This is a genomic window from Anditalea andensis, assembly GCF_000714815.1.
Taxonomy (GTDB): Bacteria; Bacteroidota; Bacteroidia; order Cytophagales; family Cyclobacteriaceae; genus Anditalea; species Anditalea andensis.
Genome location: NZ_JMIH01000016.1, coordinates 346,030 through 403,700, shown reverse-complemented (window position 1 = coordinate 403,700; position 57,671 = coordinate 346,030). Strand labels below are relative to the sequence as shown.

The window sequence follows — 57,671 nt, the reverse complement described above, 5'->3', positions numbered from 1 at the left end:
AGGGCGCTGTTGAGAGCAGATCCGGATGTCGCATTTATAGGCACTTCAGGATTCATACTTGAAAATATGACTATCAATAATTTCTGTAACGGAGGTAGGTTTGTAGATGTGAGGGCAAATGGCAAAACTGTGGTTAGGAATTCAATCATCACCAATAAACCCTCCAACCAGGCGAACAGAATGCAGAATGGAGCAACCTTAGAAATAATAAACAGCAATCTGTTTGGAACAAATATTAATAATGTCACTGCCGGAGCGACAGTGACAGAAAGATTAAACGTAGATCCCCAATATCAGAATGCCTCGGCAGGTAATTTTAAAGTGAATAACCATGAAATTATGAAAGCGCGTCTGGGGGATACCCGGTGGTTGGATTAGATTTATATATATAAATGAAATTTATAATATGATCATATGATTTGAATAGTACCTAAATGCTCGCTATCAGGATAGCTCAGGGAAGTTAATTAATGTTTAGTGCTTAATTTACATATGAAAGTAAAGTACTTCCTTGATTTGATCAAAAGGATTAAGCTCTAAACAATTAGCAAACTAATTACAACCCATAAAGTATCCTGTTATGATAAGAAAGTTACAGCGAGGGCCACTGGCCTTATTAAGTACATTGATGTGGGTGTTGCTGTTGCAATTTTGCCTTGTTGATTCGGCAAATGCATTTCAGCAGCCCAGCATGAGAACCGTTTCCGGTACAATTATATCTGCAGCGGATGGAGAACCACTACCTGGCGTAAATCTGCGCGTTAGAGGTACTTATACCGGCGTAGTGACCGATATGGATGGAAACTATACAATTGAGGTACCGCCAAATGCTGTTTTAATATATTCCTTTATTGGATTTGAAACTCGAGAAATTAGCGTTGGTAATCAATCCGTGATCAATGTAACTTTAGAAGAAGATCTGGGAGCATTGGATGAGGTAGTGGTCATCGGTTATGGTGAAACTAAAAGAAGGGATCTGATCGGAGCGGTTTCCACGGTCCGGTCTGAAGACCTGATCCGGGTGCCTACCCATAATGCCCTGGAAGGTATGCAGGGTAGGGCAGCCGGATTAGATATTACTAGATCATCAGGTCAAGCGGGTGCGGGTGTAAATATAGTATTAAGAGGAAACAGGTCTATAGGGGCCAGCAATAATCCCTTATATATTATAGATGGGTTTCAGGGTGGAAATGTTGAGAGCCTAAATCCTAATGATATAGAATCTATTGAAGTTTTAAAGGATGCATCAGCTACTGCGATTTATGGAGCACAGGGTGCCAACGGCGTAATTATAGTTACTACTAAAAGAGGTACTGAAGGAAAAACAAAAATAAGTTACGATTCTTTTTATGGTGTAAACGGTTTAACACCCTTTCCAAATTCCAGAACAGGGGATAGTTATATTCAATTACGAAGAGAAGCTTTTAGGACTACAGGTGACTGGAACAGTCCTGCAGACGATCCAAATATTTTTCAAGGTGCTGGTGAATGGGAAGCAGTACAAAACGGCCAATGGATAAACTGGATAGATGAAGTACTTCAGGATGGTTCCCAACAAAGCCATAATATATCTGTAAGCGGTGGGTCCAACCGTACCAAAGCATTTGTTTCGGCAGGCTATTTTAACGAAAAAGGCCTCTTAAGAAATGATGATTTTACCAGGTTTACGGCTCGATGGAATGTAGAACACGAAATAAACAATAGACTAAGGGTAGGGACGTTGGGTCAAATGGCTTATTTTAATATCAATAGAAGACAGGATGTACTTTCCAATGCAATGACCACCAGTCCTTTGGGAGAGGTGTATAATGAATTGGGTGAAATTAACAGGTTTCCCATCTTTGCTGATCAAAGTATTGTCAGTCCCTTAACCGATGAGCGGGGCCCAAATATTCAGAGAAACAATACCATTCGCACCAATATTATGCTGAATGCATTTTTGGAATATAAGCCAATTGAGGGTCTGACATTCCGTTCCAACTTTGGTACAAATCTTACCAATGCCCGTCAGGGCAGATTTGATGATGCTACTTCTTTTAGGCAGCGAACTGCACTGAGGTCAGTAGCTTCTAGTGAAATGAGTTACAACAGATTCTTTAACTGGGATAATATCTTAACCTATACCAGGGAAATGAATGATCACTCCATTTCCGTTACGGGAGTTACAAATTACATTCAACGTGACATTGATGAGTTATCTGCCTCCGGTATAGATCAGATTTTATCCTCCCAATTATTTTATAATTTGGGCGCTACAGCACCTGAAAGCAGAAATATAAGTTCTGGATATACAGGTCATAATATGATGTCCTATGCTGCCAGAGTTAATTATACTTACAGAGATAAATATATGCTTACAGTTACCAATCGCTATGATGGCGCTTCCAGACTGGCGCCCGGTAATAAGTGGGCGATGTTCCCGTCCGTAGGGCTTGGTTGGGTGATTAGCGATGAAGCATTTATGGATGGTCTTCAGGGAGTCAGCTTTATGAAATTGAGGGCCACACATGGACTTACCGGAAATTCTGCTATTCCTCCATACGGTACTCAAAGTTTATTGATAATCAATAATCAAATATCCTTTGGTGAGGTAGTGGCGCCAGGCTTAATGTTCGGTAATATGATCGGAAATGCGAATGTAGGTTGGGAAAAATCTGAAACCACTAACCTCGGCTTAGATTTAGGTCTATGGGACAACCGGTTAAATGCTAATATAGAAGTATACAATACCAATACGACTGATTTGTTATTACCTAGGGTTTTACCTTTTTCTACTGGAGTCAGGGAAGTATTTCAAAATATAGGTGCTACCAGAAATAGAGGCGTAGAGGTTACAATCAATTCTGAGAATATCCGAAGAAGAAATTTTACCTGGAGTTCGATATTTACCTTTACACATAACAAAGAAGAAATTACTCAGTTGGTTAATAATCAAGACATTATTACTGATGAAAGGCGAAATTTAATCATAGGTAGTCCTATTGAATCCTTCTATACATGGAATAAATTGGGTATATGGCAAATTAATGAAGCTGATGAGGCTGCGCAATTGACCTTTGGAGGAAGACCTTTCCAGCCAGGCGATATTAAATTAGAAGATTTAAATGGGGATGGGGTAATTGATGCGGATGACAGAATGGTTATAGGTTCTACTGTCCCAGAATTTTTTGCAGGATTTCAGAATACCTTCAGGTATAAATCATTTGATCTTGGTTTGTTTTTCTTCGCCAGGGTGGGTCAAACAATTCATGCTGAAGTATTAGGAAGGTTTAATCCAGGGGGAGAAGGAAACGGCCCTGAGTTTATGGATTATTGGACGCCTGAAAACCCTACCAATGACTATCCCCGTCCTAGAAGGGGTGCGAACATGTCTGCCTATGAAGGACATCAAACGCTGACCTTTGTAGACGGTTCTTTTATCAAATTACGAAACGTAAATTTAGGGTATACATTGCCACCTGTAGTAGCGGAAAGATTACGATTGACCAATCTTCGGATTTATGCTACAGCCAATAACATGTGGACCCGTTCCAGAAGTCACTTATTAAGACAATATGATCCTGAAAGAGGTGGGGAGGAAGGATTTCCGCTCAACAGGCAAATCATATTAGGTGTGAATATAGGTTTTTAAGTAAGCGGATTTTAAAAAATGTTACCCAAAATAAATTGAACTATGAAATTCAAAAATATTTTATATAAAGGATTTATCGCCTCACTGCTATTGGGGACAGTAGCATGTGATTTGGATGAATACAATCCATCAGGGACCACCTCTGACGCAGCATGGAACACACCGGAAGGTTTTGTGACCGCTGTAAATGCTGCCTATCAGTATAGGCCCATGTTTTATGGAAGTGAAAACGGAATTTTTTTAGGTGAAGCCGGTACAGACCTATGGTTTAATAGGGAAAGGGCGAATTATGCAAATCAATTGACTCGGTATGCAGGACTAGCGCCTACTCAGGGAAATCCAAACATAGCTGAATGGCCGAGACTCTGGGTTGGTATCAATCAGGCAAATGCGGGAATCAATAGGATAGATGATGCCGGTTTTACGAATCCGGTTGAAAGAAATCAAAGATTAGGTGAATTAAGGTTTTTGAGGGCATTCTATTATTATCATATTGTAGAAACTTGGGGTGGAGTAATGTTAAGGACTACAGAAACCCAGGAACCATTATTAACTGCTGAGCGTAGTCCTGTAGAGGCTTTTTATGATTTGATGATAGAGGATCTCCTTTATGCCAGTGAGCATCTTCCGGTAAGCTATGGAGCAGAATATAGCCGTGCAACTAAAAAAAGTGCAATGGGATTATTGGCAAAAGTATATCTTACCCGAGGATATTATGGCGAAGGACAGACTTATTTTTCACTGGCCCGGGACGTAGCCAATGAGATTATCAGCAGAAAAGGAGAGTTGGGCATAGACCTTTACGATGATGTAGCCGATCTTTGGGATCCTGCTAACAATAAGCAGAATATGGAAGCGATGCATACAGTAAGCTATTCCTTGAATCCTGCTTTTAATGCTGGAGGGGCTAACAGGCTTCACCAATTCTATATGACTAACTATACCCGTTTCAATGGTCTGGTAAGATCTATAGAGTATGGTAATGAAGATACCAGAAGATTAATGCCTACTCTGGCTCTTTTAGATTTCTATAATGAAGAAATAGATGCCAGGTATGATGCCTCATTTAAAGAAGTGTGGATTGCTAATCAGGATTATACATGGACCCAGGCTATGGCCACTACCCATGGAAAAGATGCCAGCATAGTAGGTACACAAGTCAGGGCAGGTATCGATACTGCTTTGGTAATAACTAAAAAAGCTATAGCTGATCAGGCCTTAAAACCATACATTATCTATGATAGGAACCGTACATATAATCAAGCCAACGGCTCCTTGAATCAACCTGATAATTTTGTCCAGCTAGATAAATTTAGAGATCCGATTACCAGAGAAAATGAAAGCATGAGAGTGGGTTTCTTGGATGTATTCGTAATGAGATTTGCGGAAGTATATCTTCTAGCAGCAGAAGCAGAAGTTCAATTAGGCAATCCCGGAGCGGCTGCTCAGCATTTAAATGTACTCAGGACCAGGGCAGCCAAGAAAACTCCGATAGATTATACTCTTCAGATGCAGATAACAGCGGCAGATGTAAATCTAGATTTTGTACTGGATGAGAGAGCAAGAGAACTGTGCGGAGAAATGACCAGATGGTATGATCTGAAAAGAACAGGTACTTTGGGGGATAGAATAGCCCGTTACAATCCTGACATTACCGAGTTTAGAGAACACCATTATTTGAGGCCAATACCCCAGACAGAAATGGATGCTCTGCTTAATGCCTCAGAATTTGGACAGAATCCAGGATATTAATTATAAAGAATATTTTAATGAGGTATATTTTGATGCTCACATCAAAGTATACCTCATTTTTTTATCTAATAAAAAAAATATCATTTAGTATTCAAATCAGGGGAATTCTTTAAGATTATAGAAGAAAGAATTTAGGGTAAGATCCCGTTGACCTTATGGTATCATTTCATATATATATACTAATTTTCCCTGCTTTTTAAAATACTCTATATCATTTCATCACAGGATGCGTCAGGATGGTTAATTATTTTACTTCTGTAAATTTACGTTATACTATTGCCAATTAAATAATCACCCAAATGAAAGTTTATTATAGTAAAGTATTTACAATAATTACATTTTTATCCTTAAGCTGGTACAGCGCTCATGCTCAGTACCCAACTATACCCGATGATCTCCAGGCAGCCACCGATGCCAGAATGGAAGAAGAGGAAGAAAGATTAAATAAACTTTGGGAAGAAGAAATTTATCCAATTGTAGTTAAAGAAAGGGCTGAAGGACGTCCTTATTTGCCATGGGGGTCTCAGCCGGGGGATTTTATAAAGGCTGATATTCCGGCTTTTCCGGGAGCTGAAGGGGGTGGAGCATATACTCCCGGAGGTAGAGGGGGAAAAATTTACGTGGTGACAAGCTTGGAAGATAGCGGCCCAGGGACCCTGAGAGAGGCATGTGAATCCGGAGGCGCCCGTACGATCGTTTTTAAGGTAGCTGGTATTATTAGATTAAATACTCCGATCAGCATTAGAGCTCCTTATGTAACTATTGCCGGGCAAACTGCTCCAGGTGACGGGGTGGTGATAGCTGGAGAAACTTTTGCAGTGGATACCCATGATGTCATTATCAGGCATATGCGTTTTAGACGAGGTGAAACAGACGTCACCCGTAGGGACGATGCACTTGGAGGAGATCCAATGGGGAATGTTATTATAGATCATTGTTCAGTCAGTTGGGGTCTGGATGAAAATCTCTCCATGTACAGAAACATGTTTCAGGCTAATGAAAGATCAGAAAGACAAAAACTTCCCACTGCTAATATAACCATCCAAAATACTATATCTTCAGAAGGGTTGGATACTTATAACCATGCCTTTGGAAGTACTGTAGGAGGGCTGAACAGCACTTTATTAAGAAACCTTTGGGCTAACAATGTCGGACGGAATCCATCCATCGGGATGTATGGGGATTTTACATTTGTAAATAATGTGCTTTTTAACTGGTGGAACAGAACAGTAGATGGTGGAGATTTTAGATCTATGTTTAATGTCATAAATAATTATTACAAGCCGGGGCCTATTACCCCTGATGGTTCTGTAAGGCATCGAATCATAAAGCCGGAGTCTGGATACATGGAACCAAAAACATTCGGTAGAGCATATGTATCCGGGAATCTAGTAGAAGGTAATCCGGAAGTTTCCCAAAATAACTGGAAAGGTGGAGTACAGATAGCCGGCGTATCAGATGACGAAGAAAAGGAGCATTTTTCATATATGAAAAGAGATGAACCCTTTAGGGTAGCTAATTATAATGTGATGCCTGCCGAAGAAGCATATGAATATGTTTTGGAGAATGTAGGAGCTGTATTACCTAAAAGGGATCCGATAGATGAAAGAATAATAAATCAGGTAAGGACTGGAGAAATTAATTATCCTGACGGACTTGAAACAGATACAGGAAGTGAATTTATTAAGCGGAGATTAGAAAAGGATTCATATAAAAAAGGAATAATTACGGACATCAGTCAGGTAGGTGGATATCCTGAATACACGGGGAATGCATATAAAGATTCTGACGGGGATGGAATTCCTGATGCATGGGAAACCAAATATGGCTTAGATCCAAACGATCCATCGGATGCCTTGAAGGATTTGAATAATGATGGTTATACCAATATAGAAAAATACATTAATGGGATAGATCCTAAGAAGAAAGTAGATTGGACCGATTGGGCTAATAATAAAGACACCCTTCTGGAAACTGCCAAAAAACAAGGAGGATTACTTCCGACTAAGTAAATTATCTAGTCATGAAAAAAACACAAGTTTGCTATTTAGCCTCGCTTTTCCTTTTATTGTCTTTTGGAGTAACTGTTGCTCAGGATTTTGATCCAGAGTATATCAAAGTCACCAATGACCGGGCTAGAAAAATAGTTGAGAATATAAATATTGGAGACCAAGAGAAGGAAGAAAAAGTAAAAGGATATGTGGCGGCTCAATATAGAAATCTCAGTCTGATTCATGATGAAAGAGACCAACGAATAAAGGATGCAAAAGAAAAGTATTCAGGAGATAAGAGAGAAAAGCATATTAGCAGGATTGAAAAAGAGGCAGATAAAAAGCTTAAAAAATTGCACAAACAATATTTAGCTCAACTATCCAGTGAATTGAGTGATCACCAGGTCGATCAGGTGAAAGATGGAATGACCTATGGTGTTGCTCCAAATACCTTCAAAGTTTATCAGGAGATGGTACCTACTCTCACCGAAGAGCAAAAGGAAAAAATCTGGATGTGGCTGGTAGAAGCGAGAGAAAATGCAATGGATGCCGGCACTTCCAAAGATAAGCATGCCTGGTTTGGGAAATATAAAGGAAGAATCAATAATTATCTATCTTCTTTAGGGATTGATATGAAGGAAGCGGAGAAAGAAATGTATTCCAGACAAGCACGGCAATAACCTTCGTTGCTAAAAAATTCTTACATCTTAATCTATGTCTAAAAGAAATAGTTTAAATTTTATTGTTTATTGGAAGGAAGTACTCCTTCCAATTTTTCTTTTGATATTTTTCTTATTTTTTTCCTTCAATTTATCTGGCAGACAATCTCCCTTGAGCTATAAGGGGGGCAATTTGACATATGAGGCAGATGAGAAAGGAGACCGTATACCCGATTTTTCTTATTGTGGGTATGCAGGCAGTGAAAAAGCTATTCCTAATGTACCGGCAAGGTTTGTTATTGGCCCTCAAAATTCAGATGCCACAGCCCTTATTCAAGCTGCTATAGATGAAGTAGGAACACTTCCTGTCGGAAAAAATGGGTTTCGCGGTGCAGTTTTGCTGGAAAAAGGAACCTACGAAATAGCTGGACAATTGGTGTTTAATAAGTCCGGGGTAGTTCTTCGAGGAAGCGGTGCTGGTCAGGGTGGCACCATATTATTGGGAAGTGGGCAAGACCGAAAAACGCTGATCAGAGTTTTGGGTCATGATGATAGAGTTTTTGGAGACACGATTAAAATAACGGATGATTATATACCGGTCAATGGTAAAAGGATTCATATTACCAAACCCCAATCTCTGCAAAAACATGCCTCGGTCTATGTAATAAGACCATCTACAGAAGAGTGGATTGATGAATTGGGCATGAAAGATTTTGGTGGCGAGACAGGATGGCTCGGCTGGAAACCTGGTGACCATGATCTCAAATGGGACAGGACTATAGTATCTAAGATCGGCAGTATGGTAGAATTGGACGTCCCTATCACCACGGCTATAGATATAAACTTTGGAGGCGGATATATCATTCCTTACCAGTGGAATGGAAGAATAGAAAATATAGGTATAGAAAACCTCTCTTTAAGTTCTACTTATGATACTTCGAATCCCAAAGATGAGGCACATCGCTGGATGGGTATTACGATGGAGAATGTTCAGGACAGTTGGGTGAGGCAGGTAAATTTTGAGAATTTTGCGGGCTCAGCTGTAGCCATTTATTCTTCAGGTAGGCGGATCACTGTAGAAGACTGTAAATCTTTAAACCCTGTTTCAGAGATAGGTGGGGGCAGGAGAAATACATTTTTTACCGAGGGGCAGCAAACTCTTTTCCAGAGGTGCTATTCCGAATATGGCTACCATGATTTTACCACAGGCCTCGCAGTACCGGGACCAAATGCATTTGTACAGTGTGAAGCATATTTGCCCTTTAATTTTAGCGGCGGGCAGCAGGGATGGTCTTCAGGGGTTTTATTTGATATGGTAAAAATTGATGGAAATGCCCTTGTCTTTAATAATTTGCACCAATCAAAAAGAGGGGCAGGATGGACCATTGCCAATTCAGTCATCTGGCAATCTGACGCATCCAAGATTGAAAACTTTAATCCGCCCACTGCACAAAACTGGGCTTTTGGGGTATGGGCACAATCCTACGGAGATGGCTATTGGGAGAATGTCAATAGTCACGTAAATCCACAAAGTCTTTATTATGCACAGCTGGAAGAGAGGATGGAAGTGGTACTAGTTAATCCACAGTTAATGCCAATGGCAGGAGAAGCATCTACCAGTCCCACAAAGGAGCAGGCAAGAGAATTGACAATTCTGGCAAGGGAAAAGATAATGACGCTTTCTGACTGGATAGATCAGGCTGGCAATAGAAATCCTATTGATTTGAGTTTAGGGAAAGCTAAAAGTTATGAAAAGTTGGTTGTTAAAACATCTAGTCCTACTAATGAAGTAGAACGTAATAACATTAAAACTATCAATGGTATAGTGCTGGCAGGAGATCGGATGTTGACAGGTGATAGACATCAGGTTTCTTGGTGGAGAGGCAGTCTCCGGCCGATAGACGTCAGTACCGCCTCTGTTCATGTAACACGCTTCGTCCCCGGTAGATATGGGAAGGGGCTAACAGATGAGCTGGATGAAGTAATAGAGCATTTAAAATCCCAGCAGGTAGTTGCATTGGAACACAATTACGGATTGTGGTATGACAGAAGGAGGGATGATCATCAGCGGGTGCGGAGAATGGACGGAGACGTTTGGCCTCCGTTCTATGAACAGCCATTTGCCAGAAGTGGAGAAGGAACTGCTTGGGATGGCCTCAGTAAATATGATCTGACAAAATTCAATCCCTGGTATTGGAATAGGTTGAAGGAGTTTGCCGATAAAGCAGAAAGTGAAGGTATTATCCTGATTCATCAGCAGTATTTTCAGCACAACATATTGGAAGCCGGTGCACATTATGCAGATTTTCCATGGCGTACTGCCAATAATATTAATAATACTGGATTTTCGGAGCCAGTTCCATATGCGGGAGACAAAAGGATTTTTCTGGATGAGCAGTTTTATGACATCACTCATCCTGTAAGAAGAGAATTACACCGTAGCTATATCAAAAAATGTCTGGATAACTTTGCTGACAACACCAATGTCCTACAGCTGGTCAGTGCAGAATATACAGGGCCCTTACATTTTGTAGAGTTTTGGCTTGATGTAATCCGTGAGTGGGAATCAGAAACAGGTAAGAAAGCCTGGATAGGATTAAGTACCACTAAAGATGTTCAGGATGCGATCCTGGCGGACAAGGAAAGAGCAGGATTGATTAATCTGATAGATATCCGATATTGGTATCCAACCGAGGAAGGAGTATATGCACCTGAAGGCGGTGTACATTTGGCCCCCAGGCAACATGCCCGGAAAATGAGCTCAGGTAAATTAACTTCGGAGGCAGTTTATGCCACTATTAAAGATTATAAATCTCGATTTCCTGATAAATCAGTAATCTTTTCCCATAATAATTCTAATAGAATGGGATGGCCTGTTTTGTTTGGAGGAGGGTCACTTCCGGCATTACCACAGGTAAATGAACCTGGATTTTACAGGAGCCTTGCTACCATGAAACCAACCGAAACCCAGAATGCTGATGTATGGAGGATGCAAAACGAGGAAGGGGAAAGTATAATATATAGTCATAAAAAACAGACTATTGGTGAGGAATGGCGGGGTGCCAGGTCTGGGTTTGAGGTTTTGATGATCCACCCGTCGTCTGGAAAAACAGTGAATAAATCAACTAACAAAAGAACAAGATCAATAAAGGTAGAAGCTGAAGCTGACCAGCTGATATGGATCAGGAAAATCAAATAATATAACCAAATAGCTAAGATCTAAAGTAAGAGTAAAATGGGAAATAAGACAAGATTCAATAACACCATTTATATGATGGGAGCATTTATAATGCTCTTTCTCATTTCATGTGAACCGGCTTCACAAGAGCAGACTGAAACTGATCAGAGGCATGGATTGCCAAAGTTAAAGATCAGCGATAATCAAAGGTTTTTTGCTACTGAATCTGGGGAACCTTTCTTTTGGTTGGGGGATACCGCTTGGTTACTTTTTGGAAAACTGGATAGGGAAGAAACAGAAAAATATCTGGATGACAGGAAAGAAAAAGGTTTTAATATCATTCAGATAATGACCTTACATACAGTAGGAGCTGTTAATGCTTATGGGGACAGCGCTCTGGTAAATCAGGATGTGGCTAGACCATTGACTACTGAGGGTACAGATTATGGTGACGGAGATGCCTATGATTTTTGGGATCATGTAGATTTTGTTATTGATAAAGCTGAAGAAAGAGGCATCTATGTAGCCATGGTGCCTATCTGGGGATCTAATGTACGTGCCGGTCATGTGGATAGGGATCAGGTAGAAATTTATGGTAAATTCCTTTCAGATCGATATGGTAATAGAAACCATATCGTCTGGCTAAATGGTGGAGATGTGCCGGGAAGTGATTCCACGGAAGTATGGAACAGGTTAGGTGAAACATTACGCGCCAATAATCCTGATCAATTGATCACTTTCCATCCTAGAGGCAGAACACAATCTTCAGATTGGTTTGCGGATGAAGATTGGATGGATTTTCATATGTTCCAGTCAGGACATAGAAGGTATGATCAGGATGACACTGAAAAAGCCTATGGCGAAGATAATTGGAGATATGTAAAAGCTGATTATGATCTGGATCGAAGGATGCCAACTTTGGACGGGGAACCATCTTATGAAGGTATTCCTATTGGGCTTCATGATCCTAAAGAAGGATTCTGGGATGATAATGCAGTAAGAAGATATGGATATTGGTCTGTATTCGCAGGAGCTGCCGGCTACACATATGGTCATAGTGCTATTATGCAAATGCATAGGCCTATCGATGAGACTGGGGCATATGGGAATGAAATGTATTGGACTGAGGCATTGGATGCACCTGGTGCTTCCCAGATGATCCATCTTAAAAATCTGATGCTGGATTTCGATTATTTTGATAGGGAACCTGCTCAAGAATTAGTGGCCAATCAGGGAGAGCGATATGACTACTTGGTAGCCACCAAGGGCAAAGGATATGCTTTGATATATACTTATACCGGTCGAGATATAGCTATCAATATGGATGAATTAGGAAGGAATGAAGTAGAAGCAAAATGGTTTAATCCCAGAACCGGAGAGTATTCCAACATTGGAAGAATGTCTGGTGACAGGGTTCAGGAGTTCAAGCCAGACGGGGAAGAACAGGATGGAAATGATTGGGTACTTGTGCTAACTTACGAATAAGGAAAGGCTTAAAGCTATTGTATTCAAATTAAAAAATCCCCCATAGATAATGCTTAGACCCAAATTGATGTATAAAATATTATTTATCATTGGTTTATCTGTTTTAATAACTGTCTCACCTGCATATAGCAATGATAAAGATGGCTGGTATAATATACTTAAAGAAGGTGGAAATAATGTTGGAGAATTAACAACAGAGGCAATAAAAAATGCCATTAACAAAGCTTCTGAAGCGGGTGGTGGGACTATATATTTTCCAGCAGGAGAATATCTAACAGGTGCAATTGAATTAAAAAGCAATATCACTTTGCATTTGGATGCCGGAGCAGTTTTAAAATTTTCTACTGACTTTGACCACTATTTACCTTTTGTAAAATTGAGATGGGAAGGAACTGTAATGAACAGTTTCTCACCATTGATCTATGGCTATGAAGCGGAAAACATTGCTATAGTAGGTAGGGGGAAAATCGATGGACAAGGGGAGGCTTGGTGGAAAGAAATGTACAGGGTGAAATATCCAAAGGAAGAACTGCCCCTCAATAGGTATCAGAAAATGTGGGACGAGCAGAATCCGGATTTAGAAACTGCAGACTATTATCAGGGAACAATGAAGATCAAGTTTTTCAGGCCACCATTGATTCAGCCTTTTAAATGCAAGAACATACGGATAGAGGGCATTACCATTGTCAATTCTCCTTTCTGGACAATCAATCCGGCTTTTAGTGAGAACATAACCATAACGGGAGTGACGATCCTTAACCCGCCATCACCAAATACCGATGGGATTAACCCTACTTCCTGCAAAAATGTACGTATTTCGGATTGCCACATCAGTGTCGGAGATGATTGCATTACCATTAAATCAGGTCGGGACATGGATGGAAGAAAATATGCGACCCCTACCGAAAATGTAACCATTACCAACTGTACCATGCTTAGCGGTCACGGGGGAGTAGTAATAGGAAGTGAGGTCTCAGGAGATATAAAAAAGGTGACGATTACAAACTGTGTTTTTGATGGAACAAAGAGGGGGATAAGGTTAAAATCTGCTCGGGGAAGAGGAGGTACTGTAGAAGAAATCAGGGTAAGCAATGTGGTGATGAAAAACATCGGAGACCAGGCCATTGTATTGGATCTTTTTTATGATCCAAACACCGAAGAAGAACCGGTAACCGAGCGGACGCCAACTTTCAGAAACATCCATATTTCCAATGTAACAGGATCAAATGTAAATGTGGCCGGGCATGTCAAAGGAATCACTGAAATGCCAATTGATAACCTGACCTTCACTAATATCAATATGGAAGCTAAAAAAGGTTTTTCTGTACATACGGCTACCAATGTTGAATTTCACAATGTGGAAATATCTACAGAAGAAGGTCCTTCTTTCAAAATTGAAGAATCTGAAAACATCATACTCAATAATGTAAAATCGAGAAAACCATTGGAAAATAGTCCTGTGGTAGAACTCGTGAATGTTTCCAATATTCTTATCCATAATAATTTTCCCATGGTGGAAACCCCCAACTTCCTGAAGGTAGGAGGGGCAAATTCTTCAAAGATTATCATTAAAAATAATTATTTCCAAAACTCAAAAAATCCGATTATTAAAGGAAATGATTTGCGAAAAGATGCAATACAGAAATAACAAACATAGACATACAATGAAGGTGAGATGGATAAATTTAGCCATAATTTTTTCGTTTTTTCTTTGTTCATGCGATACCGGCGAACAGGCAGATCATGTAAGTGAGGCCCCAGTCGAGGATAACGATGAGGTCTATATATTTACTTCCTTCAGGGAACCGGCTACTGAAGGTTTATATTTAGCCTACAGCGAAGATGGCTATACTTGGGAGGATTTATCCGGCCCCTATTTAAAACCTGGAGTCGGGGAGAGTAATATCATGCGTGATCCATCTGTAGTTAAAGGACCGGATGGTACCTTTCATATGGTGTGGACCACCGACTGGAGAGGTGCAGATGGCTTTGGTTATGCCAGTACAAAAGATTTTATTGAATGGAGTGAGCAGCAGTTTATTCCCGTAATGGACCATGAACCAGAGGTGGTAAATGTTTGGGCGCCTGAATTATATTATGATGAGGACGGTGACAGATTCATCATCATTTGGGCATCTACTATTCCTCACAGATTTGAAAAAGGCGAAGAGGCAGAGGATAATAATCACCGGATGTATTATGTGACCACAAGGGATTTTAAGGAATTTTCCGATACTAAGCTTTTTATAGATCCCGGTTTTAGTATCATTGATGCAGTTATAGTCAAAAGAGACAAAGAGGATTATGTTTTGGTTTTGAAAGATAATACCCGGCCTGAAAGAAACCTCAAGGTGGCTTTTGGAGATTCTCCTTTAGGGCCGTATGAGGATATTTCAGAACCCTTTACTGGGCACCTCACTGAGGGGCCTACCGTAATCGAACAGAATGGAAAATATTTGATATTCTTCGACAGTTATGGAGGAGAGAAGTATGACGCGGTGAAGACTACTGATTTTAAAACCTTTATAGAAATAGGTGATGAAATCCAATTTCCGGAGGGTCATAAACACGGAACCATAAGTACAATTGACAGAGAGATATTGAATCGTCTAAAACAGCGGGCAGAAATACTAGCTAAATAATGAATAATTTAAAATTTATATTAATAAGTGTATTAGGACTCTACTTTCTAACGGGAGAAAAATCAATTGCTCAGGATACTGTACATTATTCAGGAAAAACACTTTCCAATATCGATTATCACCATGGGCAACTTCGCCCTGCCATAGGAGTGCATGCTATCCAGACGATGAGAGCCAATAGAGAAAATCCGGCAAAAGGAGACGGATTTGGATGGACTTATAACCATGCTTCCATGTTGGCTTATTGGAATGATACCTTTTTTATGAATTACCTTAGCGATTCGGTGGGAGAGCATATACCTCCCAGCCAGACCCTATTGCAGGTTTCCAAGGACGGTTATGAATGGTCAGCACCTACTGTTTTATTTCCCCGATACAGGGTGCCGGATGGTACTACTAAAGAAGGACATGAAGGGGTAGCAGAAGATTTGTACGCTATCATGCACCAGAGAATGGGTTTTTATATCTCTTCAAATGATAAATTGTTAGCCTTGGCCTATTATGGAATTGCTTTGGACGAAAGTGACAGCCCCAATGACGGAGAAGGTATCGGAAGAGTGGTAAGAGAAATCAATAAAGACGGAAGTTTTGGGCCAATCTATTTTATACGTTATAACGACGGTTGGAATGATAAAAATACTGATTATCCATTTTATAAGAAGAGCAAAAACAAAGCATTTGCAAAAGCCTGTGATGAATTATTGAGTAAACCCCTGATGATGCAGCAATGGGTGGAAGAAGCGGATAGAGACGATCCTTTGATTCCCTTGCAGAAACAGTTCAAAGCATTTAGCTATTACCATTTGCCAGATAATAGAGTAGTGGGCCTCTGGAAACATGCTTTGACATCCATTAGTAAGGATGGAGGCAAAAGTTGGGAGTATGATCCTGTGAGAGCCCCCGGATTTGTGAATGGGAATGCAAAAATTTGGGGTCAAAAGACTGCGGATGGCAAATTTGCCACAGTATATAATCCTTCAGAATTCAGATGGCCATTGGCAATATCTACAAGTGACGACGGCTTAGAGTATACGGATCTTTTATTGGTTCACGGAGAGATAAGCACAATGCGATATGGAGGGCATTTTAAATCATACGGCCCTCAGTATGTCCGGGGAATTTTGGAAGGTAACGGGACCCCTCCGGACGGAAAATTATATGTGACCTATAGTTTGAACAAAGAGGATATATGGGTCACCTCTATTCCTACTCCTGTAACTTCCAAGACTGAAGGACATATAAATGAAACCTTTAGTGATTTACCTGAGGGCGAAGAGTTAAAATTTTGGAATATTTACAGCCTTCAGTGGGGGCCGGTAGAAATAGAGAAGGATAATGAAGGTAAGCGATGGTTAAGTTTAAAGGATAGTGATCCTTTCGATTATTCCAGGGCAGAAAGGGTAATACCTGAAAGTGAAAAGCTGAAGGCGGAATTCACTATAAAGCCAGATCAAAATGATCATGGTATGCTCCAAATAGAATTTCAGGATGGGCAAGGTCAGCCTGCAGTACGTTTGATTTTTGATGAAGATGGGTTGTTAAAATATAAAGCAGGGTACCGTATGGGGACTTTATCATCCTATGAAGCTGGGCAAGAATACCATATTGAACTCGACTTAGATGTAAATACTCGTTCTTACGGTATAAAAGTAAATGGTCAAAGTAAAGGAACCAAAATCTTTTATGCTCCGGTACATTCATTGGAAAGGATTATGTTTCGAACAGGAGAGCAGAGGTACTATCCTACACCTGAATCCCCTGGATTTCAGGATTATGATGTTGAGAATGCAGGTGATCAGGATCCGGAAGCTAACTTTTTTATCAAATCTTTAATCACCAAATAGCTTTTCCTTTCACACACTGTTTTATTATAGTTCAACTATGTCAGATATATTTCTCTTTATAAAATATTGGAGTCAAAGGTTTAATTTCTCTATGGTTTATCTTATCATACTTCTTGGTATGATAAGTTGTGCCAATATTGGAATTCAGGTGGAAAGGTTGACGGTAGAGTTGACAGTAAATCCAGTTGGTTTACAAAAAGCCACTCCCCGGTTGGGTTGGCAACTGGCCTCTGATAGGCAAGGAGTAGTACAGACAGCCTACCAAGTGGTAGTAAGTAAAGACCAAAATAAAGTAGCAAATGGAGAGGGGAATATTTGGGATAGTGGAAAGGTAAAAACCAATGCCAGTCAACTAGTGCCCTATGAAGGTTTAGTTTTAGAAGGAGGAGAAAGATATTACTGGGCTGTGAAAATTTGGGATGAGGAAGATAACGCATCTTCATGGTCCAATATGGGGTATTGGGAAATGGCTCCTGATGAAGATTTTTTGGATGCTTCCTGGATAGGAGCCATCAGCCGCCAAGATGCCCAACTGCCTGAAGGGGACAGGAATTTCCATGCTCCTTTGATGAAAAAAGCCGAAAACAAAGAAATCTGGAACCGCGTGGATCCTTTGGCAAAAAGGAGCATCATGCTCAGAAAGCCATTTGAACTAAAAAAAGAAATTGAAAAAGCCACTGTTTACGTCAGTGGTCTTGGACATTATGAGCTTACTATAAATGGCAAAAGGATAGGAGACAGTGAATTTGCCCCTTTATGGTCAGACTATGAAAAAACTGTTTATTATAATACCTATGAAATAAATGATTTTCTACAGAAAGGGGAAAATGTATTGGGCGTGACCTTGGGTAATGGGATGTACAATGTTTCCGGAGACAGGTATATCAAATTCTTGGTGAGCTTTGGTCCCCCTACGCTTTTTATGAAGGTGAAACTTACCTATCGTGATGGAAGCCAAGAAACAATCGAGTCAGATCAAAGCTGGAAATTTATAGAAAGCCCGATTACGTTTAACTGTATTTTTGGAGGTGAAGATTATGATGGTAATCTCGAACAAGCTGGTTGGGATCAGCCTAACTTTTCTGATGAATGCTGGAAACCTGTGGTGGTTCAGGAAGCTCCAAAGGGAAAACTTAGACCCCAGATCACCACACCTGTCAAAATTCAGCAGCAGTTTGAAATTAAGAATGTAATCCAGCCAGCTGACGGGATTTATGTTATGGATATGGGTCAAAACTTGGCAGGTTTTCCTTCTATTAAGGTCCAAGGAAAAAAAGGCCAAGTCATAAAGCTTATAGTCGGAGAGCAGATCAAAGGTGACAGTACAGTAGGGCAGGGCAGAACTGGCGGGCCCCATTATTATGAGTATACGCTCAAAGGGGAAGGTACAGAAGAATGGCAGCCTAAATTCAGTTATTATGGCTATCAATACATCCAGGTGGAGAATACCAATATTCCAGGATATGGGGATAGAGCCGATTGGCCGACGATTCTAGATATTAAGTCAAATTTTATATATAATGATCTAGATGTAATCGGAGGCTTTGAAAGTTCCAATGATATATTTAGCCAAACACATATACTGATTAATAATGCCATAAAAAGCAATATGCAGGCGGTATTTACGGACTGTCCTCATAGAGAGAAATTGGGTTGGCTGGAAGAGACACACTTAAATGGTCCGGGATTGTTCTATAATTATGACCTGACCCACTTTGTTCCCAAGATCATGCAGGACATGGCAGACGCACAATGGGACAATGGTTTGGTACCCAATATCGCTCCTGAATACGTAGTCTTTGGAGGGGGTTTTACAGACTCACCCGAATGGGGGGTAGCAGCTATAGTCATGCCATGGATGTATTATGAATACTATGGCGATGATGCCCTTATTCATGAGCATTATGAAGTGATGAAAAGGTATGCTGATTACCTTACCTCGACAGCCGAAGGACATATAGTCACACATGGATTGGGAGACTGGTATGATTACGGCGAGCATGCCGCCGGATATTCCAAAAATAGCCCCATAGCCTTGTCAGCTACAGCCCATTACTTTTTCGGAGTGGATCTACTAGCGAAATCTGCAGAAATGGTCGGTAACCAAAAGGACTATGAACATTACAGTTCTCTTGCAAAAGAGATAAAAGATGCTTTCAATAAAGAGTTCTTTGATCCTGAAACGCTTCAATATGGGACTAACAGTCAATTTTCCAATGCCATACCTATATTCTTGGACATGGTAGATGAAAAATACAAAGAGGAGGTTTTGGCAAACCTGGTAAAAGACATTCAACAAAGGGAAAACAGATTGACTACAGGCGACGTGGGCAATAGGTATCTATTCCAGACATTGGCAAGAAATGATCTTAATGAGGTGATGTATGATATGCATAACCATTACGATACTCCGGGATATGGCTTTCAGATTAAATTTGGTCTTACCACTTTGACCGAACAGTGGGACCCACGAAAAGGGAATTCCTGGAATCACTTTATGATGGGGCAGATCGAGGAATGGTTTTATAGAACCTTGGCAGGAATAGTTCCGGATAAAGAAAACCCTGGCCTCCAGCACTTTTTTCTAAAGCCCGAGGTGGTGGGGGATATGACCCATGCCAAAGCACATACCCGTTCGCTTTATGGGCAGATTGCTTCATCATGGGAGAAGAAGGACGGCCAGCTTCACTTAAACTTCAGCATTCCAGCCAATAGCCATGCTACGGTAGTGATTCCGGTAGAAAATGCTTCGAACATTAAAATAAATTCCCAAAATCTATCAGAGGCGGACTTCGTGGAGATGAGGAATGATGAGTCCGGTTGGCCTTCGTTTATATTGAAGAGTGGAAATTACGCAGTGATTTGTGACTTGTAAAGGTTCCTGATTCACTAGCAAAATCAAAAAAAACCAAAATGAGAACAAGTAAAAAATTTCAAGGCGTAGTAGTTCCCATGATCACTCCATTATTAGAAAATGGAAAAGTTGACGAGCAGGCTGTTGAAAAAATAATGAGACTTTTTGCAGATAACGATATCTCTCCATTGGTATTAGGCACCACAGGTGAGGGAGCTTCTTTTTCAAAAAGGGATAGCTTGGATTTGGTAAGTATGGTAATGTCCGCCAAAGCTGCTACACAGCAGATATATGTAGGTTTAACCGGTAATCAGGTAGGGGAACAGATAGAATTGGCTAACGGGTACTTAGACCTTGGTGTGGATGCGGTAGTGGCTACTTTGCCTTCCTATTATATTTTGACCCCTTTTCAAATGCAAAGCTATTTTAAAAATCTTGCTGATAAAGTGTCAGGGCCGGTGATGATTTACAACATTAAGAGCACCACCCAAATGTCAATTCCACTGGACATTATAGAAGAGCTAAGCCAGCACCCAAATATTTTCGGCCTAAAGGATTCAGAAAGAGATGAAGAGAGGCTGGCCCAATCAATCACCCTGTTCAAAGACAGAAAAGATTTCTCTTTTTTCTGTGGATGGGGAGCAGAATCAGCCCATAGTCTGGAACTGGGAGCTGACGGAATTGTACCCAGTACAGGTAATCTTGTATCTGAGATGTATAAAAATCTTTTTCAGGCTGCTATTTCTGGGGATTTAGAAACTTCCAAAAAATATCAGGATCTGACTGACCAGGTAGCAGTATTATATCAAAAAGACAGGACTTTAGGTCAATCTCTGGCTACCTTAAAATTATTAATGCAGGAAAAAGGACTATGTAAACCTTTTATGAAGGCACCTTTGAGCATGCTGGATGATGAAATGACACAGCAGGCTTTACAGAACTGGCAGGCATTTCAGAATTCCCAAGAATAGATGGCCAGTCCGGGTTTACATATTGTTGATTACATTATTATCATTGTATCTGTTTTGGCTACCATTTACATGGGAGTTTATTTTGCCAATAGGCAAAAGAGCAGTGAAAATTATTTTGCCGGAAGTGGAAGTATTCCATCATGGGCTATAGGCATGTCCATCTTTGCTACGCTGATCAGCAGTGTTACCTTTTTGGCATATCCCAGTGCAGCTATATTGGGTAACTGGATTCTTTTAGTACAAGGGCTGATGGTCCCTTTGATTTTGGTTATGATTATCTGGGTTATAGTTCCTTTATTTAGAAAGGTTATCCGACTGAGTACCTATGAGTATTTTGAAAAAAGGTTTGGCGTTTTTCCAAGGATGTACAGTTCAGTGGCATTTATTCTAACCCATTTTTCCAAAATGGGGACAGTACTTTACCTGGTCAGTTTGGCTCTAGCCAGTATGTTAGATGTTGATATTTTTCTGGTGATAGGAGTATTGGGCTTTGTGATCATTGTGTTGACATTATTGGGAGGAATCGAAGCAGTAATCTGGATGGATGTTATTCAGGGTTTTCTTTTGATAGGAGGAGGAATATTCTGCCTTTCTGTTTTATTGTTAAAGCCAGCTGGAGGACCTGGTGAAGTTATGGAAATGGCGATCGACATGGATAAGATTGGCCTGGGACCATATGACCTTGATCTTACCCAACTCACCTTTTGGGTCATGGCTTTGAACGGGATCTTTTATGCCATCCAAAAATATGCTACTGATCAGACCATAGTCCAAAGATACCTAACTGCCAAAAACGATAAGGAAGCCAAATCTGCAGCCTATATTGGGGTGTTTATGAGTGTACCTGTATGGGCATTGTTTATGCTGATCGGGACATTGCTCTATGTGTTTTACGAAACAGGATTTGAGCTGCCTGATGGTACCAGCGCGGATGCGGTTTTTCCCTATTTCATCATGACCCAATTGCCCGTGGGGGTGACGGGACTGGTGGTGGCAGCCATTGCTGCAGCGGCTATTTCTTCTCTGGATTCGGATATGAATTGTCTTGCTGCAGTTGGAGTAGAGGATTTTTATAAGCGTTTTAGACCAAATAGTACTTCTAAACAACAGCTCTTCGTCGGAAGATTACTTGTCTTCTTTTCAGGTCTGGGGGCAGTATTTGTTGCTGTACTCTATGTGTTGTGGGAAGGAGAAGGGGTACTGGGGGCGGTCTTTGAGCTTTATGCTATTTTCTCTGCAGGGATTGTGGGCATATTCTTATTGGGTCTATTTAGTCGAAGGGCCAATCTGGAAGGGTTGACTATAGGTATCGTAGCTTGTGTTATATTTACTGCTTATGCCTTTCTGACTTCCACTCCGCTAAGTTTGGGTGGAGATAAAAAGCTGCTGATCGACTATGGGGAATATAATTTTCCGCATCATAAATATATGTTGGGTGTCTATAGCCACTTGATCGTCCTGATAGTGGGTATGGTGGCAAGTTTGTTTTTTGATAGACCAAAAGCCGATGACAGCCTCACCATTTACGGATATTTTAAAGAGAAAAACCAAGAAGAAAAACTAAAGCAAATTTCATGAAAGCCATTACCTTATATCAGCCTGAGAAGTTAGTTTTTGGAGTACACGCACTGCAGCAGTTTAAGACTGACTATATTGATTCTGATAAAATACGTGTATACATACTGACCATTTCTCCTTTGTTGGATATTTTAGATCCCATTGTAGAGGAATTGAAGCAAAGTGGTAAAGAGGTTGCGGTGGAGATATATGAAGCAGGTGAACCTTCATTCGATATGTATTTCTCTTATCTGGATAAGGTCAGGGATTTTGGTGCTGACAGTATTGTGGGCATCGGAGGAGGGAGCGTACTGGATTTAGCCAAACTGCTGGCAGCCATGAAAGATAATACCCAATCTTTAGATGAAGTTATAGGTCTTCACAACCTGCTGGAAAGAAAAACTCATTTGACCTGTTTGCCCTCCACATCTGGAACGGGGAGCGAAGTTTCTCCCAACGCCATTTTTTTGGATGAAAAAACGCTGGAGAAAAAAGGAGTTATCAGTAGGTATCTGGTGCCGAATGCTGCCTATGTAGATCCATTGCTGACACTTGGGCTGCCTGCCAAGATTACAGCAGAAACCGGGGTAGACGCTTTATCGCATTGTATCGAAGCTTATACGAATAAATTCAGCCATCCACTTATCGACAGTTATGCCCTTAAAGGAATAGAATTGATAGGGCAAAACCTGCTAAAAGCCTACCAAAATGGACAAGACCAGGAGGTAAGATCTGCTGTAGCATTAGGTAGTATGTATGGAGGCTTATGTCTAGGCCCTATCAATACTGCCGCAGTCCATGCATTATCATACCCCCTAGGAGGAAAATATCATGTGCCGCATGGCTTGGCCAATGCTGTACTTTTGCCGGAAGTGATGGATTACAATATGGAAGCTGATATAGAAAAACATGCACAAATTGCCATTGCTTTAGGTGTAAAAAAATATGATTCACTGGAAGAAACAGCAAAAATGGGTGTGGAAAAGATAAAAGAACTAGTCAGGGAATGTGCGATCCCAAATAACTTGACAGAATTAGGAGTACAGCGGGAGGACGTGGATGAATTGGCTGGTTTAGCGATGAAAATCACCAGACTATTGAAAAACAATCCTAGGGATCTGGTATTTGAGGATGCCGTAAATATTTATAATAAACTATTTTAATACAGATATGAAACTACCTATCATAGCCATAACAATGGGTGATCCAGCTGGGATCGGTCCAGAAATAATACTTAAGAGTTTTGCCGATGCTGGCCTTTATGAGAAATGCCGCCCCTTAGTGGTAGGTGATGCCGGTACCATAGCTTTAATGGAAGAAAAACTTCAGAAAAACATAAGCATCAACCCTATTTCAGCTGTTAAAGATGCTAAGTTTCAAAACGGAACTATGGATGTTTTTGACCTGAAGAATGTAAATCTGGATGAGCTTGAGTATGGGAAGGTATCTATCATGGCAGGAAACGCGGCATTTGAGGCAGTGAAGAAAGCCATCGAGCTGGCACTGGCCGAAGAAGTAGATGCCACGGTGACAGCACCGATCAATAAGGAATCTATTAATATGGCGGGTCACCATTATTCCGGCCATACCGAGATCTATGCTGAATTCACCGGAACTGATAAGTTCGCGATGTTGCTGGTAGAAAAAAATTTAAGAGTCATTCATGCAACTACCCACGTAGCTCTGCGGGAAGCCTGTGACTTGATCAAAAAAAATCGGGTAAAGGATGTGATCAAACTGTTGCATAATGCCTGTATTCAGTTTGGGATTGAAAAACCTAAAATAGGTGTGGCCGGACTGAATCCACATGCCGGTGATGGAGGACTTTTTGGAACTGAAGATGACGAGGAAATTTTACCTGCCGTGAAAGAGTCAGTAGCTGAAGGATATTATGTAGAAGGTCCCATTCCGCCGGATACCATGTTTGCCAAAGCGGTACAGGGATATTATGACGGTTGTGTGGCCATGTATCATGATCAGGGCCATATTCCATTCAAGATGATCGGTTTCAAATGGAACAATGAAACCAATACCATGGAAAGCGTGAAGGGAGTAAATATTACGCTGGGACTACCGATTATACGAACATCCGTGGACCACGGCACCGCCTTTGAAATTGCAGGGAAAGGTATAGCTTCTGAAGATGCATTGAACTTGGCAGTGGAATATGCCATTCCTATGGCCCTTAATAGGAAAAAATGATAGCAGTAATTGCTGATGATATTACAGGGGCTGCAGAAATAGCAGGTGTATGCCTAAGGTTGGGCATACCTGTTTCTTTTTCTTTATCCCCTCATACTATTGATAAAGGTATTTTGGTCATCGCTACTGATACTCGATCCAAAGACAGGGATAGTGCTGTACATATTAATTTAAAACTAGCTAGGGACCTCCGAAATCTAGGGTTTTCTGAAGTCTTTAAAAAAACTGATTCTGTTTTGAGAGGTCATGTGGCGGCTGAACTTGAAGCTATAGCGAATAGCTTCTCAAAAAAAAAGATATTATTACTGCCCATAAATCCTCACACTGGAAGACATATCAGAAACGGGGAATACTTTGTTGAAGGTATTCCTTTGCATTTATCAGGATTCAAAGATGATCCTGAATTCCCTGCTATGTCATCTGATGTAAAGGATTTAGTGAAATTGAAAGGTCATCCTATATTTTGTGGCCAGAATATTAAAGATCAGCTGAATGAGGGCTACAATATCCCCGATGCGGAGTCTTTTTCAGATATGGAGCATTGGGTTACTAAAATAGATGGAAGTGTGTTGCCAGCAGGAAGTGCAGCTTTCTTTGAAGTTTTTATCAAAAGGCAATATCCAAATGTAAATTCCTCCCATGAACATAGTCCTGGTCTATTAGCTCCGGCATTGTTGATTGCCGGAAGCTTTCATGCCAATAGCAATAAATTTGTAGAAGAGGCATGCGCTAACGGGATCGTGAAAGTAGAAATGCCTGAAGAACTCAAAAGGGAAAATATAGCAGAAAAGGACTTGTTAATGTGGGCTTCGGAGATCAGGTCAAAGCTAGAAAAAGAAGGAAAGGTGATCCTAACGCTGGGTCCGAAAATGATTGATTTTCCCAACAGTGCGGCGGTATTAAAAAAGAGAGTGGCTATAGTAGTTAAAAAAATTCTGGAGAAGACAAAGGTCCAAGAACTTTTTATATCGGGGGGTGCCACCGCTTATGCAATCATCCAAGAAGCCAATTTGGAAAATTTTTTACCTGTCCAGGAATTCAGAGCAGGAGTGGTCAGGATGAGTACCAATAATAGAAGCTTATATTTGACTTTTAAACCTGGAAGTTACACTTGGCCCGATGAAATCAAAAGCTATTGGACCACTCAACAGAATGTACATGGATCAGATTGATGTCAAGCCTTTCTTAAAAGTATCCATTACAGTTAAACTTGTAAAGTTTATCATCATTCTATTATTGCTTCCAAGACCCTCAGTATTAGCCCAGGATTCGGACAATGCTTATAGAAAACTTATTTCTGAAACTATTACCAATATTGAGCAAATCTATAAAATAAAAGTGCTAGATGAAAAAGGTTTGATAGAGGGGAAGGAACTTGATTATGCGGATTGGCGCATAGGATATGACAGTCCCGAAAAATCACTTGCCCAGATATTAGCCCCGTTTGATTTGACATTTTATAAAGAGTCAGATAAAGTATATGCTATCAGAAAACTGGACTATCCCCGTAAGTCTGTTGAAGAAGGAGAGCAGCACCTAAATTACCTTTCTGCATTGTATCATAATTTGGATGATTGGAAAAAGAGAAAGGGTGATCTGAAAAGCTGTATGTTGGATCAACTTGAATTGGATTCAATACTCGGTTTTGAGCCAAAGGCTCCACTCTTGACCTCTTATCGTGAATATGATGGGTATAAAGTTCAGAATTTTGCTTTGGAAGTATTGCCGGGTCTTTTCACTACCGGCTCTATCTATCGGCCTTTAAAAGTGAAAGAAAAACTTCCCATAATCTTATCCCCCAACGGACATTTTGGAAAGGGAAGGTATGGGAATGATCAGCAGTCCCGTAATGCCATGTTGGCAAAAATGGGAGCTGTAGTAGCCAGCTATGATTTGTTTGCCTGGGGAGAGTCCTTGCTTCAGTTTGATGCAGAAGACCACCGCAAGAGTATAGCTCATACCATTCAGACATTAAATGGTATTAAAATTCTGGATTATTTGGTTTCATTATCTGATACTGATCCTGAGCGCATAGGTATCACAGGAGGATCAGGGGGTGGATCACAGACCATTCTTTTAACAGCTTTGGATGAAAGGATAAAAGTATCAGCACCCGTAGTGATGGTATCTTCCCATTTTGCCGGAGGCTGTCCCTGTGAGAGCGGAAAGGGAATCCATTTATGTGGCACCGGAACCAATAATGCAGAAATATCTGCTATGGCAGCCCCTCGGCCACAGCTTGTAATTTCCGATGGGAAAGATTGGACCCACACGTTTCCAGAACTTGAAAAGCCTTTTATTCAAAATATATATGCCTTTTATGGAAAAGAAGCTGCTCTGGAGCATGAGCATTTTGAAGAAGAAGGCCATGATTACGGCCTATCCAAAAGATTGGGTATGTATTCTTTTATGGCCAGCCATTTAGGTCTGGAGATGGGACCAGTGAAAGGTAATAACGGAGAGCTCAAGGAATCAGGGCTGGTAATAGAAGACGAAAGTCTTATGAAGGTATTTGGACCCAATGGAGAAAACCTGCCTTCACATGCCATCAAAGGTTTGGATGCACTCAACATGATGCTTGCCGCTTTTAAAACAGAAAAAAACTAAAATATGAATAAGATTACGATAACTACCTTCCTCCTATTTTTCATAACTGCATCAATGCTATTTGCGCAAGATTTTGACAAGCATCTTCGCCTATGGTATGATCGGCCTGCCGCCATTTGGAATGAAGCCCTTCCATTGGGAAATGGTAGGTTAGGGGCTATGGTATTTGGCTCTCCAGCTATGGAGAGGCTTCAATTAAATGAAGAAACACTTTGGGCAGGTTCGCCTAACAATAATGCCCATGATGCCAAAGATGCGGTAGAAAAAGTCAGGGAGTTGATTTTTGAAGGTAAATATCTGGAAGCCCAAACAATGGCCACGGAAAAAATCATGTCCAAAACCAATCACGGCATGCCTTATCAGACATTTGGCGATGTGTTTATCTCCTTTCCAGGTCATAGTAATTATGAGAAATACTACAGAGAGCTAGACATAGAAAATGCAACTGCTTCAGTCAGCTATGCTGTAGATGGAGTGACCTATAAAAGGGAAATGCTTTCCTCTTTTGAGGATCAGGTTATAGTGGTCAGATTGACCACTGATCAGCCTGGTATGCTTACTTGTAACATTCAGATGAACAGTCCGCATGATGTAGCAGATCCCTATACGGAAGAAGATCAGATAATTTTGCTGGGAGAATCAGGTTCCCATGAAGGCCAGCGCGGAAGGGTTAAATTTGCTGGCAGGGTAAAGACTAAAACCACTGGTGGGCGATCTGAGGCTAAAGACGGGATTATAAATGTAAAAGATGCAGACGAGGTATTAGTATACATATCGATCGCCACAAACTTTAAGAACTATAGGGAGCTGACAGAAAATGAAATAGAAAAAAGCAATGATTTTCTTAATCAGGCATTAGATAAAGATTTTTCCGATATAAAAAATGCCCATGTAGAATATTACCAACAGTTTATGAATAGGGTTTCTCTAGATCTGGGGTCTAATGAGGCTGTTACCTTACCTACTGAACAAAGGGTAAGAAATTTCGCAGGTTCTTTTGACCCTCATCTGGCAGCCCTTTACTTTCAGTTTGGCAGATATCTTTTGATATCCAGTTCTCAACCTGGGGGGCAGCCTGCTAATCTTCAGGGGATATGGAATGACAGGCTTTACCCGCCATGGGACAGTAAATATACTGTGAATATTAATGCTGAGATGAACTATTGGCCGGCTGAGGTTACCAATCTTTCGGAAATGCATGAGCCTTTTCTTCATTTAGTAAGGGAAGTGAGTGAATCCGGAAAAGAAACTGCAGACTTAATGTATGGTGCTAAGGGTTGGGTATTGCATCACAATACTGACATCTGGAGAATTACCGGTCCGGTAGATAAAGCCCCATCAGGAATGTGGCCGTCTGCCGGAGCATGGCTTTGTCAGCATCTATGGGAAAGGTATCTTTATACAGGCGATGAGGAGTTTTTAAGAGAAGCATTTCCCGTGATGAAAAGTGCAGCAGAGTTTTTTCTTTCTTTCATGATCGAAGAGCCAGAGAACCAATGGCTAGTGGTATCTCCTTCAAATTCTCCCGAAAACACCCATGCGGGTAGTGACGGTAAAGCCACTACAGCAGCTGGTGTGACTATTGATAACCAATTGGTATTTGACCTTTTTTCAAATTTGATACGCGCCACTGATATATTGGGTGAGGATAAGGGATTTGCAGAAGAGCTGGCCGCTACTCGTGAAAGGTTGGTACCGATGCAGGTGGGAAGACACGGTCAGCTGCAGGAGTGGATGCATGATTGGGATGATCCAAAAGATCAGCATCGCCATGTTTCCCATCTTTATGGAGTAGCTCCCAGTAACCAGATATCGCCTTTTAGGACTCCCGAGCTTTTCGATGCAGCAAGGACTTCTTTAATTTTCAGGGGAGATCCTTCTACAGGCTGGTCTATGGGATGGAAGGTAAATCTTTGGGCCAGATTCCTTGACGGAGATCATGCCTATAAGTTGCTGACGGATCAGTTGACACTGGTGACGCCAGATAAAAGAGGTGGGGGGACATATCCGAATTTATTAGATGCACACCCACCTTTCCAAATAGATGGAAACTTTGGCTGTACCGCCGGAATAGCTGAAATGCTGATGCAAAGTCATGATGGTGCTGTACATATCCTTCCTGCCTTACCTTCAGTATGGAAAGAGGGCTCCATAAAAGGTCTGGTTGCCAGAGGTGCTTTTGAAATTGTAGAGCTGACTTGGAAAAATAATGAAATAGAAAAACTTGTGATCAAATCAAAAATTGGAGGCAACTTAAGATTGAGATCAGAGAATAGACTGAGAGCCGAAAGAAGCATACAGATGAACAGGGCAAGAGGAGAAAACCCGAATCATCTTTTCCCGATAAATAAAGTGAAAGACCCGATTATCTCTCCTGAAGCGAATTTACATAAACTGGAGCTTCCACGATTTCATGAATTTGATGTGGCTACAGAAGCTGGTAGGACTTACACTTTCACAAAAAGATAAATACTGGTTTTTAGAAGGATTAACAATTAACAGGAATATTCTATCGGAAATATGGGTTGGTATTTAGAGACCAGCACAGCAGAATCCGTTAGATCATTATTTGACATAAATAAATGCGCTATGCAGTATATTAAATACGGAGTTATCGGTGCCATTGCATGTTTGGGGGTTTCATCCAGCAGTTGTGATGTAAATGTCCAAACTGAAAAAGAGCAAGTAGCTGAAGAAAAATGGTCAGTTAGACTTGCAGAATCAGATATAGAAAGATTCACTCCATTAATGTCTGAAGACCCCCGATGGGGCTATCACCAAGGTCTAATAGGAAAGTCCATGTTGGATATGTGGGAATATACTGGAGACGAAAAGTATTATGATTTTGTCAGGACTTTTGGTGAAAACGTCATTCAGGAGGACGGTACCATCAATACCTACGATCAAAAATCCTATAATATTGACAATATCAATGCAGGTAAATTATTGATCCCCTTGTACCGAAAAACAGAAGATGAAAGGTTTAGAAAGGCCTTGGATACACTTCTTCATCAAATGGAAAACCATCCGCGCACATCGGAGGGCGGATATTGGCATAAGCTAAGATACCCCCATCAGAAATGGCTGGACGGTATCTATATGGCTTCTCCCTTCTTAGCCCAATATGGCAAAGAATTCAATGAACCGGCTTATTATGACGATGTGGTAAACCAGATCACCTTGATGGCCAAACACGCCTATGATCCTGATAAAAACCTTTTTTATCACGGCTGGGATGAAAGCAGGGAGCAGGACTGGGCTGATGATGAAACAGGATTATCTTCCAATTTCTGGAGCAGAAGTATAGGTTGGTATGGGATGGCCATAGTAGATGTTCTTGATTATCTGCCATCAGATCATCCAGATAGGGAAGAATTGATCCAGATAGCCAAAAAACTTGCTCCTGGGATCAGAAGATTCCAGGATGAGGATACAGGTGTGTGGTATCAGGTTACCGATAAGGGTGACCATGAGGGTAACTACCTTGAATCTTCCGGGACAGCGATGTTCATTTATTTCTTATATAAAGGGGTAAGAAAGGGATATTTAGACAAGGAATATCTAACCACTGCCCGTAAAGGATATGAAGGAATGGTTAAGCAGTTTTTTAAAGTGGAAGAAGATGGATCGGTTACGGTAACCGATGGCTGCGTGGTAGCCGGCCTCGGAGGAAGTGGCAATCGAGATGGAAGTTATGAATACTATATTTCAGAACCGATAAAAGACAATGATCCCAAAGCTACTGCTCCAGCCATTATGGCCAGCATAGAGCATGAAAGATCTCTGAATTAATTAAGTTAATATTGATTATGAATAAACATAACGTGCCCTTAATGCTGCTCTTATTGCTGGTGACGGCCAGTTGCCAGATGGATAACGGCAGTACCGAAATCGGGCCTGCGGTGCTAAAAAAGGTAGATTTCAAGCATCATGTGGACTATTTCAACAATATGGAAGATGAAAATAAAGTCCAGGCCATTTCCAACGAACAATCATGGGAATGGATGGAAAATAACATCCCTTTGTTTGAAAGCCCGCAGAAAAATTTTGAAGAAATATATTATTACCGCTGGTGGACTTTAAGAAAACACATAAAGGATACCCCTAAGGGCTATGTAATGACCGAATTTCTGGTCGATAGACCTTATGCCGATGAGTTCAATATGATCAGTAGTGCGTTGGGCCATCATATTTACGAATCCAGATGGCTGCATGACAGGAAATATATCAACCAAAATGTACAGGTATGGTTTAGGGGCAATGATGGAAAGCCTATGAAAAAATTGAGGACTTTCAGCAGTTGGACAGCCGATGCCCTATACAATAAATATTTAGTGGACAATGATGAAGCCTTTCTATTGGACCTGTATCCGGATCTGGTACGGGAATTTAAAGATTGGGAAAATGACCGCCGACTTGCTAGTGGTTTATTCTGGCAATTTGATGTACAGGATGCTATGGAAGAATCTATAAGCGGGGGCAGACGTGAAAAGAACAAAAGGCCTTCTATCAACAGCTATATGTACGGAAATGCTAAGGCGCTCTCCAAAATGGCTGCTTTAAAGGGTGATGTAGAAAACCAAAAGTACTTTATGGCAAAAGCCGATACGCTAAAACAATTGATCCATGATAACCTTTGGAATGCCGAACGCCTATTTTTTGAAACGGTTAAAGAAACCGGAGAATTTGCCGAGGCCAGAGAAGCGATAGGTTTTACGCCATGGTATTTCAATTTGCCCAAAGATACCAATCCTTATCATGCCGCTTGGGACCAGGTGACAGATAGTGAAGGTTTTTTGGCTCCTTTTGGTCTTACTACTGCCGAGTGCAGGCATCCTGACTTTCGTACACATGGGTGCTGTAGCTGTGAATGGGATGGGGCCATATGGCCATATGCAACTTCACAGACCATGACGGGTTTAGCCAATGTGCTCAACGATTATAATCAAAATATGGTCACAAAAGCCGATTATTTTAAGCTGATGAATCTTTATGTGGAGTCTCAATACTATAGGGGGAGACCTTATATAGGGGAATACCTGGATGAAGAAACCGGTTTTTGGCTTAAAGGAGATCAGGAAAGAAGCCGGTATTATAACCATTCGACTTTCAACGACTTAGTGATCACCGGATTGGTCGGTTTACGACCAAGTGATGATAATAGCATAACCATCAATCCCCTATTGCCCGAGGGGCAATGGGATTATTTTTGCCTCGATAATGTCTCTTATAAGGGCAATATCCTGACCATAATATGGGATAAGAACGGGGAAAAATATGACAAAGGCCAAGGCTTAAGCATTTTGGTCAATGGAGAGCCGGTAGCCAATTCCAGCACTTTGGGAAAGTTGACCGCCGAGCTCTAATAGGAAAAGTAATCTAAAGCTTAATAACACCATATGAGCGCTGCTCATCTATAATCAGAACCCAATCCAATATGACCATATCCAAATCATTTATTTTTATACTGTTTGTTTTGGGTTATTTTGCTTCGGTAAATTTCCCCTTCGAACAAGGGACTGAAGGGGAAGCGGTGGATTTAAGCAATTTAAAGGTGGAAATGCTTACCAATCCTGAAGGCATAGATGTGCTTCGTCCTCGGTTAAGTTGGCAGCTGCAGGGTGATGCAGCAGGAATAAAGCAGACGGCTTATCAAGTCTTGGTAGCTTCAAGCCTTGAGATTTTGGCCCAAAACGAAGGAGACCTATGGAATTCCGGTAAGGTCGAAGAAGAGACATCCATTCATGTTAAATATGATGGAAAACCATTACAAAACCGCATGGAGGCTTATTGGAAAGTCAGGGTTTGGACTTCAAGCGGTGAGAGCAACTGGAGCGAACCCTCCCATTGGAGTATGGGCATCATGTATTACAATGATTGGAAATCTACCCGATGGATTGGAATGGACCGGGCTTTTGACTGGGATGAGGTAAGTACTTTTTCAAGATTATCTGCAAGGTATTTCAGAAAAGAATTTAATGCCAATAAAGAGATCAAACAGGCCAAAGTCCATTTAATGGGATTAGGTCTTTATGAACTTTATATCAATGGAGAAAAGATAGGCGATCAGGTTTTGGCCCCTGTTCCAACAGATTATAATCACAATGTAAAAATAAATGTCTTTGATGTAAGTGATCAGCTCCGGCAAGGAGAGAATGCTATAGGTGTAATTCTGGGTAATGGCCGGTTTTTCACGATGCGGCAAGATTACAAGCCTTATAAAATTAAAACTTTTGGTTTTCCAAAAATGGCGCTTCAACTGCATATAGAATACCTCGATGGCTCCAAAGTAGTAATTAGAACGGATGAATCCTGGGATTTTACAGCTGATGGTCCGATCCGTACCAACAACGAATATGATGGGGAGGAATATGATGCCCGAAAGGAAATGCCGGGATGGAATCTACCTGGGTTTGATACCGATGGCTGGCTAAAAGCATCTTATGTACAAGAGCCTGAAGGGACATTTGAAGCCCAGATGACGCCCAATATGAAAATCATGGGCGAATTAAAACCTATCGGCATATCCAAACTGGAACAGGATCGGTATATCCTGGATATGGGGCAAAACATGGTGGGCTGGTTACACATGAAAGTAAGGGGAAATCAGGGGCAAAAAGTAACATTACGTTTTGCAGAATCCTTGAAAGAGGATGGTGAGCTTTTTGTCCGAAACCTGCGCGATGCCAAAGTTACCGATATATATACTTTAAAGGGAGGCGAAGAGGAAGACTGGGAGCCTAAATTCGTCTATCATGGTTTTAGGTATGTAGAAATCACGGGGTATCCGGGTACACCTTCAGTAACGGATTTTACTGGTAAAATGGTCTATGATGACATCAAAACTGTTGGAAGTTTTGAGACTTCTGACCCTACCATCAATCAAATTTACCAAAACTCCTGGTGGGGCATTGCAGGAAACTATAAAGGGATGCCAGTGGATTGTCCCCAGCGGAACGAGCGCCAACCATGGCTGGGCGATAGGTCTACCGGTGCGCTGGGTGAAAATTTTATGTTTGATAATGCACGTCTTTATACCAAATGGATAGATGATATCCGTTATTCGCAGCGAGCAGATGGAAGTATTCCTGATGTAGCGCCGGCTTTTTGGAGATATTATAGTGATAATATGACCTGGCCCGGCACGATGCTAATGATCGTGGATATGCTCTATCAGCAGACTGGCGATGTCCAGGTGATTGAGGACAATTACCAGGCCATGAAAAAATGGCTTGAATACATGAGGATCAATTACATGGATGAAAATTATATCCTTACTAAAGATAGCTATGGTGATTGGTGCGTACCCCCTCCGACGATAGAAGCGGCCACAGGACAAAATGCCGATGTAAAAAATCCAAGTAAATTAATCTCTACAGCTTATCATTATTATTTTATGGACCTGATGGCCGACTTTGCTTCAAGGATTGGCAGGGAGCCGGACATTCCGGAATACCGGGCACTGGGCACCCATATTAAAGCTGCGTTTAATGATACTTTTTACAATAAAATGGGCTACTATGGGGACAATAAGATGACCGATAACCTACTGGCCCTTGCATTTGGATTGGTCAATGAAAACCATAAACAAAAAGTTTTCAATAGCTTGGTAGAAACCATCGAGGTAGAAAATAAGGGCCATCTCAGTACCGGCGTAATAGGAACACAATGGTTGATGAGGACACTGACCCAAAATGGCCGTGCGGACCTTGCCTTCAGGATAGCTACCAACCGCACTTATCCCAGCTGGGGATATATGCTGGAAAACGGAGCCACTACCATATGGGAACTCTGGCATGGCAATGTGGCAAACCCCTCTATGAATTCACAAAACCATGTGATGCTGCTCGGTGATTTGATCGTATGGTATTATGAAAATTTGGCAGGAATCAAAGCCGACCCTGCTAACCCGGGTTTTAAAAACATCCTAATGGATCCGAGTTTTATAGATCAGCTGGATTTTGTTAAAGCTTCCCATGAATCCATATATGGCAAAATTTCTTCCCATTGGATTAAAAACGGAACTGAAATCCAATGGGATATAACGGTACCGGCAAATGCTACCGCTGAAGTTTTTATACCCGCTAAAGATGTCAAATCCATTTCTAATTATAAAAAGAGATTAGAAAAGTCAAATCAAATAGCGGATATTCAAAGCAGTAAGACCGGCAAAGTAAAACTCAAGTTAATGTCAGGGAAGTATTCCTTTTCTTTTCCTACCCTTTAGAGAAACGAAATAGATTGGCTCGATCTACCATCATGTCGGTATTAATTTTACAGCAAAGCGATTTATACCTAAAAGATGCCAAGATCGAGCATGAAGAATTCCTCGCCTACTAGGATGATTAGCTTACCTGCTAGATTCCATATGGCTTTCAAAAAATATTAAAATATGAAATATATAGTCTGTGAGACCCCTGGACAGTTTTTATTAAAAGAAAAAAACATGCCTGTTGCTAATGAAGGGCAGGTATTGTTAGACATAAAAAAAGTGGGTATTTGTGGCACTGATATACATGCTTATTTGGGTAATCAGGCCTACTTTACCTATCCCCGTATCCTTGGGCATGAGTTGGCAGCCACTATCGCAGAAGGGACTTTAAATGGTAAGTTTTCTATAGGGGAAAAGGTGATTCTAATTCCATATCTCCACTGCGGAAAATGTATAGCCTGTAGAAATGGACAGACGAATTGTTGCACCTCCATGCAAGTCATGGGGGTACATGTTGATGGCGGTATGCAAGAGAAAATCTCGGTGCCGGAATCCGCTCTAATAGCTACCCCTGAATTGTCTTTGGAGGAGATGGTCATTGTGGAACCTTTGGCAATTGCTAAACATGCCATAAGAAGAGCAAATGTGCAAAAAGATGAAACCGTTTTAGTGATGGGCTGTGGCCCAATCGGGCTGGCTATTATGGTAATGGCAAAAATCCAGGGAGCCAAAGTTTTGGCTTTGGATACCAATGCAAAAAGACTGGAATTTGCCAAGGAAAAAATTGGCGTGGCAGCAACAATATTAGCAGGACCAAATGCCAAAGAGTTGGTGTCTGATCAATCCGATAAGGAACTATGCCAGGTGGTATTTGATGCCACAGGAAGTAAAATAGCCTTGGAAAAAGGCCCTGATTATATGTCACACGGGGGGCGCTATGTACTGGTGGGCCTATCAAAAGGAGAATTGGTCTTCAGCCACCCTGCCATTCATGCGAAAGAATCGTCGATTCTATGCAGTAGAAATGCTACAAGAGAAGATTTTGATGAAGTAATTAAACTATTGGCTGCTAAAAAATTCCCTACAGATGCCTATATCACCCATCAGGCTAATTTTGGTGAAATGATTGGCAGTTTTGATAATTGGTTATTACCGGAAAACCAGGTGATCAAAGCAGTGGTATCTTTTTAAAATTAATTTCGATTAAAGCATAACATATATTAAAAACCAGAATAATGAAAAGATCATATCGAATGATTATTACGAGTTTTATTTTACTTACTTTTTTGTATCCTTTGAATGACTTGCAGGCGCAAAGCGTCAGTTCTGAAGTGGGAAGCCCTGAGTTAGGACAGGTTCCTCCGCATCCCCCAAGACTTCCCGAAGCGGTGATCCCTGCCTTCCCCGGTGCATGGGGTGGCGGTATGTTTACTTCAGGAGGTCGTGGGGGCAAAGTGATTGCCGTCACCAACCTCAATGATAGTGGCCCTGGTAGCTTGCGTGAAGCCATAGAGGAGGAAGGACCGCGCATTGTGATATTTCGTGTTGCAGGCACTTTAAAGATTAATGATGATCTTGATATCAACCATCCCAACATCACCATTGCAGGTCAATCAGCTCCAGGTGATGGGATTTGTATCGCCGGTACGTTAAATATTAACACCCATAATGTCATTGTCCGACACCTGCGTGTTCGTCGGGGCATTCCTATCGGAGGCCAGGGGGATGATAATATTGGCGGAAATCCCCACCACCATGTGATCATTGACCACTGTTCCACCAGTTGGGGGATGGACGAAAACATTTCCCTTTACCGACATATGCGACCATCCTTCGATGGCAGCACCCGAATAAAAGATCCAGCTGAGTTTATTACGATTCAATGGACAATTTCCAGTGAAGCACTAGATGCTAAAGGACATGCGTTTGGTGCAACATGGGGTGGAAATCCTTCTACCTTCCACCACAACTTATTTGCTTCCAACACCGCCAGGAATCCATCGATAGGCATGTCTGGTCCTTTTGATTTTAGGTACAATGTTATTTTCAACTGGCAACATCGTACCATTGATGGTGGAGATGAAACCTCTATGGTCAATCTTATCAATAATTATTTCAAACCGGGACCAGCTACCAATGAAAACATGCGAGCTGTCTTTGCACGCATAGAACAACGCAGTATGTACTCTCCGGGCAATGCATGGAAGGAAGGTGACTGGTACCCTAAAGAGCAAGATCGTCCGGGAAAATGGTACGTGGCCGGCAATATCATGGATGGCAATGAAACGTTGAACAATAACAACTGGGCCGGTATGAGAATTAAAGATACAAAAGATGCTATGATTCCTATTGGAACAGAAGAGCAGGATGCAGCCCGTGTCAATACGCCCTTCGAAGGTTGGCCGGTGTCCCCACACCAATCTGCCTATGATGCTTTTGAAGCCGTGCTCAATAAGGCAGGGGCTACTTTGCCCAAACGTGATGCAGTGGACATCCGTGTGACCGAAATGGTGCGAACAGGAAAGACTATGACTGAAACCGGTATTGTCAACAACATAGAAGAAGTGGGCGGATATCCAAACCTGACCTATGATCCTGAGCAGGTACCGGTGGATACTGATGGGGATGGTATGCCAGATGAATGGGAAATCAAATATAACCTTGATCCCAATGATCCATCCGATGGCGCTATGGATGCTGACGGCGATGGCTATACGAATGTGGAAGAATATCTTAATGGAACAAACCCACGTGAAAACATCAATTACCGTAATCTGGGCAACAATGTAGATACGATAAGTTAAACATCCAATATCAAATCAATTGCTTTTATCAATCAATATGGTTTTAAAAAAGCCCAATCTCAAATTAGAGGTTGGGCTTTTTTATGTGATTTTTATTTAAAAAAAAATAATTTTGTCTTATAGAAAATATTTTATACTTTATAAAATTATATATTATGATGTTTATTTGCAAATTAGTATATTATCTATTAAAATTTTTATTTTAAAACAATGTTTATTACTGTTAATTTTTGATAGAAGAGAATGTTTTATAGGTAAAAAGACGATATAATATATTCTAATATATAGATATCATTTTTTAGGTATAGGAGGAGTATCAGATTAACTGATGATAATAATGAGATTTTCTAAAGACCATAAGTAAATAACAACGTGTAATTTATTAGAATAAAATGCAGTATCAAAAAAAAAACCACCATGAGTAAATGTATGCTCCTTCCAGGTTGTATTACTTTCAAGCTGCAGCAATACGGTGGGTAGACAATAGGGAATAGGGGGATAGTTGTGGTGGAAATAAATAAACAGAAATTTGTTACTGTTCATATTCAATAGATGGAAAGTTGATTGCCCCTCTTTTGGAATAGTAAGTCTGTGTAATACCCATATGATGTAAAAAAGACATAAAGATGCCGCCCGCATAGCCAATTTCTAACCTAGCTAAACTGATTAATCAACAGTGGGCGGCGCTTTTTTTACCTGGATTTTAAATTATAAATATGGTATTGGATGTGGATCGCTTTTATATAAATTTATTTTAAAGCAGCGTAAATGTATTTGTTTTACTGATTGTATTATTTCTAAACTTACCTCAATAACCTTGGATATAAAAATTAAAAATCTTCTTTTAAAATACCTCAATGATGAATGTACAGATGAGGAGATAGAAGAGATCAGGCATATTTTCCTAGATGGCAAATATCAAGAAGAGTGGAAGCAGGCGCTGGAGGAGGATGCAGTTCATCAAATGGACCAAAAACCTCTAGGGAGAATGGATAAGGAAAATGTAGACAGCCTTTATCAGAAGATTCTTATCAAAACACAGGTTAAACCTAAGTCAAGGTTGATATATGCCTATTGGTGGAAAGCAGTAGCGGCAGTATTGGTAATGGGAGTTATGGGTTATTTTATATTCAACAACGTCTTCTACAATCCGCAAACCATGGTAGAAGTTTCTACTTTGACAGGCGAACGCATAAAAATTATGCTTCCTGACAGTTCTACTATATGGTTAAATGATGAATCCAAATTGTCTTATTCAGAAAAATTCGAAGGTGATACCAGAGATGTTTATCTGGAAGGGAAGGCATTTTTTGAAGTAAAAGAGAATAAGGAAAAGCCATTCTTGGTTCACAGCGGGACATTGGTAATAAAAGTTTTGGGGACCTCTTTTGATATTAAAGCCTATAAAGATGATAAAGATATAGCAGTAACGGTGGCCACAGGTAAAGTCAGCGTCATCCGGGATAAAGTAGCACTTCCTTACCGCACATTATTGGCTGGAGATCAATTGGCGTATGATAAAGAAGCAAAGGAATTTATGGAGCAAAAGATTGAGGTGGATGATATACTGGCATGGAAAGAAGGTCGGTTGATCTTTGTGGACGAAACTGTCGGGGATATTGCCAGATCATTGGAACGCCGCTATGATATCAAATTTGTTTTCGTGAATCCAGCTGATAAAAATCAAAGGGTGACTTTCAAACAAAAGGGGTCAAACCTTAAAGACGTGCTACAAATTTTCAGTCTTGTAGCCGGATTGGAATATCAGGAGGTAGGAAATAGGATAGAAATGAAATAACGGTACCTACTAGACAGGATACTATAAATAAATTTAATACACAGGGGCGTTTATGTTCCATTAAACCCTAAAAAGACGAAGCGAAAGTACGGGAATACCTTCGCTTCAGACGCTTTATGATCAATTAATTTATCCATTCAACTATTCAACCAAGCGTATGCACAATTTTACAAAAAAATTTGTATTAAACAAACTATGCATTATGGCCAGGGTATTGTTTCTATTGTTGGTAAGCTGCCTGACTTTATCAGGCTTACTTATAGCCAATGATGCCAAAACCCAGACTTTAAGCTCTTATCAGGTAACTCTTGAGGCAAATGGGTCTTCTCTGAGAGAAGTCCTACAAGAACTGGAAAGGCAGACAGAACTGACTTTTTCCTTTCCTTCCAAGATCGGAGATTTCCAGCCCATCTATTTAAAAGTCAAAAATGAAAATTTAGATAAGGTGCTCCTGAGCTTGGAAAAGAAATTTTTAATTTCTTTTAATCAGGTCAATCATATGATAGCTGTAGTAGAGCACAAAAAGAACAGTACTTCTAGAGCAAAAAATGAAAATACTGGTCCCTCTGCCATTTCCGACCCTAGAAAAAATATTATTCAGTTACTCTCTTCTCCAATCACAAGAAATGACACTGTTCGCGGATTTGTATTAGATGATATTGGGCTTCCAGTTTTTGGAGTAAACGTTCTAATTAAAGGGACTAATCAGGGTGCTATTACAGATGAGAACGGAGTATTTGCCCTGCCCAATGTCCAGTCGGGAAGTGTGTTGATCTTCCAACATATGGGATATGCTCGACAGGAGTTGCCCGTATCGCCCATAATGCAAGTCACCTTGGTTTCCTTGGACTTCGAATTGTCAGAGGTTGAAATCGTCTCTACAGGCTATCAGACGCTTCCAAAAGAAAGAAGTACGGGATCCTATTCCAAGCCGGACATGGAGGTACTTCAGAACCGGACCAGTAGTATGAATATAGCCGACTTGCTGGATGGCCTGGTTCCCGGACTTACTATAAATAAAAGCCCAGGTGCAGCGATAAGAAACCCTATTTTGTTACGTGGGCTCTCTTCGGTAAGTCTATCTTCTTCTCCCTTGTTCGTAGTAGATGGTCTGCCGGTAGAAGATATACAGAATATAAATCCACAGGATGTACGTGATATTACTGTATTAAAAGATGCGACTGCTGCATCTATTTGGGGAGCTAGGGCAGCCAATGGCGTTATTGTAATTAATACCAAAGTGGGATCCCCGACAGGGAGGGTCCAATTTCAGTATGATAATTTTGTGGCCATAGAGGGGAGGCCTGATATGAGCTATTTTCCTTACCTCAATAGCCAGCAGTATATTCAGACTGCTGAAGAAATTTTTGATCCGGTCAATAATCCCTGGCAAGAGGTCTCTACCTATTTCAGGCAAGGTAGAGGGATTCCCCCACATGAAATGATCCTTTACAATAGGCAACGGGGATTGATTTCAGCATCCCAGGCAAGATTTAGTCTGGATAGTCTGGCGGCTATAAACAACAGAAGCCAGATAGAAGAATTGTGGTACCGTCCTTCTGTTCTTACCAACCATACGCTTTCTGTTTCCGGTGGCCAAAAAGGTTATTCTTTTTATGGTTCAGGTACTTATACGGGTACCCGGACAGACCGTCCCGGAAATGATCAAAACAGATACAAGCTGAACCTTCGTCAGAATTTTGATATGGGAAAGCGTCTCAAAATTGATCTGATTACGGATATAACCTATAATAAGTCCATATCGCAGAACAATATCAATGTGAATTCCCATTTTTACCCTTATCAGCTCTTTAGGGATGCTAACGGTAACAACCTGGAAATGTCCTATATGACAGAAATGAGTGATTCTATCAGACAGGTCTTCCAGAATTTAAGTCGTATTGACTTAAGCTATGTTCCATTGGATGAAGTCAATTATGCACAGACCGAGATTATAAACCGTTCGATCAGAAATGTACTGGGAGTAGAATTGAATATCATAGACGGTTTACAATTTCAGGGTAGATATGGCTATACTTCAGACGCCATAGAAAATCAGAATTATAGAGATCGCATGGCTTTGGGGGTTAGAACAGAAACCGCCGAGTTTACAGTAGTCCCCTCTCCGGGTGCTACACCTCAATACCTGCTGCCAAATACCGGCGGTAATTATGAGGTCACCAATTCCAAAGGTGAATCATGGACCATCAGAAATCAGTTCTCTTATAATAAGCAATGGAACAACCGAAAGCATCAACTCAATATGATCGCCGGACAGGAAGCCCAGGAGCAACTCAATGTGATGAGAAGGATTCAGGTACGTGGCTACGATGACAGGCTTCAAACTTATACCCACGTCGATTACAACGGTTTGGCTCTGGTAAATGATGTGGTAAAACCAAATTATGTGCTCACTTACAGTTCCCTGGAAAATGGAAGGTATTTTGGCAGCAGTGAAACTACTACTCGTTTTACCTCCTATTATTCCAATATGGCCTATACTTTCAATAACAGATATTCTGTCAATGCGAGTATCAGAAATGATCAAAGCAACTTATTTGGTCTGGATAGATCTGCCCAAAACAGACCCGCATGGAGTGTAGGGGGCAAATGGGATATCAGTAGAGAGAATTTCCTGAGCAGTGTCCACTGGATAGATGATATATTCCTGAGGACTACCTACGGTATAGCCGGTAATGCACCCAATCCAGGATCAGCTGCATCATGGGATATATTGAGACCTGTAAACAGCGCCTTCTTCCCGGAGCCGGGATTGTTGATCTCTACTCCAGGCAATAGTAAATTGAGCTGGGAACGGACTGCGACCACCAATTTCGGTATTGATTTTTACCTGTTGGGACGCATATCGGGTTCTGTTGATTATTATCAACGGTTTACATCAGACCTTTTGGGAACCATTCCCACCAATCCTTTTACAGGATACAGCAGCGTGACCGGTAATCTGGGCGATCTGGAAAACAAAGGGGTGGAGTTTGCCCTACAGACAAGGAATGTGGTACGGAATTCTTTTTCATGGTCTTCCACTTTGAATATATCCTATAATGAAAATAAAATTAAGGCGCTTCACCTAACTCAGGAAACTACCTCAGGAGATGTCAGGGTGACAGAGCAATATGTGGAGGGTTATCCTGCTTTTTCTGTTTTTGCCTATAATTATGCCGGGCTTGATAGTAACGGCGATCCGCAAATCAGGTTGGCAGATGGTACCATAACAAAAAACACCAATGTAACCACACCTGATGATGTAAGGTTTATGGGTACCTCCCAGCCCAAATGGAACGGAGGATTCGGAAATACGGTAAGATATGGAAATTTCTCTCTGAATGTCAATACGGTATTTAGTTTAGGCCACGTCATGCGACGGGATGTCAATCAGTTATACTCCGGGGGTAGACTGGGTCAAAGATCTTTTGAATTGGGCAATGCGCATGTGGAATTCATGGACCGATGGAAGGAATCAGGTGATGAGGCTACTACGCTGGTACCCCGGCATACCGATGTATTTGATGGAACCAGAAACACCAATTACTATGTAAATGGAGATGTTAACATCTTCAGCGGTTCTTTTATAAAAATCCGGGATATAAACCTTATCTATAACCTGCCTTCCACTATGTTTAATAGCATAGGAATCCAACAGGTCACCCTCAGAAGCCAGGTTGGAGAATTATTGGTATGGGCCAATAATGATCTCGGTATTGATCCTGAATATCATTTCTTCTCCGGTAGCAGATCTCTGAGGCCGGCTCCAAGAATCACCTTCGGTTTAAATGTCAGATTTTAAAAAAATTTAACTTTATGAAAGTAATATATACTACCTATAAAGCCTTGCTTTTATTTTTGGGAGGCATGCTATTAAATTCCTGTTCAAGTGAGTTTCTTGAAATCGTACCCAAAGGAAGACTTATCGCCGAAAAAACCGGGGATTATCATAAAATGTTTTATAACCTGAGGTTGGTAAATATGGGTGCCACCAATGCCCATGCCCCTTTGAGTGATGAATTGGTCGCTATAGAACCCTTCTTTAGCAGTTCTCAGTTAAGAACCCAAAGGTTGTATCGATGGGAAGCCGATATTTACGAAACAGAACAGAACTCCAGCGAACTGGAAATCACCATGGAGAATCTCTACATATACAATAAAATCATCAATGAGGTACTTCAATCCACTGAAGGTTCTGAACAGGAAAAGCTGTCGTTACAGGCAGAGGCTTTAGGGGGTCGTGCATGGACATATTTTCTTTTGATTAATTACTTTGGTATGCCTTATAATGCTGCCACTGCTGCCTCAGATCCTGGATTTCCTATGGTCATAGAGGCAGATCTGGTAGCCCGTAATTTCCAAAGGGCTTCAGTGGCTGAAATTTATGACTTAATAGTGAGAGATCTTACCACCGCTATTCCCAATCTTCCGGTAGAGGTAGTCAGTAGGATGCGGTTCTCCCGTGCTGCTGGGAAAGCGTTACTGGGTAAGGTATATACTTTTATGGGAAGGTATGCTGATGCTGCTCCATTGTTAAGAGACGCTATTACAGAAATGGGTTCCATGGGGATATCTACCGGGCTCTATGATTACAACGATGGCTACAGCAGTCAACTGACTGTCAACGACCGGGAAAATTTATATTCAAAGCAATTTGTTAACAACTGGGTACATCAGGGAAATGAATATGTATTGAAACCCGAAGTAGCCGCTTTATATCACAGTACGGATCTGCGTCTCAGGTACCAATACAGAACTACTGCCCAAAATGGTGCCCAATATCCGGTGCCAGGAATCTTGAGAAGAGTATTAGGGAGTGGCCAGGCCCAGTTTGGTGTACGTGCTTCTGAACTGTATTTACTGGATGCTGAAGTGAAGTGTCGTCTAAATGATCTACCCGGTGCGGTGGCATCCTTAGAGTTTTTCAGATCGCACCGTATGCCGGAGCAGGATGCCAAAGTACCGGCCGCTATTGCATCAGATCAGATCTCTCTCTTAAGGTTTATTTTTGAAGAACGGCTTCGGGAATTTGCAGTTTTAGGATATCGTTGGTTTGATATCCGCCGTTTGAGCGTGGACCCTTTGATTCCTTTAGATATCACAGACCTTACCCACAGGATATATAATGCCGATGGCACTGTAAAAGAAACCTTTAATTTAACAAGAAACCGCCTGGTACTTAAATTTCCCCAAACGGTAATGGATCAGAATCCCGGTATGATAAATAATAATTAGCAGCCGCTATCAAAATCAACTTGATGTGATTTTAATGAAATAAGGCATGGCGAAAATTGTCACATAAGCTGATAATTAAACCATCCGAAATTCCCTCTGACTATTGATAATCAAATTTTAAAAAGATGAAATCAAACATAAGTAAAACCTTACACACAGGAATGATTATCGGCCTAAGCAAGATTCCATCCCGTTTGCTTCGTCACGTGCCCCGTTATGATCTTTAAAAAATAATTATAAACAGATGAAAAATTATATTTATATATCCATATCCCTCACGCTTATGGCTATTTCCTGTAAAAACAGGGACACCATACAGAAAGAAGGCTTTGTAATAGAAGCTCACATACCGTCATTGCCATCATCCTCATTGGCGGTGTTATCCTATACACAGAAAGATTCTACCCTCACCGATACTGTAGCTGTTAAAGAGGGCATGTTCACCTTTACCGGTAAGGTGTCCCATCCTATAGAGGCTTCCATTAATGTACGTCATGGTGAAACGTATCCCGATAAGTCTTACCTAAAAGATACCTTTACTTTTTACCTTGACAATAATGATATGCAGATCAGTGCCACTGATTCGATCAAGAATGCCAGTATCAGTGGTTCCTTACTGACAGACCAGTCTATAGCTTTTAGTAAGCAAATCAATCCCTTGCGTCAGAAAATACAGGATCTATCCTGGGGGCTGCAGGGAAAAGCTTATGATGATGCCTATATGGCCACTGTAGATACCATCAAGGCCACAGGAAAGCAAACGGAAGAACTGGTGCGGAAATTTGTAGAAGCGCACCCTGATTCTTACTTCGCATTGACTGCTTTTACAAATTATGAGTTGGGGTATAATTTTGATCCGATCTGGGCCGAGGAAGAGTATCAGAAATTTACTGATGAGGTTCGCAATACTCCACTGGGACAGCGTGTGTATGATAAGATTTTGACTGGTAAACGTACTTCTGTGGGGGAAGAAGCGATGGAATTTTCACAAACTACCCTGCAAGGGGATACATTTTCGCTAAATGCTCTAAGGGGTAATTACGTGTTCATTGATTTCTGGGCCAGCTGGTGTGTGCCCTGCAGACAGGAAAACCCTTTTATAGTAGAAGCTTATAATGAATTTAAGGATAGGAATTTTGAAATTGTAGGAGTATCAGTAGACGACAAAAGGAAAAACTGGGAGTTTGCTGTTGAAAAAGACAAACTTCCCTGGATCAATGTAAGTGATCTGAAAGGATTCAAAAATGAAGTAGCCAAGCAATATGGTATCTCCGCTGTTCCTCAGAACTTCCTTCTTGATCCTGATGGGGTCATTATAGCTAAAAATATGCGGGGAGAAGAGCTGTCAGAAAAGCTTTCTGAAATCTTTCATCAAGAATAAACAACCTACCTAAGGAAGTTTCCAGCATAATTTAAACTATGCTGCTACAAAATATAGAAAGACTTAGACCAGAAAATGATCCAAAGATCCTTAAGTATAAGCATACAGAAATTTCTCCATCCGTTACTATTTTTGCTGGCCTGTCAGCAGGTAGCTATGGGGCAAAATTTGAGTACTACCAGTTTTACACCTGCGGATCTACGTTCGGGTATATTGGAAAATGGAATGAAGTATTACATAATGGAGAATAATGAGCCTCCGGATCGAGCGGCTTTTTATTTTGCCCAAAACGTAGGGTCTATTCTAGAAGAAGATCATCAGAGAGGGCTTGCCCATTTTCTCGAGCATATGGCCTTTAATGGTACAGAACATTTTTCTGACAAAGCATTGTTAGACTATCTCCAAAAAAACGGGATCAAGTTTGGATACGAGATAAATGCCTTTACTGATTACGATGAAACCGTATATAGTATAAGGAATGTGCCGGTGCACAATAATGCACTTCTTGATTCGGTACTTTTGATACTTTTTGACTGGTCGGCAGGATTGACCCTTTCTGCAAAAGAAATCGATAAGGAGCGGGGTGTGGTCCGAGAAGAATGGCGTTCCAGATATAACCCTGTTAAAAGAGCTGATGATACAGTAAAAATTCAGGGTTTACTTAAGGATTCCAGATATGCTTTACGTTCCCCCATAGGGACGATGGAAGTGATAGATCTTTTTGAATATCAGGATTTAAAGACCTTTTATAATAATTGGTACAGGCCGGATCTTCAGGCGGTAATAGTGGTAGGAGCTATTGATTCAGAAGAAATGGAACAAAAAGTAAAGCGTCTGTTTTCGAAATTACCCATACCTGATAACCCACCTAACCGTCCAGTATTTGAAGTTCCTACAAGCGATGAATTCATCTATCTTACAGTAGCCGATAAGGAACTGGGTACCACTGAAATCGATTATTTTATTAAAAACAAAATAGATCCCTCATTAAACGAAAAAGAGGTTATAGAAAAAAACCTGAAATTCAGAATCATAAGTTCTCTTGTTAACCAGCGTCTACATCATATTATGAATGCCGCTCCGGTTCCGGCACTTTCAGTCCGATTTGGGCTTGAAAAAGTGGTGAGGCCTCTTGAGGTAATCAAAATCAGTATACACCCTAAAAAAGGTGAAATACTTCAAAGTTTGGAATTTGCATTAACTGAGCTAAGCCGCTGGATGAATCATGGCGCTACGGATCAGGAATTTGACCGTATCAAAACCGCTATGATTCGAAGTACTGAAACTTCTCTAAAATCCGGCAAAGGACGAAGCAGTGTTTACTCTGCCATAAAACTGTATGAAGCTTTTTTTAAGGATCACAAGATGGCTGATTACCATTGGGAATTACAATATGAATTAGATTATTTGTCAGCCCTTACCCGAGAAGACCTACTAGAAGAATTTGCTGACTATTATAAAGCCAGTGAACATATAGTAGCCATCAAAGGATCGGATAGTTCATTATTTCCTACTGAGCAAGCTATTGTTGACCTCCTAGAAAAATTAAAGGTTACCCCTTTAGATCCTTACCAGGATATCAATTTTGACAGGCCTTTGATGGATTTGGTCATGGAGGATGGCAAGGTGGTCTCTGAGGAAATAATCACCGGGACAGATGGTGTCAGATATACCTTATCTAACGGTGCCCGGGTGAGCTTATTTCCACCTCCTGCTAAAGATGAGGGTGTCCATTTTAAAGCCTTTAGTCCAGGGGGTAGATCTGTTTTGGATAAGGAACTCCTTACCAATTCACTTTTTGCGCCCATGTTTGCAAGTGAATCCGGTCTTGCCAATCTGAATAAGATGGAATTGAGAAAGTCAGAAGAAGTCGTCCCCCTCGATATCAAGATAGAGGATCATGAAGAAACACTCACCGGATATGTTACCGGCAAAAATCTCCAGGCACTCTTTAAAGGTATATACCTTTCATTTACCGCTCCCCGGTTTGACCAACAGATCTTTGAGACTGCTAAGCAGAATCTGGCGTCTTTGTATGCTACCATGGAAAGCAATATACAAAATGAGTTTATCGAAAACCTGCAGCTGGCTAAGAGCAATTATAGTGAAAGGGAAGTACATTTAAATAATAAGCTTCTCGATGAACTTTCTATGGAAGCAATAGAAACAGTTTATCGGGACCGAATAAATAATGCTGCTGATTTTGATTTTGTATTTATGGGGGAGGTAGATAGGGAGCAATTTCTTTCGCTTATAAAAAAATACATAGGGTCTATTCCAGGTAATAAAGAAAGAGAAATGGTCATTGACCATGATATGATACCTGAAAGAGGTATTGACCGTGTTCATCTTCGTCGCCCTATGAAAACCCCTCAGGCGACTGTGAATGTTTATATAACGGGTGATATGGAATATACGCACGAAAACCAATTGGCTTTGAATATTTTGGGGCAATTATTAGCTAAGCGATATATGGAAAGCATCCGGGAAGAGGAAGGGGGCACCTATGGTGTGAGAGTGAATGCTGTATTGCAGCAAAATCCTCAGGATGCTTTTATCCTCAACATAAGCTTTAATGGTAATCCTGATATGACGGAAAGGTTGTTGGAAATAGTTTACCAAGAACTGGAAAACCTTTCTCATACCCTCGATCAAGCGGCTTTTTATGAAATTAAGAGTAGCCTTAAAAAGGGTATAGAAGAAAATAAATCAAATAGCCGTCGGCATTTTGAAAAAATCCTCCAGCATCTTTATACAGGCATGCCCTTATTGACATTTGAAATGGAATTGGATGCAGTGGATGCGATAACAGATAAAGAAATACTAAAACTGGCCTTTCAAATAAATAGCAACCCTCGTATAATAGAAGGTGTACTACTTCCATCGGAGTAATTCCATAATGCGATTTACTTAACATATTTAATTACATCAATCATAAACTTACTCATTCATGAAAATCAAAATCCTTTGGACACTTCTGCTGTTATGTGGTATCCATAACTTATTTGCACAGCAGCAGTTCCAAGAAGCATTTAAACCGGCTGATATGGTATCTGGCAAACTTGACAATGGCTTGCAATACTATATCATGCATAATGAAGAACCTAAAGAAAGGGTATCTTTCTATTTTGCTCAAAATGTAGGTTCTATTTTGGAAGATGACACTCAGCAGGGCCTTGCCCATTTTTTAGAACATATGGCATTTAATGGTACGGCGCATTTCAGTAATAAAGAGATGCTGGAATACCTTCAGAAGAACGGTATGCAGTTTGGTTCAGAAATCAATGCCTTCACGAGTTTTGATGAAACAGTCTATAATATCAATAAAGTACCTGTACAAAATGAAAATCTATTGGATTCTGTTCTGTTAGTGTTATATGATTGGTCTGCTGGATTAACATTGATAGAGGAGGAGATAGATAATGAGCGAGGTGTGATCAGGGAAGAGTGGCGCTCTCGAAATACTCCCATGAGTAGAGCATCGGATAAAATCTTCAAACAAGGTTTACTAAAGGGTTCTAAATACGAGAACAGATTTCCAATAGGGTTAATGGAAATCGTTGATAATTTTCATTACAATGAATTGAGAGAATATTATAAAAACTGGTATCGCCCAGACCAACAAGCCATTGTAGTAGTAGGGGATGTAGATGTCAAAAAAATAGAGGCGAAAATAAAGGAAAGGTTTTCTGACATTCCATTAAAAAAAGGTCTTCCAGAGCGTGTCGTTTTTGATGTACCTATAAATGATGGCTTTTCTTACCTACTGGCTACAGATAAGGAGTTGGGAGAGCCTGTGGTCCAGTACTATATAAAGCAAAAGGCAGATCATTCTTTTAGTGAAACTGAAGATATAGCATACGGTATCAAACTTCAATTGGCACGGTATGTTTTTAATAATCGGCTTTCTGAACTAAGCAGAGATGCCAATAGCCCAGTACTTTCATCTAGTTTCAGTATTTCTAATTTTGTGCGGCCTCTGGATGTCTTATCCGTAAGTTCACAGCCGAAAAAGGACAATATCATACCAGCTGTCAGGTTTACCTTAACAGAACTGAAAAGATTCATGCAATACGGCGCCACTCCAGATGAGCTGTTACGTGCTAAAGCCGCATTTAAAACAAGTATTGAAGCATCCATCAAAAACAGTAAGAAGAGAGAAAACGATGCCTATGCGGGTGAAATTTATAGGGCCTTCTTTAAAGGCAAAGAGGTGGGGGATTATCTTTGGAACCTCCAATATCGTTTGGCATTTATTGAGACCATCCAGAATGAGGACATTATCAGTTTACTTGACAATTTTAATTCTGGTGAAAAAATATTGGGTTTCACGGGGACGGATAGTTTAGAATATCCTAAAGAAAATGAAATCTTGGCTGTATTGGAACAGGTGGATGCTTCTGAAGTAGGGATGTATGAAGAAGTCATAATGGATAAAGAATTGATCAACCAACCTCTTCCAGGTGCATCAATCGTCAAAGTAAAAGATTTTCAGGGGATCAACGGTCAAACTTATACCCTGTCTAATGGAGCACGTATTACTTTATTTCCAACTAATTTTGATAAAGAGCAGGTATATTTCCAGGCATTCAGTCCCGGAGGAAAATCCTTGATTGATGAAGGGCTCCTTCCGAATGCTATGGTAACTTCTATTCTAGCATCGGAGTCCGGTATAGGGACGATGTCGAAGATAGAATTGAATAAATACCTTCAGGGTAAACAAACTTCATTGGTAATAGAAATTGGAGATTATAGTGAAGGATTGGGAGGCAGTAGTACCCTGAATGATCTAGAGGTGCTGATGCAGCGCATTTACCTTGCATTTACAGAACCTCGGTTTGATAATGATATCCTGGACCTACTGAAACTGAACTTTGAGAATTCACTGACGGCGAAGAAAAATAATGTACAAAGTGATTTTAGAGATTCTCTACAGTTAGCACAGTCCAATTTTAACAGCCGAGAAATTATATTTAAAAAGGAATTGATCGAAGATCTATCAATTGATAAAATACAGCAGATATATAAAGACCGTATCCGAAATGCCTCGGATTTTGATTTTGTTTTTGTAGGTGATTTTGAAACTGAAACATTCATGCACCTGGCCAAAAAATATATAGGAAGCATCCGTGGAGATGATAGTCAGGAATCTGTGGTCAACCATAATATGAGACCTGCAGAGGGAATGACACCCATACATCTATCACGTGAAATGGAAACACCCCAAACGACTGTTAATATTTTATTGACAGGTGATATGGAATTTAATAGAGAAAATAATCTGCTCATAAATGTAATCGGGCAATTGTTAAGTAAGCGCTATTTAGAAAGGATCCGCGAGGCAGAAGGTGGATCATACGGAGTTCAGGCATATGGCTATCTACAGAATATTCCTGAAGAAAACTATGTATTGAATGTGAGCTTTAACTGTAATCCAGACAAGACCGAAAAACTCGTAGAAATTGTTTTTGACGACATAAAGAACCTGGCATATGAGATAAATACTGCAGAACTAAATGAAATCAAGAGTAATTTAAAAAAGGGGGTTGTAGAAAATAGGGAAAAAAATGCTTATTGGTTAAAGAAGATTGTAGCTAGCATAAAGAATGAAATGCCACTGGCAAGTGAAAAGGAAACCTTAGAACAAATAGAAAGCGTTTCGTCAGAAAAAATCAAGGCCTTAGCGGCGAAAATAAATGACAATCCAAGAATAGTCGAAGGGATCCTTACTCCCATCATCATACCCGAATAAAGATTACAAAAGTTATAAAACATTTATTTAAAGCGGTCTTTGCCCCTTAAGGTGCTGGGACCGCTTTTTTCGTTGATGTAAAACCATATATTATAAGTGAGGTTTCATCTTTCCTGTTATGCTATTTGTATTACAGGAGGTATTTTTAAGCAAAGGTTTGGAGGTGAGCAGCTGGCTTGATATTGGGAAAGTATGCTTTAGAAAGGAGGGCATTCCTATTCTTTAGAAGCGGTTAAGCTTATGAATCAACAGCCGCTATTTCTGAAGAAGCAATCGAAAAAGGATGTTATAATTCTATCAACTTATTATTCGACGTATTTTTAGCTGGCTAATGGATTTATACTTTCGATATTTCTATTAGTAAAGAAAAGCCATTTATGAAAAAACTATAATGCTTTTGTAAATTTATTGATTCAGTAGCGGAATGAGTCTATCAATATGTCCTTGGTAAAACTGGATAATACATAAGCTTAATTTTTTTGTGTAAACTCCTCATTAAAGCTAAATAGTATCTAGGACACTATTCAGTTTATCAGCCATTCTGCCACTGCTATAATTACCACTGGTAATGCTACGTCTTTTTCTTTTAAGAATTCCTTAATAGACCTGATGGCTTTTACCATTTGACTGTTTACTGTGCTGTCTGAAAGTCCGAGCTGATCTGCAGCTTGTTTGTAAGTCAGCCCCTGTATCCTACATAGCTCAAAAATCAATTTTCTCTGTGGAGGCAGGGAAGAAAGAGCTTCGTCCAGTAATTGCTGGATTTCATTTTCTAAGACCAAGTTGTCAGTAGACTTGCATCCCCTAGGCACATGGGCGAGAATTTCATCTATAATCCGGCTTTCATGAGCTTTTCTTTTAATAAAATTGAGCAGTTGGTTTTTGGCCATTGTAAACATATAAGCCTTTATGCATTTATCAGGGTCTAGCTGATCACGATTTTCCCAAAGTTTTATAAATATATCCTGAACGATATCTTCAGCAAGTTCCGGTGATTTGGCCATTCTTAGAACAAAACCGTACAATCTTTGCACATACAGATGGTACAATCTTCCATAAGCATCAGTGTTACTTTGCTTAAGCTGTTCTACAAGTTGTTTTTCAGAAAACATAACCGCTATTTAATAGTGTGAAAGAAAGTGGCAGATTCTCATATCTTTTTGTAGTCAATAATGACTATCGCATCAAACCATACTTTATTTTATTATTAATTCAAATAACCAACTAATTAATTGTCAATCAAGAATTAATTTAATGTTACGGAATTATTTTCAAAAAAAATCATATAGGTCCATAAAATTGAAAAATAAATGTTAAATAAAATATTCTACAAAAATCACCCTATGATTTAGCACTATTAAGCTAATTGATTTTATGAATTTTTTGATCATTTATAAAATATAATTTGTCTATTTATTAGTTTACGGTTATAATAAATTTTGTTAGAACATTTGAAAATATTGGGTGTCATTATCTGTATATTATTCTATAGAGAGAGGATGAAAAAAATGCCATTGGGTATGAATATTATCCGGAATTCTATCTCTATAAAGCTATATACTGGGTAGTAAATTTGGTAATTAGATATCAAAAGATAGCATTCAAACTTATATGAGCTTGTGCAAACCTATCAATTGAAAGAAGAAACAGATTAGCGCATCTAAGTGATGTCTTGTCATTTTATAAGCTCGGTCTAGAATTTTACCTAAGATACGATCTAATGGTAGGGCTGTTTATAGATTATTTTCCCATGATTTTATGACGGTGGGCGAGGCCCCAAAAATGAAGTTCGTCCAATACTTTTTCCAATGATAAACCATGTGTGGTGATGGAATATTCTACGGTAGGAGGAAAAGTATCATAGACTTCTCTTCTGATAAGTTCGTTTGCTTCCAAACTTTTTAATTCTTTGGAGAGTGTTTTGTCGGTGATACCATTGACTTCTCTAGATAGCTGTTTAAACCGTTTGGGCTTTTCAGATAGTGCAAATAAAATTAGCAATTTCCATCTTCCCTCCACCGCTTCTAGCGCATCTTGGATGGAAAGCATAGTTTTAGGGCAACCCGCATTTGATAACATAACCTGTTGATTTATAAATTACTTCCCATTGGATAGACATTCCTAATGGGAAGTAATAGATTTTTGGTAATAAAGATAAATATTTTTATACTAACAGATCTACAAATCAAATGTGACGATCAGAAAAAGTCCTATAAAGGTATGAACATAATCTTATGGATAGCCCAAGTGTTTTTGCCTTTATTATATGGTCAGGTTTTTTGAAAAAGTATTCACCTGAAGGATTGCATCACAGGCCTTAGATATATGTGCCTTAGTGGGCATGCTACCTCCATTATTGTTCAGGATCTAACCAAAATTTTCCAAATTTATATCCCGTGGTATTTTTCTACTCATAAGAGGTTCAGGTATTTTTCATTTTTCACGAGGAGAATTTACAGCCAAAAGCTTTAATATTTCCATAGCATTGATCACATCATTTTATTGCTTTGGGCAGATACTAAATAAATACTATATGAAAGATGTCTAATATCAATAATGCACCCATGGGTTTACCCTTCGATTATAACAAGTCTTTCGAATTTTTAAATAGCAGGAGAAATTGCTCTATCTAATCATGGATTCAGTATGTAATTCTTTCCAAAGCCCATTGAGACGGTTACACTGTCTCTTTTCATCCCATTCCAACCATTTATTTTTCTTAAGTACACTTAAATTTTTTAAAAATGCTGGTTCATCTGAATATACTTTTAAAAGGTTTTTATTTGACAGTTTATAAATGTCATGGTGAAGCGACTTACTAAAATAATAAGCATTTCTTGTGGGTGAATAAATGTGATAAATAATCATACCACCGATTTCAAGCACTTTATAATGACGATTATTGAATGATCTTACTAATCTGCCCTTATGATCTTTATAGCCCCAAAATGTTGAAGCTTTAATTATTTCTGAATGGAGCGGAGTGGATAGCTTTAAATCTTTATAAGCTATAAATCCTTTAGGCCAAAGCGTGTAACCTTTTCTGTTTGAGGGAAATATATAGTTTAATTCCTGCCTTAAATAATCGTCATAGGTAACATATATACCGGACGAATCACTCAGAGTATAAGAGGATGTTTGGGAATAGGAAGCGGTAGTGGTACTTAATCCATAGACCATTACCACCAATATGAACACTCTTTGAGCCAACTTAGATGCCATTATACTGACTATGAAAATCTGAAGTGCATGAAATAACATCAGAGGCAAGAGGACTATCCCCATGGAAAAATCGGCAGGGAACAATATCTTCGAAAATACGGTGCCATGGACCAATGATTTTTTAGTACCACAAAACTGGGCTGTTATTTGGTCTTCAATACTGAAATTTAATTTGCGGGATATAAAACCTATCATATAGTATACGACATAAAAAAGTAACATGCCTGCTATTGAAATTATGAGCAGATCATAAACCTGTACCGATCCAAAAACATTATCTTCGAAAGATTCAGCAAAACTTTTGAAAATAATCAGCAGGATGATGGATTTATCAAAGGTTGAAAGATGGTTTTGATGCTTTAAAACAAATTTGCCCCAATACTTTTGTAATAGCAGCCCCAATATGACAGGCAATAGTATCTCAGTCAACAGTTGGATATATATCTGACCCAAATTAAAATCTCCGGATTCTCGTGTTAGAAATAAGCCCATCCACAAAGGAGTAATAGCTATTCCTATCAATCCAGAGATGCTGGCATTAAATATGGCCGCAGGTATATTACCTTTAGCTATAGAGACCATCACTACAGAAGACGATACTGTAGAGGGTAATGAGGCCAGAAAGAAAAATGACAACCATAATTTCACACCCTGATCGCTATGAATAAAAGGGTAAAACACTAAAACAATTATAGGAAATAATATAAAGGTTGAAAGCTGTACTAAGCAATGCAACTTCCAGTTTCTCAGTCCGTGTTTTAACTTTGAAGGGCTTAGTTTCAGGCCATAGAAAAAGAATATTAAAGAGACGCCTATGCTTCCTATTTGATCGAGAGGTACAGGACCTTCATCACTGCCCCAGTGGGGGAATAAATATGCCAGACCGATTACAGCAATAATCGCTAATATAAAATTATCAATTTTCATTTTTATGATTTCTATATGACAAATAATAAATTTGGGGGAGTACTGTCAATGAGAGGATCATGCATACCATCAATCCTCCTACTATCATGATGGCCAAAGGTTTTTGTATTTCTGATCCCATTCCTGTAGAAAGCGCTGCTGGTAATAAACCCATAGAACCCATAAGGGCTATCATTAAAATAGGCCTGATCCGGCTATATACGGCTTTGGAAATAGCTTCTTTTAATGGCAGCCGTATGTTTAGCTGTTCTTTTATATTTCCGATAAGCACTATCCCATCGATGGTGGCTACACCAAATAGGATGATGAAACCTATCCCTGCAGAGATTCCGAAAGTGGTTCCTGTCAGTAATAGGGATAGATAGCCACCTATGAAAGCAAAAGGAATCACTACTAGGGAAATGGCCGTATCTTTTACATTACCTTTAAAATTCATCCATAGTAAAAACATGATGACGATCAATGATATAGGCACGATCATCATCAACTGCTTCGTAGCTCTTTCTTTGCTTTCAAATTCTCCGGCCCATTCCATGCGGTTGGATGGAGGAAGGATTACTGTTTGGTCTACTCTATCCTTTGCTTCCGAAATGGTGCTACCCAGATCTCTGCCCTCAATGCTAAAACCTATAGCTATATATCTGCTGCTGCCTTCTCTATAAATAAAGGTGGGACCGGTAATAAAATCTATATCCGATATCTCCCGAAGCGGTATTTTTTTACCATCTAATGTGGGAATCAATATTTCACCTATTTTTTGCTTGTTATCTCTATATTCTTTTTGAAAACGGATTCGGACATCAAACATTCTTTCATTTTCATAAAAAGTAGTAGCTGCCTGGCCACCTATAGCCATTTCTATGACTGCTTGAGCTTCTGCCATGGCTACACCGTATTTACCCATGCGTTTTTCATCTAAATTGATGCGCAGTTCAGGTAAACCTATATTTCGGTAAACATTTAG

Annotated in this window: 33 protein-coding genes (2 of these 33 only partly in view); 29 read left to right on the top strand and 4 right to left on the bottom strand. The window is 40.2% G+C overall.

All coding sequences use genetic code 11. The features are described 5' to 3' along the window. The 29 genes from EL17_RS10050 to EL17_RS09905 all read left to right on the top strand — a co-directional run. A protein-coding gene (locus tag EL17_RS10050; protein ID WP_035073236.1) for a DUF5123 domain-containing protein crosses the window boundary here: on the top strand, positions 1-378 show its final stretch. 1,245 nt of this gene lie to the left of the window's left edge; only the last 378 of its 1,623 coding nucleotides appear in the window; the start codon falls outside the window, past its left edge; the stop codon is at positions 376-378. A gap of 202 nt (positions 379-580) precedes the next feature. Beyond that, positions 581-3,631, top strand: a complete 3,051-nt coding sequence (locus EL17_RS10045; RefSeq protein WP_051719918.1) for a SusC/RagA family TonB-linked outer membrane protein — start codon at positions 581-583, stop codon at positions 3,629-3,631. Between the two features lie 42 nt (positions 3,632-3,673). Further along, the gene (locus EL17_RS10040; protein ID WP_051719917.1) at positions 3,674-5,383 is read left to right on the top strand and encodes a RagB/SusD family nutrient uptake outer membrane protein; all 1,710 of its coding nucleotides are present in this window, start codon (positions 3,674-3,676) and stop codon (positions 5,381-5,383) included. 299 nt (positions 5,384-5,682) lie between these two features. Next, on the top strand, positions 5,683-7,395 hold the full coding sequence (locus tag EL17_RS10035; protein WP_035073233.1) for a polysaccharide lyase: 1,713 nt from the start codon (positions 5,683-5,685) through the stop codon (positions 7,393-7,395). 11 nt (positions 7,396-7,406) lie between these two features. Further along, entirely contained in the window at positions 7,407-8,054 is a 648-nt protein-coding gene (locus EL17_RS10030) for a DUF3826 domain-containing protein (RefSeq protein ID WP_035073230.1), read from the top strand. Positions 8,055-8,088: 34 nt separating this feature from the next. Continuing rightward, positions 8,089-11,232 (top strand): DUF6298 domain-containing protein, encoded by a 3,144-nt coding sequence (locus EL17_RS10025; protein ID WP_164675034.1) that lies wholly within the window; start codon positions 8,089-8,091, stop codon positions 11,230-11,232. 36 nt (positions 11,233-11,268) lie between these two features. Next, on the top strand, positions 11,269-12,696 hold the full coding sequence (locus tag EL17_RS10020; protein WP_051719916.1) for a glycoside hydrolase family 140 protein: 1,428 nt from the start codon (positions 11,269-11,271) through the stop codon (positions 12,694-12,696). A 67-nt stretch (positions 12,697-12,763) separates the two neighbouring features. Then, the gene (locus EL17_RS10015; protein ID WP_035073503.1) at positions 12,764-14,344 is read left to right on the top strand and encodes a glycoside hydrolase family 28 protein; all 1,581 of its coding nucleotides are present in this window, start codon (positions 12,764-12,766) and stop codon (positions 14,342-14,344) included. Further along, positions 14,328-15,338, top strand: coding sequence for a glycoside hydrolase family 43 protein (locus EL17_RS10010; protein ID WP_240485966.1), 1,011 nt, complete (start codon positions 14,328-14,330; stop codon positions 15,336-15,338). Before EL17_RS10015 ends, EL17_RS10010 begins: the two co-directional genes overlap by 17 nt. Then, complete coding sequence (locus tag EL17_RS10005) at positions 15,338-17,182, top strand: sialidase family protein (protein WP_035073227.1); 1,845 nt, start codon at positions 15,338-15,340, stop codon at positions 17,180-17,182. Before EL17_RS10010 ends, EL17_RS10005 begins: the two co-directional genes overlap by 1 nt. A 37-nt stretch (positions 17,183-17,219) precedes the next feature. Then, a complete protein-coding gene (locus EL17_RS10000; protein ID WP_164675033.1) occupies positions 17,220-20,057 on the top strand; it encodes an alpha-L-rhamnosidase in 2,838 nt (945 codons plus the stop codon). 38 nt (positions 20,058-20,095) lie between these two features. Beyond that, a complete protein-coding gene (locus EL17_RS09995) occupies positions 20,096-21,007 on the top strand; it encodes a dihydrodipicolinate synthase family protein (protein WP_035073223.1) in 912 nt (303 codons plus the stop codon). A gap of 54 nt (positions 21,008-21,061) precedes the next feature. After that, the gene (locus EL17_RS09990) at positions 21,062-22,585 is read left to right on the top strand and encodes a sodium:solute symporter (protein WP_240485965.1); all 1,524 of its coding nucleotides are present in this window, start codon (positions 21,062-21,064) and stop codon (positions 22,583-22,585) included. Beyond that, positions 22,582-23,727, top strand: a complete 1,146-nt coding sequence (locus EL17_RS09985) for an iron-containing alcohol dehydrogenase (RefSeq protein WP_035073218.1) — start codon at positions 22,582-22,584, stop codon at positions 23,725-23,727. The genes EL17_RS09990 and EL17_RS09985 overlap by 4 nt, the downstream gene beginning before the upstream one ends. Before the next feature lie 7 nt (positions 23,728-23,734). Further along, positions 23,735-24,766, top strand: coding sequence for a 4-hydroxythreonine-4-phosphate dehydrogenase PdxA (gene pdxA, locus EL17_RS09980; protein ID WP_035073215.1), 1,032 nt, complete (start codon positions 23,735-23,737; stop codon positions 24,764-24,766). Beyond that, positions 24,763-25,938, top strand: a complete 1,176-nt coding sequence (locus EL17_RS09975) for a four-carbon acid sugar kinase family protein (protein ID WP_035073212.1) — start codon at positions 24,763-24,765, stop codon at positions 25,936-25,938. The genes pdxA and EL17_RS09975 overlap by 4 nt, the downstream gene beginning before the upstream one ends. Further along, the gene (locus EL17_RS09970; protein WP_051719936.1) at positions 25,925-27,373 is read left to right on the top strand and encodes an acetylxylan esterase; all 1,449 of its coding nucleotides are present in this window, start codon (positions 25,925-25,927) and stop codon (positions 27,371-27,373) included. Before EL17_RS09975 ends, EL17_RS09970 begins: the two co-directional genes overlap by 14 nt. Positions 27,374-27,376: 3 nt before the next feature. Continuing rightward, positions 27,377-29,842: a glycoside hydrolase family 95 protein gene (locus tag EL17_RS09965; RefSeq protein WP_035073209.1), complete on the top strand. Its 2,466-nt coding sequence runs from the start codon at positions 27,377-27,379 to the stop codon at positions 29,840-29,842. A 120-nt stretch (positions 29,843-29,962) separates the two neighbouring features. Further along, entirely contained in the window at positions 29,963-31,165 is a 1,203-nt protein-coding gene (locus tag EL17_RS09960) for a glycoside hydrolase family 88/105 protein (protein WP_164675032.1), read from the top strand. 17 nt (positions 31,166-31,182) lie between these two features. Further along, complete coding sequence (locus EL17_RS09955; RefSeq protein ID WP_240485964.1) at positions 31,183-32,739, top strand: MGH1-like glycoside hydrolase domain-containing protein; 1,557 nt, start codon at positions 31,183-31,185, stop codon at positions 32,737-32,739. A gap of 71 nt (positions 32,740-32,810) precedes the next feature. Beyond that, entirely contained in the window at positions 32,811-35,600 is a 2,790-nt protein-coding gene (locus EL17_RS09950) for an alpha-L-rhamnosidase (protein ID WP_035073204.1), read from the top strand. A 165-nt stretch (positions 35,601-35,765) separates the two neighbouring features. Next, positions 35,766-36,776, top strand: a complete 1,011-nt coding sequence (locus tag EL17_RS09945) for a zinc-binding alcohol dehydrogenase family protein (protein ID WP_035073201.1) — start codon at positions 35,766-35,768, stop codon at positions 36,774-36,776. Between the two features lie 44 nt (positions 36,777-36,820). Continuing rightward, the gene (locus tag EL17_RS09940) at positions 36,821-38,389 is read left to right on the top strand and encodes a pectate lyase family protein (protein ID WP_084166173.1); all 1,569 of its coding nucleotides are present in this window, start codon (positions 36,821-36,823) and stop codon (positions 38,387-38,389) included. 817 nt (positions 38,390-39,206) lie between these two features. Continuing rightward, a complete protein-coding gene (locus EL17_RS09935) occupies positions 39,207-40,187 on the top strand; it encodes a FecR family protein (protein WP_164675031.1) in 981 nt (326 codons plus the stop codon). A 202-nt stretch (positions 40,188-40,389) separates the two neighbouring features. Further along, a complete protein-coding gene (locus tag EL17_RS09930) occupies positions 40,390-43,992 on the top strand; it encodes a SusC/RagA family TonB-linked outer membrane protein (protein ID WP_164675030.1) in 3,603 nt (1,200 codons plus the stop codon). 14 nt (positions 43,993-44,006) lie between these two features. Then, entirely contained in the window at positions 44,007-45,425 is a 1,419-nt protein-coding gene (locus EL17_RS09925) for a RagB/SusD family nutrient uptake outer membrane protein (RefSeq protein WP_035073191.1), read from the top strand. A 244-nt stretch (positions 45,426-45,669) separates the two neighbouring features. Next, on the top strand, positions 45,670-46,806 hold the full coding sequence (locus EL17_RS09920) for a TlpA disulfide reductase family protein (protein WP_035073188.1): 1,137 nt from the start codon (positions 45,670-45,672) through the stop codon (positions 46,804-46,806). Positions 46,807-46,881: 75 nt separating this feature from the next. Next, the gene (locus EL17_RS09910) at positions 46,882-49,698 is read left to right on the top strand and encodes a M16 family metallopeptidase (RefSeq protein ID WP_084166172.1); all 2,817 of its coding nucleotides are present in this window, start codon (positions 46,882-46,884) and stop codon (positions 49,696-49,698) included. Between the two features lie 58 nt (positions 49,699-49,756). Then, entirely contained in the window at positions 49,757-52,558 is a 2,802-nt protein-coding gene (locus EL17_RS09905) for a M16 family metallopeptidase (RefSeq protein ID WP_035073179.1), read from the top strand. A 524-nt stretch (positions 52,559-53,082) separates the two neighbouring features. Here the strand turns inward: EL17_RS09905 and EL17_RS09900 are convergent. The 4 genes from EL17_RS09900 to EL17_RS09885 form a co-directional block, all read right to left on the bottom strand. Continuing rightward, positions 53,083-53,670, bottom strand: a complete 588-nt coding sequence (locus EL17_RS09900; RefSeq protein WP_035073176.1) for an RNA polymerase sigma factor — start codon at positions 53,668-53,670, stop codon at positions 53,083-53,085. Positions 53,671-54,298: 628 nt separating this feature from the next. After that, entirely contained in the window at positions 54,299-54,637 is a 339-nt protein-coding gene (locus EL17_RS09895; RefSeq protein WP_035073174.1) for a winged helix-turn-helix transcriptional regulator, read from the bottom strand. Positions 54,638-55,183: 546 nt separating this feature from the next. Next, positions 55,184-56,707 (bottom strand): bile acid:sodium symporter family protein, encoded by a 1,524-nt coding sequence (locus EL17_RS24250; RefSeq protein ID WP_205623553.1) that lies wholly within the window; start codon positions 56,705-56,707, stop codon positions 55,184-55,186. After that, positions 56,697-57,671 carry the 3' portion of an efflux RND transporter permease subunit gene (locus EL17_RS09885; RefSeq protein WP_035073171.1) on the bottom strand. The gene runs 2,124 nt beyond the window's last position, so 975 of the gene's 3,099 nt are visible here — the last part of the coding sequence; its start codon lies off the right edge, out of view; its stop codon occupies positions 56,697-56,699. The genes EL17_RS24250 and EL17_RS09885 overlap by 11 nt, the downstream gene beginning before the upstream one ends.

Excerpts from the sequence above, each read along its gene's own strand:
- EL17_RS09975 (WP_035073212.1), top strand. The coding sequence starts at position 24,763 with ATGATAGCAGTAATTGCTGATGATATTACAGGGGCTGCAGAAATAGCA.
- EL17_RS10030 (WP_035073230.1), top strand. The coding sequence starts at position 7,407 with ATGAAAAAAACACAAGTTTGCTATTTAGCCTCGCTTTTCCTTTTATTG.
- EL17_RS24250 (WP_205623553.1), bottom strand. The coding sequence starts at position 56,707 with ATGAAAATTGATAATTTTATATTAGCGATTATTGCTGTAATCGGTCTG.
- EL17_RS09995 (WP_035073223.1), top strand. The coding sequence starts at position 20,096 with ATGAGAACAAGTAAAAAATTTCAAGGCGTAGTAGTTCCCATGATCACT.
- EL17_RS09910 (WP_084166172.1), top strand. The coding sequence starts at position 46,882 with ATGATCCAAAGATCCTTAAGTATAAGCATACAGAAATTTCTCCATCCG.
- EL17_RS10045 (WP_051719918.1), top strand. The coding sequence starts at position 581 with ATGATAAGAAAGTTACAGCGAGGGCCACTGGCCTTATTAAGTACATTG.
- EL17_RS09970 (WP_051719936.1), top strand. The coding sequence starts at position 25,925 with ATGGATCAGATTGATGTCAAGCCTTTCTTAAAAGTATCCATTACAGTT.
- EL17_RS10040 (WP_051719917.1), top strand. The coding sequence starts at position 3,674 with ATGAAATTCAAAAATATTTTATATAAAGGATTTATCGCCTCACTGCTA.
- EL17_RS09905 (WP_035073179.1), top strand. The coding sequence starts at position 49,757 with ATGAAAATCAAAATCCTTTGGACACTTCTGCTGTTATGTGGTATCCAT.
- EL17_RS09900 (WP_035073176.1), bottom strand. The coding sequence starts at position 53,670 with ATGTTTTCTGAAAAACAACTTGTAGAACAGCTTAAGCAAAGTAACACT.
- EL17_RS09895 (WP_035073174.1), bottom strand. The coding sequence starts at position 54,637 with ATGTTATCAAATGCGGGTTGCCCTAAAACTATGCTTTCCATCCAAGAT.
- EL17_RS09930 (WP_164675030.1), top strand. The coding sequence starts at position 40,390 with ATGGCCAGGGTATTGTTTCTATTGTTGGTAAGCTGCCTGACTTTATCA.
- EL17_RS10025 (WP_164675034.1), top strand. The coding sequence starts at position 8,089 with ATGTCTAAAAGAAATAGTTTAAATTTTATTGTTTATTGGAAGGAAGTA.
- EL17_RS10015 (WP_035073503.1), top strand. The coding sequence starts at position 12,764 with ATGTATAAAATATTATTTATCATTGGTTTATCTGTTTTAATAACTGTC.
- EL17_RS09955 (WP_240485964.1), top strand. The coding sequence starts at position 31,183 with ATGAATAAACATAACGTGCCCTTAATGCTGCTCTTATTGCTGGTGACG.
- EL17_RS10035 (WP_035073233.1), top strand. The coding sequence starts at position 5,683 with ATGAAAGTTTATTATAGTAAAGTATTTACAATAATTACATTTTTATCC.
- EL17_RS10005 (WP_035073227.1), top strand. The coding sequence starts at position 15,338 with ATGAATAATTTAAAATTTATATTAATAAGTGTATTAGGACTCTACTTT.
- EL17_RS09950 (WP_035073204.1), top strand. The coding sequence starts at position 32,811 with ATGACCATATCCAAATCATTTATTTTTATACTGTTTGTTTTGGGTTAT.
- EL17_RS10000 (WP_164675033.1), top strand. The coding sequence starts at position 17,220 with ATGTCAGATATATTTCTCTTTATAAAATATTGGAGTCAAAGGTTTAAT.
- EL17_RS09920 (WP_035073188.1), top strand. The coding sequence starts at position 45,670 with ATGAAAAATTATATTTATATATCCATATCCCTCACGCTTATGGCTATT.
- EL17_RS09965 (WP_035073209.1), top strand. The coding sequence starts at position 27,377 with ATGAATAAGATTACGATAACTACCTTCCTCCTATTTTTCATAACTGCA.
- EL17_RS09960 (WP_164675032.1), top strand. The coding sequence starts at position 29,963 with ATGCAGTATATTAAATACGGAGTTATCGGTGCCATTGCATGTTTGGGG.
- EL17_RS09985 (WP_035073218.1), top strand. The coding sequence starts at position 22,582 with ATGAAAGCCATTACCTTATATCAGCCTGAGAAGTTAGTTTTTGGAGTA.
- pdxA (WP_035073215.1), top strand. The coding sequence starts at position 23,735 with ATGAAACTACCTATCATAGCCATAACAATGGGTGATCCAGCTGGGATC.
- EL17_RS09945 (WP_035073201.1), top strand. The coding sequence starts at position 35,766 with ATGAAATATATAGTCTGTGAGACCCCTGGACAGTTTTTATTAAAAGAA.
- EL17_RS09925 (WP_035073191.1), top strand. The coding sequence starts at position 44,007 with ATGAAAGTAATATATACTACCTATAAAGCCTTGCTTTTATTTTTGGGA.
- EL17_RS10010 (WP_240485966.1), top strand. The coding sequence starts at position 14,328 with ATGCAATACAGAAATAACAAACATAGACATACAATGAAGGTGAGATGG.
- EL17_RS09940 (WP_084166173.1), top strand. The coding sequence starts at position 36,821 with ATGAAAAGATCATATCGAATGATTATTACGAGTTTTATTTTACTTACT.
- EL17_RS10020 (WP_051719916.1), top strand. The coding sequence starts at position 11,269 with ATGGGAAATAAGACAAGATTCAATAACACCATTTATATGATGGGAGCA.